General features: G+C 55.4%; 54 protein-coding genes (1 of these 54 running past the window's edge). 24 read left to right on the top strand and 30 right to left on the bottom strand.

Going from position 1 to position 57671, the window contains the following annotated elements:
- Positions 1 to 331 precede the first annotated feature (331 nt).
- A complete protein-coding gene (locus tag QQF33_RS25405; RefSeq protein ID WP_154125112.1) occupies positions 332 to 580 on the bottom strand; it encodes a GlsB/YeaQ/YmgE family stress response membrane protein in 249 nt (82 codons plus the stop codon).
- A 480-nt stretch (positions 581 to 1060) separates the two neighbouring features.
- Between QQF33_RS25405 and QQF33_RS25400 the strand changes: the two genes are divergently transcribed.
- Positions 1061 to 2629 carry a methyl-accepting chemotaxis protein gene (locus QQF33_RS25400; protein ID WP_285150742.1) on the top strand — a complete coding sequence of 523 codons (1569 nt, stop codon included), beginning with the start codon at positions 1061 to 1063 and terminating at the stop codon, positions 2627 to 2629.
- 83 nt (positions 2630 to 2712) lie between these two features.
- Here QQF33_RS25400 and QQF33_RS25395 read toward each other — a convergent pair whose 3' ends face one another.
- Positions 2713 to 2925: a hypothetical protein gene (locus tag QQF33_RS25395; RefSeq protein ID WP_095281643.1), complete on the bottom strand. Its 213-nt coding sequence runs from the start codon at positions 2923 to 2925 to the stop codon at positions 2713 to 2715.
- 97 nt (positions 2926 to 3022) lie between these two features.
- A complete protein-coding gene (locus QQF33_RS25390) occupies positions 3023 to 3685 on the bottom strand; it encodes a DUF1120 domain-containing protein (protein WP_285145886.1) in 663 nt (220 codons plus the stop codon).
- Between the two features lie 267 nt (positions 3686 to 3952).
- Between QQF33_RS25390 and QQF33_RS25385 the strand changes: the two genes are divergently transcribed.
- The 5 genes from QQF33_RS25385 (at position 3953) to QQF33_RS25365 (ending at position 9373) form a co-directional block, all read left to right on the top strand.
- Entirely contained in the window at positions 3953 to 4651 is a 699-nt protein-coding gene (locus QQF33_RS25385; protein WP_282494958.1) for a fimbria/pilus chaperone family protein, read from the top strand.
- 19 nt (positions 4652 to 4670) lie between these two features.
- On the top strand, positions 4671 to 7115 hold the full coding sequence (locus QQF33_RS25380) for a fimbrial biogenesis usher protein (RefSeq protein WP_285158815.1): 2445 nt from the start codon (positions 4671 to 4673) through the stop codon (positions 7113 to 7115).
- Positions 7112 to 7666, top strand: coding sequence for a DUF1120 domain-containing protein (locus tag QQF33_RS25375; protein WP_285158814.1), 555 nt, complete (start codon positions 7112 to 7114; stop codon positions 7664 to 7666). Before QQF33_RS25380 ends, QQF33_RS25375 begins: the two co-directional genes overlap by 4 nt.
- A 103-nt stretch (positions 7667 to 7769) precedes the next feature.
- Positions 7770 to 8369 carry a helix-turn-helix domain-containing protein gene (locus QQF33_RS25370; protein ID WP_282494955.1) on the top strand — a complete coding sequence of 200 codons (600 nt, stop codon included), beginning with the start codon at positions 7770 to 7772 and terminating at the stop codon, positions 8367 to 8369.
- Between the two features lie 329 nt (positions 8370 to 8698).
- Positions 8699 to 9373 carry a DUF1120 domain-containing protein gene (locus QQF33_RS25365; RefSeq protein WP_282494954.1) on the top strand — a complete coding sequence of 225 codons (675 nt, stop codon included), beginning with the start codon at positions 8699 to 8701 and terminating at the stop codon, positions 9371 to 9373.
- 89 nt (positions 9374 to 9462) lie between these two features.
- Here the strand turns inward: QQF33_RS25365 and icd are convergent, their stop codons facing one another.
- Positions 9463 to 10713, bottom strand: a complete 1251-nt coding sequence (icd, locus tag QQF33_RS25360) for an NADP-dependent isocitrate dehydrogenase (RefSeq protein WP_174348626.1) — start codon at positions 10711 to 10713, stop codon at positions 9463 to 9465.
- 108 nt (positions 10714 to 10821) lie between these two features.
- On the opposite strand from icd, the gene rluE reads away from it, so the two are divergent.
- The 8 genes from rluE (at position 10822) to QQF33_RS25320 (ending at position 18637) form a co-directional block, all read left to right on the top strand.
- The gene (rluE, locus tag QQF33_RS25355) at positions 10822 to 11484 is read left to right on the top strand and encodes a 23S rRNA pseudouridine(2457) synthase RluE (RefSeq protein WP_282494953.1); all 663 of its coding nucleotides are present in this window, start codon (positions 10822 to 10824) and stop codon (positions 11482 to 11484) included.
- 9 nt (positions 11485 to 11493) lie between these two features.
- Positions 11494 to 11967: an NUDIX hydrolase gene (locus QQF33_RS25350; protein ID WP_285158813.1), complete on the top strand. Its 474-nt coding sequence runs from the start codon at positions 11494 to 11496 to the stop codon at positions 11965 to 11967.
- Between the two features lie 40 nt (positions 11968 to 12007).
- Positions 12008 to 13117 (top strand): tRNA 2-thiouridine(34) synthase MnmA, encoded by a 1110-nt coding sequence (gene mnmA, locus QQF33_RS25345; RefSeq protein ID WP_285158812.1) that lies wholly within the window; start codon positions 12008 to 12010, stop codon positions 13115 to 13117.
- A 27-nt stretch (positions 13118 to 13144) separates the two neighbouring features.
- Complete coding sequence (hflD, locus tag QQF33_RS25340; protein WP_095281631.1) at positions 13145 to 13774, top strand: high frequency lysogenization protein HflD; 630 nt, start codon at positions 13145 to 13147, stop codon at positions 13772 to 13774.
- Between the two features lie 19 nt (positions 13775 to 13793).
- The gene (gene purB, locus QQF33_RS25335) at positions 13794 to 15164 is read left to right on the top strand and encodes an adenylosuccinate lyase (RefSeq protein WP_102103465.1); all 1371 of its coding nucleotides are present in this window, start codon (positions 13794 to 13796) and stop codon (positions 15162 to 15164) included.
- A gap of 125 nt (positions 15165 to 15289) precedes the next feature.
- Complete coding sequence (gene phoP, locus QQF33_RS25330; RefSeq protein ID WP_282495018.1) at positions 15290 to 15961, top strand: two-component system response regulator PhoP; 672 nt, start codon at positions 15290 to 15292, stop codon at positions 15959 to 15961.
- Positions 15962 to 17425 (top strand): two-component system sensor histidine kinase PhoQ, encoded by a 1464-nt coding sequence (gene phoQ, locus QQF33_RS25325; RefSeq protein ID WP_285150753.1) that lies wholly within the window; start codon positions 15962 to 15964, stop codon positions 17423 to 17425.
- A 90-nt stretch (positions 17426 to 17515) separates the two neighbouring features.
- The gene (locus tag QQF33_RS25320) at positions 17516 to 18637 is read left to right on the top strand and encodes a ribosomal protein uL16 3-hydroxylase (protein ID WP_282494949.1); all 1122 of its coding nucleotides are present in this window, start codon (positions 17516 to 17518) and stop codon (positions 18635 to 18637) included.
- Between the two features lie 67 nt (positions 18638 to 18704).
- Here QQF33_RS25320 and QQF33_RS25315 read toward each other — a convergent pair whose 3' ends face one another.
- Together QQF33_RS25315 and pepT are read right to left on the bottom strand one after the other, a co-directional pair.
- Complete coding sequence (locus QQF33_RS25315) at positions 18705 to 19196, bottom strand: REP-associated tyrosine transposase (protein WP_285150754.1); 492 nt, start codon at positions 19194 to 19196, stop codon at positions 18705 to 18707.
- 104 nt (positions 19197 to 19300) lie between these two features.
- Complete coding sequence (pepT, locus tag QQF33_RS25310; protein ID WP_285150755.1) at positions 19301 to 20524, bottom strand: peptidase T; 1224 nt, start codon at positions 20522 to 20524, stop codon at positions 19301 to 19303.
- Between the two features lie 250 nt (positions 20525 to 20774).
- On the opposite strand from pepT, the gene potA reads away from it, so the two are divergent.
- Genes potA through potD form a run of 4 tightly spaced genes read left to right on the top strand, consistent with a single transcriptional unit; the run spans position 20775 to position 24583 of the window.
- On the top strand, positions 20775 to 21911 hold the full coding sequence (gene potA / locus QQF33_RS25305; RefSeq protein ID WP_285150756.1) for a spermidine/putrescine ABC transporter ATP-binding protein PotA: 1137 nt from the start codon (positions 20775 to 20777) through the stop codon (positions 21909 to 21911).
- Positions 21895 to 22752 (top strand): spermidine/putrescine ABC transporter permease PotB, encoded by an 858-nt coding sequence (gene potB / locus QQF33_RS25300; protein ID WP_285145876.1) that lies wholly within the window; start codon positions 21895 to 21897, stop codon positions 22750 to 22752. Before potA ends, potB begins: the two co-directional genes overlap by 17 nt.
- Entirely contained in the window at positions 22749 to 23540 is a 792-nt protein-coding gene (gene potC / locus QQF33_RS25295) for a spermidine/putrescine ABC transporter permease PotC (RefSeq protein ID WP_282494944.1), read from the top strand. Before potB ends, potC begins: the two co-directional genes overlap by 4 nt.
- Positions 23537 to 24583, top strand: coding sequence for a spermidine/putrescine ABC transporter substrate-binding protein PotD (gene potD / locus QQF33_RS25290; RefSeq protein WP_285150757.1), 1047 nt, complete (start codon positions 23537 to 23539; stop codon positions 24581 to 24583). The genes potC and potD overlap by 4 nt, the downstream gene beginning before the upstream one ends.
- Before the next feature lie 703 nt (positions 24584 to 25286).
- Here potD and cobB read toward each other — a convergent pair.
- From cobB to lolC, 5 genes are read right to left on the bottom strand one after another with little or no spacing between them, the layout of a single operon-like run.
- Positions 25287 to 26108 carry a Sir2 family NAD+-dependent deacetylase gene (gene cobB / locus QQF33_RS25285; protein ID WP_282494942.1) on the bottom strand — a complete coding sequence of 274 codons (822 nt, stop codon included), beginning with the start codon at positions 26106 to 26108 and terminating at the stop codon, positions 25287 to 25289.
- 15 nt (positions 26109 to 26123) lie between these two features.
- Complete coding sequence (gene nagK / locus QQF33_RS25280; protein ID WP_282494941.1) at positions 26124 to 27035, bottom strand: N-acetylglucosamine kinase; 912 nt, start codon at positions 27033 to 27035, stop codon at positions 26124 to 26126.
- 56 nt (positions 27036 to 27091) lie between these two features.
- Complete coding sequence (lolE, locus tag QQF33_RS25275) at positions 27092 to 28336, bottom strand: lipoprotein-releasing ABC transporter permease subunit LolE (protein WP_285158811.1); 1245 nt, start codon at positions 28334 to 28336, stop codon at positions 27092 to 27094.
- Complete coding sequence (gene lolD / locus QQF33_RS25270; protein WP_282494939.1) at positions 28336 to 29037, bottom strand: lipoprotein-releasing ABC transporter ATP-binding protein LolD; 702 nt, start codon at positions 29035 to 29037, stop codon at positions 28336 to 28338. Before lolD ends, lolE begins: the two co-directional genes overlap by 1 nt.
- A complete protein-coding gene (gene lolC, locus QQF33_RS25265) occupies positions 29030 to 30229 on the bottom strand; it encodes a lipoprotein-releasing ABC transporter permease subunit LolC (RefSeq protein ID WP_282494938.1) in 1200 nt (399 codons plus the stop codon). The genes lolD and lolC overlap by 8 nt, the downstream gene beginning before the upstream one ends.
- Positions 30230 to 30498: 269 nt before the next feature.
- Between lolC and QQF33_RS25260 the strand changes: the two genes are divergently transcribed.
- The 3 genes from QQF33_RS25260 to ldtC all read left to right on the top strand — a co-directional run bounded on the left by QQF33_RS25260 (position 30499) and on the right by ldtC (position 36259).
- On the top strand, positions 30499 to 31572 hold the full coding sequence (locus QQF33_RS25260) for an acyltransferase family protein (RefSeq protein ID WP_285150760.1): 1074 nt from the start codon (positions 30499 to 30501) through the stop codon (positions 31570 to 31572).
- A 138-nt stretch (positions 31573 to 31710) separates the two neighbouring features.
- A complete protein-coding gene (mfd, locus tag QQF33_RS25255; RefSeq protein WP_285158810.1) occupies positions 31711 to 35157 on the top strand; it encodes a transcription-repair coupling factor in 3447 nt (1148 codons plus the stop codon).
- 142 nt (positions 35158 to 35299) lie between these two features.
- Complete coding sequence (gene ldtC, locus QQF33_RS25250; protein WP_282494934.1) at positions 35300 to 36259, top strand: L,D-transpeptidase LdtC; 960 nt, start codon at positions 35300 to 35302, stop codon at positions 36257 to 36259.
- A gap of 80 nt (positions 36260 to 36339) precedes the next feature.
- Here the strand turns inward: ldtC and bhsA are convergent, their stop codons facing one another.
- Entirely contained in the window at positions 36340 to 36597 is a 258-nt protein-coding gene (gene bhsA, locus QQF33_RS25245; protein WP_282494933.1) for a multiple stress resistance protein BhsA, read from the bottom strand.
- Positions 36598 to 36843: 246 nt separating this feature from the next.
- Here bhsA and comR point away from each other — a divergent pair, with 246 nt between their 5' ends.
- Both comR and QQF33_RS25235 read left to right on the top strand, forming a co-directional pair.
- Positions 36844 to 37479, top strand: a complete 636-nt coding sequence (comR, locus tag QQF33_RS25240; RefSeq protein WP_282494932.1) for a TetR family copper-responsive transcriptional repressor ComR — start codon at positions 36844 to 36846, stop codon at positions 37477 to 37479.
- Between the two features lie 201 nt (positions 37480 to 37680).
- Entirely contained in the window at positions 37681 to 39873 is a 2193-nt protein-coding gene (locus QQF33_RS25235; protein ID WP_285158809.1) for a TonB-dependent siderophore receptor, read from the top strand.
- A gap of 64 nt (positions 39874 to 39937) precedes the next feature.
- Here QQF33_RS25235 and QQF33_RS25230 read toward each other — a convergent pair whose 3' ends face one another.
- The 8 genes from QQF33_RS25230 to hinT form a co-directional block, all read right to left on the bottom strand.
- Entirely contained in the window at positions 39938 to 40477 is a 540-nt protein-coding gene (locus tag QQF33_RS25230) for a glycine zipper 2TM domain-containing protein (RefSeq protein ID WP_095281609.1), read from the bottom strand.
- A gap of 190 nt (positions 40478 to 40667) precedes the next feature.
- Positions 40668 to 41972 (bottom strand): NAD(P)/FAD-dependent oxidoreductase, encoded by a 1305-nt coding sequence (locus tag QQF33_RS25225; protein ID WP_095281608.1) that lies wholly within the window; start codon positions 41970 to 41972, stop codon positions 40668 to 40670.
- A gap of 235 nt (positions 41973 to 42207) precedes the next feature.
- Positions 42208 to 42750: an alpha/beta hydrolase YcfP gene (gene ycfP, locus QQF33_RS25220; RefSeq protein WP_095281607.1), complete on the bottom strand. Its 543-nt coding sequence runs from the start codon at positions 42748 to 42750 to the stop codon at positions 42208 to 42210.
- Between the two features lie 35 nt (positions 42751 to 42785).
- Entirely contained in the window at positions 42786 to 43811 is a 1026-nt protein-coding gene (nagZ, locus tag QQF33_RS25215; RefSeq protein ID WP_285158808.1) for a beta-N-acetylhexosaminidase, read from the bottom strand.
- Positions 43812 to 43822: 11 nt separating this feature from the next.
- Positions 43823 to 44647 (bottom strand): thiamine kinase, encoded by an 825-nt coding sequence (gene thiK, locus QQF33_RS25210; protein WP_285158807.1) that lies wholly within the window; start codon positions 44645 to 44647, stop codon positions 43823 to 43825.
- Entirely contained in the window at positions 44628 to 45278 is a 651-nt protein-coding gene (lpoB, locus tag QQF33_RS25205; protein ID WP_390888262.1) for a penicillin-binding protein activator LpoB, read from the bottom strand. Before lpoB ends, thiK begins: the two co-directional genes overlap by 20 nt.
- 10 nt (positions 45279 to 45288) lie before the next feature.
- The gene (locus tag QQF33_RS25200) at positions 45289 to 45669 is read right to left on the bottom strand and encodes a YcfL family protein (protein ID WP_285145865.1); all 381 of its coding nucleotides are present in this window, start codon (positions 45667 to 45669) and stop codon (positions 45289 to 45291) included.
- Position 45670: 1 nt separating this feature from the next.
- Positions 45671 to 46030 (bottom strand): purine nucleoside phosphoramidase, encoded by a 360-nt coding sequence (hinT, locus tag QQF33_RS25195; protein WP_063408612.1) that lies wholly within the window; start codon positions 46028 to 46030, stop codon positions 45671 to 45673.
- 350 nt (positions 46031 to 46380) lie between these two features.
- Between hinT and fhuE the strand changes: the two genes are divergently transcribed.
- Positions 46381 to 48591, top strand: coding sequence for a ferric-rhodotorulic acid/ferric-coprogen receptor FhuE (gene fhuE / locus QQF33_RS25190; RefSeq protein WP_282494926.1), 2211 nt, complete (start codon positions 46381 to 46383; stop codon positions 48589 to 48591).
- Between the two features lie 191 nt (positions 48592 to 48782).
- Here fhuE and ptsG read toward each other — a convergent pair whose 3' ends face one another.
- From ptsG to fabD, 10 genes are all read right to left on the bottom strand, one after another.
- Positions 48783 to 50216, bottom strand: coding sequence for a PTS glucose transporter subunit IIBC (ptsG, locus tag QQF33_RS25185; protein WP_282494925.1), 1434 nt, complete (start codon positions 50214 to 50216; stop codon positions 48783 to 48785).
- Between the two features lie 297 nt (positions 50217 to 50513).
- Positions 50514 to 51308, bottom strand: coding sequence for a metal-dependent hydrolase (locus QQF33_RS25180; RefSeq protein WP_285150768.1), 795 nt, complete (start codon positions 51306 to 51308; stop codon positions 50514 to 50516).
- Between the two features lie 10 nt (positions 51309 to 51318).
- Entirely contained in the window at positions 51319 to 52323 is a 1005-nt protein-coding gene (gene holB, locus QQF33_RS25175) for a DNA polymerase III subunit delta' (RefSeq protein WP_285150769.1), read from the bottom strand.
- A complete protein-coding gene (gene tmk / locus QQF33_RS25170) occupies positions 52320 to 52961 on the bottom strand; it encodes a dTMP kinase (protein WP_285150770.1) in 642 nt (213 codons plus the stop codon). The genes holB and tmk overlap by 4 nt, the downstream gene beginning before the upstream one ends.
- Positions 52951 to 53973 (bottom strand): cell division protein YceG, encoded by a 1023-nt coding sequence (yceG, locus tag QQF33_RS25165; RefSeq protein ID WP_282494921.1) that lies wholly within the window; start codon positions 53971 to 53973, stop codon positions 52951 to 52953. The genes tmk and yceG overlap by 11 nt, the downstream gene beginning before the upstream one ends.
- A 2-nt stretch (positions 53974 to 53975) precedes the next feature.
- Positions 53976 to 54785 carry an aminodeoxychorismate lyase gene (gene pabC, locus QQF33_RS25160; RefSeq protein WP_285150771.1) on the bottom strand — a complete coding sequence of 270 codons (810 nt, stop codon included), beginning with the start codon at positions 54783 to 54785 and terminating at the stop codon, positions 53976 to 53978.
- Between the two features lie 122 nt (positions 54786 to 54907).
- The gene (gene fabF / locus QQF33_RS25155) at positions 54908 to 56149 is read right to left on the bottom strand and encodes a beta-ketoacyl-ACP synthase II (RefSeq protein ID WP_282494919.1); all 1242 of its coding nucleotides are present in this window, start codon (positions 56147 to 56149) and stop codon (positions 54908 to 54910) included.
- A gap of 91 nt (positions 56150 to 56240) precedes the next feature.
- Entirely contained in the window at positions 56241 to 56477 is a 237-nt protein-coding gene (gene acpP / locus QQF33_RS25150; protein WP_003857954.1) for an acyl carrier protein, read from the bottom strand.
- A gap of 154 nt (positions 56478 to 56631) precedes the next feature.
- A complete protein-coding gene (fabG, locus tag QQF33_RS25145; RefSeq protein WP_285145859.1) occupies positions 56632 to 57366 on the bottom strand; it encodes a 3-oxoacyl-ACP reductase FabG in 735 nt (244 codons plus the stop codon).
- A gap of 12 nt (positions 57367 to 57378) precedes the next feature.
- On the bottom strand, positions 57379 to 57671 hold the 3' end of the coding sequence (fabD, locus tag QQF33_RS25140) for an ACP S-malonyltransferase (RefSeq protein WP_285150772.1). The gene runs 637 nt beyond the window's last position; 293 of the gene's 930 nt are visible here — the last part of the coding sequence; the start codon falls outside the window, past its right edge; the stop codon is at positions 57379 to 57381.

Genomic DNA, 57671 nt, shown 5'->3' with positions numbered 1-57671 from the left:
TGCATGTGGCACCGGTGTGGGTCCCCGCTGAAATCGGCGAACCGGAGGCCGGATGACAAGGGCTGGACGCCAGGGATGGCGGCCAGAGGCGAAACGAGACAGGAAGTCGAGTCGAGCCGACCGCAGGCAGCGGGCCGGGAGGTGAGCGCAGTGCGAAGCACCGATTTCTTTGCGGGGCGCGGGGATTGAAAAGGGGGCCGCGTGGCCCCCTTTTCACGTTCACAAGTTGTGAAGCGATTATATTCTGCGGAACATAAGGTGAACGGAACAACCTCAGATGCTTAACTGACCAGCATTAGCCCGATGGCAGCCTTTTTCACGTTTCAGACGCTTAGCTTTTGATTTTTCTGTAGATAAACAGAACGACCAGCGCGCCGATCACCGCAACAGCAAAGCTGCCGAAGTTAAAGCCATCGACTTTACCAAAACCGAACAGGGTGCTGATCCAGCCGCCGACGACGGCGCCCACGACCCCCAGTATCACTGTGACGAAGAACCCGCCGCCATCTTTGCCCGGCATGATCCACTTCGCCAGAATCCCCGCAATAAGCCCAAAGATAATCCAGGATAAAATTCCCATAGCTTTCCTCTCTGTATGGTTTTTGTCATTAAATCAACGACACAGAAAAGGATAGCACAGGATCTCCAAAATGAAATTTGTGATAAGGATCACACTGTCTGACTGCGCGTTTTATCAGCACTAAAAAAATGCCGCACCACACAAAAGATGGGGTTGCAACTTTAGTTGAGAAAGATTATCTTTCTCAACACTGAATAGTTGAGCAAAACACTTAGGTATTCAGTACGACATTGCTCACATTGCTTCCAGTATTTCTTGCCCACTTTATAGTGGGCTTTTTTTGGCGACATCGCGCCCCGCCTGACATACGCATCCGGATCATCAAGTTTAAATCTCGCTTTTCCCCTCAGAAAAAACAGTAAACGTCATATTTTGGTTTTAGGCTGATTTTGCTGTTTCTGCGAATCAAGCCCCATATCCCCCTGCCGATAACCCTTCCAACATTGATGGTACTCGCTACAGGTTACAAAGGGGTTTATTGTGAAAAATATTAAAATCAGCGTCGGGCTGTTGATCGTTCTGACGACATTTACGCTCATGCTCATTCTTTCCAGCGGCCTGGGGCTCTACTTCCTCCACCGCAGCAACAGTGATATTCAGACTTTGAGTTACAACGCCGGAGAGCAAAAGGCGCTCAACAACGTGCGTAACGCCATTTTGCGCGCGCGAGTTATCATTGATACTGCCGCTCAGGCCAAAACTCACGGCGATGATATTGACGAGCCGGGTATCCAGGAGAGTATCCGCAAAGAGATGCAGACCGCTGCCGAGCAGTATCAGCTGTTTGTGCAGATCCCAGGGCTTTCAACCATTCATCCCGAAGTCGGCGAGAGAATGAAAGACCGTTACGACCAGCAAATGGGCGTGATTACGCATAATGCGGGCCTGGTGATCAATGTGAACGATCCGCAGGAGCTGAAGTCCGCGTTAGCCAAATATGCCGAAACCACCCAGCAGGTTCGCCAGGCCTGGGATGATGAATATCGCTCTTACATTGATACCACACAGAGCAATCTGGACGGCGTCATCAGTTACAGCAACAGCTCCTATCACTTTGCCCTGTATGTGATGATCGCCATGCTGGTGGTGGCTGCCGTCTTGTTCTTTGTGATCAACGGCTGGATGCGCAAAATGTTAGTCCTTCCGCTGCAGGAAGTGGCTGAGCATTTCGAGTTTATTGGTAAAGGCGATCTGACCGGGGAAATCCACGTCGAAAACAGCAATGAAATTGGTTTGCTGTGCGCCTCGCTGCAAACCATGCAGGCCGAGCTGAACTCCACCGTGGTCTCTATCCGTCAGGGCGTTGAGTCGATCAATATCGGCACGCAGGAGATTTCAGCGGGCAACAGCGACCTCTCCCGTCGTACCGAAGAGCAGGCAGCCGCCGTCGTGGAAACCGCCGCGAGCATGGAGCAGATCACCTCTACGGTGAAACTGAATACCGACAATGCGCTTGAAGCGGCACAGATGGTGCAGAATGCCGCCGGTATTGCCAACGAAGGCGAAGAGCAGATGCGCGGCATGATGAAGAAGATGGAAGCCATCAGCCAGAGCGCCCAGAAGATGGTTGAGATTATCAGCGTTATCGACAGCATCGCGTTCCAGACCAACATTCTGGCTCTTAACGCCGCAGTAGAAGCCGCCCGTGCCGGTCAGTCCGGACGCGGTTTTGCGGTGGTCGCAGGGGAAGTCAGAAACCTGGCCCGCCGCTGTACGGACTCCGCTAAAGAGATCACCACGCTGATTAACGAATCACGACTCTATATCGAAGAAGGCGCGGAGCTGGCGAATAAAACCAGCCAGACCATGCTGGATATCAGCGGGGCCGTCAGTAAGGTCAACGTGATGATGGAGAACATCGCGCTGGCATCGGAAGAGCAGAGCCGCGGCGTGGAACAAATCCGCATCGCCATCACGCAGATGGATCACGTTACGCAGCAAAACGCCGCGCTGGTGGAAGAAGTGGCGACGACCGCATCGGGCGTGAATGGCCAGGCAAACCTGCTGTCACAGTCCGTAGCGCTGTTTAAAGTGAAGGATATTTTCTAAACCGGCTGTCCGGGAGCAAAGTTGCTCCCGGATCCGCGTGAGAACATCGTGATGGATGAAAACGGTTAGCAGAATATTGACGCTCAGTGATGGTGAATTTCACCATTGCTGTGCTTAGGCCCTATTCGTCCTGCTTCAATTAAGATCTCTTCTATCAACTCCTCCAGACACTCCCGCCCGTGATGATCGCAGACCAGGTGTACCTGACGAGAAATCTCCTCCGTTTGCATCCCATCGCATAACGCCGATTTCAGCATTACCGATGCCCACCGTTTGGCTTCAGAATGAGTCAACATAACCCCTCCCGCTATAGGTTACCTGTTTAAGCGTAGCTACAAGAAAGTTAATCGCCAGGGTTTTTGACCGGTAAAATGCAACACCTTTTTACAGGGCTTAGAGATAGACCAGGCTTATCGTCGCAAGCCCTTCATACGGCTGGTCGTCCGTCAGCGCCAGGGTTTTGCGGCTTTGCACGATGGGATGGACTGACAGTTCCACTTCGGCGGTTTCAACGGCCAGCGGATGGGTGAAATCCTGAGTATCGGAAAAGGCCGCCAGATTGCTGCCGCTGTTTGAGGCGCGGGTTGAGCTGGAGGCCAAATTCCAGTCAGCGCCGTTATTGTCAGAGAAGATCGTGCGGGCCGGGGCATTATTGACCACTGGCGTGTCGGGGCCGACCAGGTAGAGGTAATAGTGGCCGATATTCACGCCCCCTGCTGTTTTGCCGATGCCAAATCCGTAAGTGGCAATATCCGCGCTGCCGCCGTCCAGGGTATCGCTGCGGTCATCCTGAAAGGTGAAGGCTAACGCGACAGGTTCAGAACAGGTAATGTGGAGGCTGATATTGCGCGTATCCAGCCCGCTCGGGGTGTCTTCGTAGAGGTGATCCACGGGAAATCCGCCAAAATCCAGCAGACCACCGTTATCCAGCGAAGGTGTACAGGAGCCCATTACCAGCATGGCCTGGACTTTGATAATCGCGGTATCTGCGGCCATGACATCAGGTGAAAGCAGCAGCGGGACAACCGCTGTTGCACGCATTAATGATTTTATCATTGCCAGTTCCCATTTTGAGCACGGGTAAATACAGCATCCATATTATGAATACCCTTAGTGAATCTGTTCAGAAGTTAATGATATACGGCTGTTTTTCTATTTTGCAAATAAATAAATCGCAAAATCGGACTCCAAATTGACTTTGTTTTTGGTTTATTTTCGAGCTGATTTTAACAGTGCACCTAATTAGAATGCACGGCATCGGATAGCGATGTTCGTCATCAACCTCCGCCTTTTAATATAATTTAATTACCGACTGGAGATAATATGGTTCACCTGAAAAAATCAGCAAAACTCATTACATTATTACTTATTATTAAATCCGCCGCCGCACTGGCCACGGGTATGGTTCCAGAATCCTCGCTGCTTATTATTGAAGAGCAGGATAAAGGCGGTAGCATTAATGTTAAAAATACCGACCCGCACCCTTCCCTGCTGTATACCAATATTGTCGATATTCCTGGGGATACAGGTACGCATCTGACCGTCACCCAGCCCGTCACCCGTGTCGAAGATGGACAGACCCAACAGCTGCGTTTTATTCTGGCGACCGATGCCCCATTAACAACAGAACATTTGAAGCGCGTGACCTTTGAAGGTATTCCACCGAAAATAAAAAGCGATCACAGCCGGGTGTCCATTAATATTCGTCAGGATATTCCGGTACTGATTCATCCGGCAAGTCTTGCGGTCGTAAAAGATGCCTGGACACTGCTGAAATGGTCTGCATCCGGTAACACAGTTACTGTCAAAAATGACTCTCCTTACGTGGTGCGTATGGCTGAAAATCTGGTGGCTCAGCCTTCAGGTACGCAAATGAAAATTAAGCAGACTTATATTCTTCCAGGTCAGACGCTGACTGCGCAGGCAAAAACATCACTTGCCGGAGATAGCCAATTAAAATTCTTCCCGGCCAGTCGCTACGGCATTGATGTCCCAAGCTACACCGCCACTCTGAATAAATAATCTAACCGAGTATTCTGAGATGGTTTCGTTATCGCGTCGTTATTTATCGTTAGCCGTACTGTGCTGCCTGTATCCGGTACTTTCCTCGGCGACTGAAGCTCCGCTGGAGTTTAATACCAGCATCATCAAAGATCGTGGGCTTGATCCTTCACTGGGTCACTATTTTGCCTCTACACCGAAATTTACGCCCGGCGTAAAAATGGTCACCGTGGTGGTGAATGGCGAGAGAAAAGGAAAGGTATCCGCAACTTTTGGCCAGGATGGCCAGCTTTGTGCCACCACCCCTTTTCTGCAGGGAGCTTCGTTAGTGGTGCCGCATGAAGTGACAAAGCTCAGCGATGACGAAAAGAGCAACGCCTGTTTCGACTATACCAAAACCTTCCCAGGCACAGTGATTACTCCCGTTCCTGCACAGGAAGAGCTGGATCTGGTCGTTCCGCAAGAGGCCATTGATACAACAGGCGAAGGCGATCAGGCCAAAGATTACAGCACGGGCGGTACGGCAGGCATTCTCAATTATACCGCTTTCGCGACGCAAAACAGGTCTGACAGCGGCAACAGCGAGACTAAGCAACTGATGCTGGAAGAGGGTTTGAACGTCCATGACTGGCTGTTTCGCAGCAGACAATCCCTGGCAGAGAATGACGGCACGCGTACCACCGATAACCTTTACGCCTATCTGCAGCATACGCTTGTTGATAGTAAGAAATTATTCCAGGCGGGTGAAATCAACACTGGCGGCACGATTTTCGCTGGCACCGCCATTTCAGGTATGCAGATCATGCCGGAAGAAGCACTGAGCCCGGAAGGCAGCAGCGGTGTGGCTGTTTCTGGTATTGCCCGCACAGCCCAGGCGCGTGTTGAAGTCCGCCAGGGAGGCCGGATGGTCTATTCCACTCTGGTCCCCGTGGGTCCGTTCACTCTGAACGATGTTCCGATTATTCGCAGCAATGCCGAACTCGATGTCACGGTCACGGAAACCGACGGCAGTAAAAGCCATTTCGTGATCCCTGCTGATGCGGTGAACAGTCATCAACTGACCAGTCCGTCAGGCCTTTCTGCCGCCGTGGGCCGCTATCGCAGCAACGGCGACGGGGAGAGTCAGCCGATGCTGGCGACCCTCTCCGACGGCTGGCGGGTCAAACCCTGGCTGAATATCGGTACCGGCGTGATGACTGCACAGGGCTATGACTCTGCGGCTATCACGCTGGATACCTTACCCTTTAATAAAATGCTGCTATCGGCCACTTTTAAGGCGTCGATGGATGAAGAGCATGGCGTAAAAGGACGTAGCAGCACCTTGTCAGCCAGCTACGCCTTGTCCGGCCAACTGACGACCGATGTCAGCATGACGCGTTATACCCAAGGCTATCGCGAACTGGAAGATTCTCTTGAGGATGATTTTCAGCAGTACGAAGGCCAATACTCTGCAGGGATGCATTACTCCCTGTCAAATTTGGGTTCCTTTAATCTGCGTTACTCAAAGAACCAGGGTACAGAAGGAACCGAAGGCAGCGAATTTGTGAACGCCTCATGGGGTAAGTCATTTGGCCACATGAACCTGAACGTCAGCTGGCAGCGCTCTGTGAATCAGAAAAACGATGATCAGGACGATGGTCGCAACGAGAGCGAAGACAACGGGGACACGGTGTTTGTGAATATCAGCATGCCCCTTGGCGGTCAACACGTCAGCGCCTACTCGCACACCATGCATCATGAGACCAATACCGGACTGCAGACCAGCGGGGATATCAGTCAGAGCACCAGTTATTCCCTGGCGGCCGAGCGCGATCTGGCCGATCGGGAAAACAGCTTCAGTGGCTCGATCAACAGTAATCTGCACTACACCCGACTGGGCGTTAGCGCCGGAACCGATGGTCAAGATGGTCGTAACTATGGTGTGGCACTTTCTGGTGGCGTGGTTGCGCATGATAGCGGCGTAACCTTCTCACCCTGGCCGGTTAAGGACACATTCGCCATCATCGATGCGGGTAAAGATTTGGCCGGAACGCGAATCAACACCCCAGCGGGTGATGTCTGGACCGATCATTGGGGCAAGGCCATCGTACCTTCCGTTAATCCGTACCACAAAGTTCGAGTCGAACTGGACAGTAATAGTCTTCCGCAGGATGTAGACGTCGAGAACGGTTTCAGTGAACTGGCAGCAGGTCGCGGAGCCGTCGGGCACGTAGCGTTCAATACGCTGCATGTCCACCGGGCCATGATCCGCGTGCAAATGGCAAATGGTAAGACCCTGAAAAAAGGCAGTACCGTGGTTGATGGTGACGGTAACTACGCTGCCACGGCAGTGGACGATGGCCTTCTGTTTATGGAAGACGTTTCTGCCAAACCGGCGCTTTATCTCACGAACGAAGATGGTGTGAACGTATGCCAGATCAGTTACGCCCTGGCAAAAGGTGGCGAAAATCAGACTTATGAAAATATCAACGGGGTATGCAAATGAAAATCCAATCCATCATTAAATTCACGCTACTGGCGGGATTACTCTGCGCAAATGCTGCCCGCGCCGAATGCGACGTCACCGTTTCTGATACGACTGTTGATTACGGCAAGCTCAGCAACAACGACATTACCAGCCATCGCGGCGGTGTCTATACGCTGGATGATCGTGAGGTCAGAGTGAATGCTATTTGCAGTGAACCGCAAGCGATGGCGCTGTTCATTAGCGATGATTCTGGTGAGCGACGGTTTCGCTTTGGAGACAACGGAGATATTCTGATCTCTGCTCAACAGGCGGTGCTGGACGGTAAACCCGTTGATCTCGGTAAGACTCTGTCCCATGGCTCCTTTGTCCCTAAGCAAGAGAGAAATCGGAAAAAGGTGCTGGTGCTGAATAACGACGGCCTGCTTCCTGTTCGTAACGGTGAAGTGCCTGCCGGTCAGCAATTCTCTATACTTTTGCATATTCGACCCGCGCTTAAGCAGGGGATACATTCCGTCCAGGATGAAACGAACTTGATGACCAACCTGACGGTTCAGCTTGAGGGCCAGTAATAAAACTGCATATGCATCAGGTCGTATCTATGTGGCTATCAAGTCACACCTCCTTCTGAATATAGGCTACCATTAACGGCAACAGTGACGAGTGGAAAAAATCATGTTAAATCCCAAGGAACATATTCAGCTCTTAATTGACAACTTATCACAACAAGAAAATATATTTTCTAAACGTAAAAACCAAATTGTCACAATGGATGGTTTCACGGAAAGAAATATACTTATATTCCATGAGGGTGTAATTTCAGGCTGTCGTCCAAGTGATGACCGTCTGTTAGTTAACTTTAGCGCCCCGCGAATTTTCGGCATCAACCTCTACTTCGATACCACATATCTCTATTTTCGTGCCTGCACTGACATTCGTTATGAATTTCTACCATTCGTAGAGGCAGAGAAAATCATCAATGATAAAAACCTGTGGCAAGGTGTCTCCGTCAACCATATGACAACCATCGCTAACATGCTGAAGTATGTTAACAATATGGCTGGGGTATCCAGCTATGCCCTGGTGATTAACTGTCTGTATCAGCTGCAGGCAGAACCTGAAATTATTCGTTTACGTCGTACAGCAGCTGATTATATTGTCGATAAAAGCGGGCTATCGCGCAGCACAGTGATGAAGATGCTGGCCCAGTTTAAGGCCGAAGGTAAGATATTGCTCAGCAAGGGCTTGCTGATGGATGTGAAGAACCTCGAGTAATCAGCCTTATAACTCATCTACTTTGCGGATTGCCAGTATCGATTGTTCAGGCAATCCGTAGTCTTTTTAGATTCTGTTGATCCCTCCCCCTTTACATTACCACGCGTCGTTGCTCTTAATTCTATCTAGATTAAAAAATTGCATTTATTTCCACACCTCATTAAAAATGCTGATTTCTATAAATATAAATTCAAGTCCAATTTTACACTCAACATTGAATCCATAACTGCGTGCTTATTGAATTGATGCATTGAGAGGAAACACAGATAATATGTCCAACAAGACAACAGTGTCTTATTTAAATCATCCAACTGAAGAGTCATTATTCCATGAAAAATATTTTTAAATTCTGTGCAGCCGCTGCACTCGTTATCTCTACCGCTAATTCAGCATTCGCAGCTGATACTGCCGACCTGAAAGTACAAGGTAAGTTAATTATGGGTTCCTGTACGCCTTCTCTTTCATCCGGTGGCGTAGTGGATTATGGAACACTGCCGATCGCTTCTCTGAGTGATACTGCCGTAAACCAGTTGGGTGATAAGAATATTACCCTGACTCTGAGCTGCACAAGTCCAACTAAAGTAGCCTGGACGACAATGGATGATAAATCTTCAAGTGTTGTCGATACAGCTCCGAAAGTAGGCAGTGCTGTTACAACCGCAGCCAATGAGTTTGGTCTGGGCGAAACAGCAGATCATGTCAAATTAGGCTCATATGGTCTCGTTGCCATTTACGATCAAGCCACAGTTGATTCAGCCCCTGGGCATCTGGCAGATTCTGTTGATAATGGTGCCAACTGGGCCCCAGAGGCTGGTGACGTCTATAACCACCCAGACGGTAGCCGACTGATCACCTTCGCTGATACTCAGGGTAATCCCGTTGCAATCACCACAGCCAGTGATGTTTTGACTGTTGGCGCATCAATCCAGGATACTGCCACTCTGGCGATTACCGATGACACCCCTCTGGACGGCCAGGCGACCATCTCTGTGAAGTACCTGTAAGCGACTCTTACGAGGCAAAGTCACACCTAAACAGACATAAAAAAACGGGAGCCCATCGGCTCCCGTTTTCATTTAATCCAGAAAATGGATTACATGTTTTTAATGATCGCGTCACCAAACTCTGAACATTTCAGCAGCTTAGCGCCGTCCATCAGACGTTCGAAGTCATAGGTTACGGTCTTAGCGTTGATCGCGCCTTCCATACCTTTAACGATCAGGTCTGCGGCTTCGAACCATTCCATATGACGGAGCATCATCTCCGCTGACAGGATGATAGAACCTGGGTTCACTTTATCCTGACCTGCGTATTTAGGTGCAGTACCGTGGGTGGCTTCGAACAGCGCACACTCGTCACCGATGTTGGCGCCTGGGGCGATACCGATACCGCCAACCTGGGCTGCCAGGGCGTCGGAAATGTAGTCACCGTTCAGGTTCATACAGGCGATCACGTCGTATTCCGCCGGACGCAGCAGGATCTGCTGCAGGAACGCATCGGCGATCACGTCTTTGACCACGATCTCTTTGCCGGTATTTGGGTTCTTGATTTTCACCCATGGGCCGCCGTCGATCAGCTCACCACCAAACTCCTCACGCGCCAACTGGTAACCCCAGTCTTTGAAAGCGCCTTCGGTGAATTTCATGATGTTGCCTTTGTGCACCAGGGTCACGGAATCACGGTCGTTGGTGATTGCGTATTCGATGGCTGCACGTACCAGGCGTTTAGTGCCTTCTTCGGAGCACGGCTTGATGCCGATGCCGCAATGTTCAGGGAAACGAATCTTCGTCACGCCCATCTCATCGCGCAGGAACTTGATCACTTTCTCGGCTTCGGCGCTGTCGGCTTTCCACTCGATACCGGCATAGATGTCTTCGGAGTTTTCACGGAAGATCACCATGTTGGTCAGCTCAGGGTGTTTAACCGGGCTTGGCGTGCCCGCGTAGTAACGCACCGGGCGCAGACACACGTACAGGTCAAGCTGCTGGCGCAGCGCAACGTTCAGGGAACGAATACCGCCACCGACCGGAGTGGTCAGTGGGCCTTTGATGGCAACGCGGTAATCACGAATCAGGTCCAGAGTTTCTTCTGGCAGCCAGACATCCTGGCCATACAGCTGGGTAGATTTTTCGCCGGTATAGATTTCCATCCAGGAAATTTTCCGCTCGCCCTTATAGGCTTTCTGCACGGCGGCATCCACCACTTTGATCATGGCTGGCGTCACATCCACACCGATACCATCACCTTCAATGAAAGGAATGATTGGGTTGTGAGGGATGTTCAGTTTGCCATCTTGCAGGGTGATCTTCTTACCTTCCGCCGGAACGACTACTTTGCTTTCCATTAACCTCTCCTTCGAGCGCTTCTGGTTTTTTGTTAATGAGTTGTAATATGCGAGCTCATACTACTCGAATATCAGGCTCGCGCCAATCACTCATGAATTTCCGTTATAATGCTCGAATACACCCATTCTGAAAACACTATGAACAAAACTTCTTTTAGAAATCACCAAGTTGAACGATTCAGCACGCGACGCAGCGCCAAAAAAAAGCCTGACACTGGACCGAAGCGGCTGGTTATCTTCAATAAACCTTATGATGTGCTGCCGCAGTTCACGGACGAGGCGGGACGCAGCACCCTGAAAGATTACATCCCGTTACAAGGAATTTATGCCGCTGGCCGCCTGGATCGCGACAGCGAAGGCCTGCTGGTGCTGACTAACGACGGTCAGCTACAGGCGCGACTGACCCAGCCAGGCAAGCGCACCGGCAAGATTTACTACGTGCAGGTGGAAGGCGAACCGACGGCAGAGGCGATGGATGCCCTGCGCAATGGCGTGACGCTTAACGACGGCCCCACCCTGCCCGCGGGCATTGAGCTCGTCGAAGAGCCAGCGTGGTTATGGCCGCGCAATCCGCCGGTTCGCGAACGCAAAACCATCCCCACCAGCTGGCTGAAAATCACCTTATATGAAGGACGGAACCGCCAGGTGCGCCGCATGACGGCGCATGTCGGATTTCCCACGCTGCGCCTGATACGCTATGCAATGGGCACATTGACGCTCGACACTCTGGCGTCCGGTGAATGGCGAGAGATCCCGATCGACTCAATCTAAGGAGAACAGATGTTTAAACCACACGTTACCGTCGCCACCCTGGTGCATGCCGAAGGCAAATTCCTCGTCGTTGAAGAGACCATCAACGGCAAAGCCCTCTGGAACCAGCCCGCAGGTCATCTTGAAGCCGACGAAACGCTGGTCCAGGCCGCGCGTCGCGAGCTGTGGGAAGAGACAGGCATCCACGCCGAGCCGCAGCACTTTGTGCGTCTGCATCAGTGGATCGCCCCGGATCGCACGCCGTTCCTGCGCTTTTTATTCGTCATCGAACTTAACGAAATGTGCGCCACTGAGCCGCACGACGATGATATCGACCGCTGCCTGTGGGTCACGCCTGAGGAGATCCTGAACGCGCCAAACCTGCGCTCGCCGCTGGTTGCCGAAAGCATTCGTTGCTATCAGTCTGGCAGCCGCCTGCCGCTTGAGGTGATCGCAGAATTTAACTGGCCGTTTACAGAGGGTGCCAATGCGGGGGGCGCGTGATAGAATACGCCGCCTTTAAGTTCAATGTCGTGAGTATTCCATGTCAGATAACAGCCAGAAAAAAGTGATCGTCGGCATGTCCGGCGGTGTCGATTCCTCCGTTTCCGCCTACCTGCTGCAACAGCAGGGCTATCAAGTGGAAGGCCTGTTCATGAAGAACTGGGAGGAAGACGATGGCGAGGAATACTGTACGGCGGCAGCGGATCTTGCGGATGCGCAGGCCGTGTGCGACAAACTCGGCATTGAGCTGCATACCGTTAACTTTGCCGCAGAGTACTGGGACAACGTGTTCGAACTCTTCCTCGAAGAGTACAAAGCGGGCCGCACCCCGAACCCGGATATCCTCTGCAACAAAGAGATCAAATTCAAAGCCTTCCTCGAATTCGCCGCTGAAGATCTGGGCGCAGATTACATCGCGACCGGTCACTACGTACGCCGCGCGGATGTCGATGGCAAAAGCCAGCTGCTGCGCGGCCTCGACGGCAACAAAGATCAGAGCTATTTCCTCTACACTTTAGGCCACGAGCAGATTGCGCAAAGCCTGTTCCCGGTCGGTGAGCTGGAAAAGCCGGAAGTGCGTAAAATCGCCGAAGAACTGGATCTGATCACCGCGAAGAAAAAAGACTCCACCGGTATCTGTTTTATCGGCGAGCGTAAATTCCGCGAATTCCTCGGGCGTTACCTGCCTGCTCAGCCGGGCAAAATCATCACCGTTGACGGCGATGACGTCGGCGAGCATCAGGGGCTGATGTACCACACTCTGGGCCAGCGTAAAGGTCTGGGGATCGGCGGCACCAAAGAAGGCAGCGAAGAGCCGTGGTACGTGGTCGATAAAGATGTCGAAAACAATATTCTGGTGGTGGCGCAGGGGCACGAACATCCGCGTCTGATGTCCGTCGGGCTGATTGCCCAACAGCTGCACTGGGTCGATCGCGAGCCGTTCACCGGCACCCTGCGCTGCACGGTGAAAACCCGCTATCGTCAGACAGATATCCCTTGCAGCGTCACGGCCATTGATGACGAGCGCATTGAAGTGCGCTTCGACGAGCCGGTTTCTGCCGTCACGCCTGGCCAGTCCGCCGTCTTCTACAGCGGCGAAATTTGCCTCGGCGGCGGGATCATTGAACAGCGTCTGCCGCTGGCCGAATAAACCGATTTCACACCAAAAGGAGCACGTGTGGCGAAGAATTACTATGACATCACCCTGGCGCTGGCCGGTATTTGCCAGTCCGCCCGTCTGGTGCAGCAGCTGGCACATCAGGGTCATTGCGACGCTGATGCGCTGCACGTTTCGCTCAACAGCGTTATCGACCTTAACCCAGGCTCGACGCTGGGCGTATTCGGTGGCAGCGAAACCAATCTTCGCCTCGGTCTCGAAACCCTGCTCGGGGTGCTGAATGCCAGCAATCGTCAGGGGCTGAATGCAGAGCTGACCCGCTACACCTTAAGCCTGATGGTGCTGGAGCGTAAGCTGAGCGGCGCAAAAGGAGCGATGGACACGCTCGGCAACCGCATTGACGGGCTGCAGCGTCAGCTCGACCATTTTGATTTGCAGTCCGAAACCCTGATGAGTGCGATGGCCGCGATTTATGTCGATGTCATCAGCCCGCTGGGTCCGCGCATCCAGGTCACTGGCTCCCCTGCCGTGCTGCAAAGCCCGCAGGTGCAGGCGAAGGTTCGTGCCTCGCTGCTGGCCGGTATTCGTGCCGCCGTGCTGTGGCACCAGGTTGGCGGTGGCCGACTGCAGTTAATGTTCTCTCGTAATCGCCTGACGACTCAGGCAAAACAAATTCTTGCTCATTGTTAACCTCCCGGAGTTGCGAATTATGGAATTATCCTCACTGACCGCCGTTTCCCCTGTCGATGGACGTTACGGCGATAAAGTCAGCGCGCTGCGCGGGATCTTCAGCGAATATGGTCTGCTGAAGTTCCGTGTACAGGTTGAAGTGCGCTGGCTGCAAAAGTTAGCTACCCAGGCAGCAATCAAGGAAGTTCCTGCTTTTGACGCCCAGGCAAACGATTACCTTGATAAAATCGTCGCGGAGTTCAGCGAAGAAGACGCGGCACGTATCAAAACCATTGAGCGCACCACCAACCACGACGTGAAAGCGGTGGAATACTTCCTGAAAGAGAAAGTGGAAAGCGTACCGGCGCTGCACGCGGTGTCTGAGTTCATCCACTTCGCCTGTACTTCAGAAGATATCAACAACCTGTCTCACGCGCTGATGCTCTCTACCGCGCGTCAGGACGTGGTGCTGCCTTACTGGCGCAAAATCATCGATGCGGTGAAAGACCTGGCCGTGCAATACCGTGATATCCCACTGCTCTCCCGTACCCACGGTCAGCCAGCCACCCCGTCCACGATGGGTAAAGAGATGGCAAACGTGGCGTACCGCATGGAGCGTCAGTATCGCCAGCTGGAGCAGGTTGAGATCCTCGGTAAAATCAACGGCGCGGTCGGGAACTACAACGCCCACATCGCCGCTTACCCGGAAGTGGACTGGCACCAGTTCAGCGAAGAGTTCGTGACTTCTCTGGGCATTCAGTGGAACCCGTACACCACTCAGATCGAGCCGCATGACTACATCGCCGAGCTGTTTGACTGCATCGCCCGTTTCAACACCATCCTGATCGACTTCGACCGCGATGTGTGGGGCTATGTGGCCCTGAACCACTTCAAACAGAAAACCATCGCCGGTGAAATCGGCTCTTCCACCATGCCGCACAAAGTGAACCCGATTGACTTCGAAAACTCCGAAGGCAACCTGGGCCTGGCGAATGCCCTGCTGCAGCATATGGCGAGCAAACTGCCGGTCTCCCGCTGGCAGCGTGACCTGACCGACTCCACCGTCCTGCGTAACCTCGGCGTGGGTATTGGCTATGCGCTGATCGCCTACCAGTCCACCCTGAAAGGGGTGAGCAAGCTGGAAGTGAACCGCGACCGTCTGCTGGACGAACTGGATCACAACTGGGAAGTGCTGGCGGAGCCGATTCAGACCGTGATGCGCCGTTACGGCATTGAAAAGCCATACGAAAAACTGAAAGAGCTGACCCGCGGCAAGCGCGTCGACGCCGAAGGCATGAAACAGTTTATCGATGGTCTGGACGTGCCAGAAGAAGAAAAAACGCGCCTGAAAGCGATGACGCCGGCAAACTACATTGGCCGCGCTATTGCTATGGTTGATGAGCTGAAGTAATTCCCCTCACCCTCTTTCCGCCCGGAAAGAGGGTTCCTTCCTCTGCGGTTTACTCAATGTTTATCCCCATAACAACATAATCAGCGTTAAACTATTCATACCATTCATGTTAGGGAGAAGAGATGATGCGCGTACTGGTTGTTGAGGATAATGCATTGCTACGTCATCACCTGAAAGTTCAGCTTCAGGAACTGGGGCATCAGGTCGACGACGCGGAAGACGCAAAAGAAGCGGATTATTATCTCAATGAACACCTGCCCGATATCGCCATCGTCGATCTGGGGCTGCCGGACGAAGACGGTCTGTCGCTGATCCGCCGCTGGCGCAGCCACGATGTCTCGCTCCCGGTGCTGGTTTTAACCGCCCGCGAAGGCTGGCAGGATAAAGTCGAAGTGCTCAGCGCGGGTGCCGACGACTATGTGACTAAACCTTTCCACATCGAAGAAGTGGCCGCCCGTATGCAGGCGTTGATGCGCCGTAACAGCGGTCTGGCGTCACAGGTGATCTCTCTTCCCCCGTTCCAGGTCGATCTCTCGCGTCGTGAATTCTCGATCAACGACGAAGTCATCAAACTGACGGCGTTCGAGTACACCATTATGGAAACGCTGATCCGCAACAGCGGCAAAGTGGTGAGCAAAGATTCCTTAATGCTCCAGCTTTATCCGGATGCCGAGCTGCGCGAAAGCCACACTATCGACGTGCTGATGGGTCGCCTGCGTAAAAAAATCCAGGCGCAGTATCCGCAGGACGTCATCACCACGGTGAGGGGTCAGGGATACCTGTTTGAATTACGCTAAATGAAAAAAATCCTTCGCCACTTTTTGCCGCTGTCGCTGCGGGTCCGCTTTTTGCTGGCCACCGCTGCCGTGGTACTGATCCTGTCACTCGCGTACGGCATGGTGGCGTTGGTCGGGTATAGCGTCAGCTTCGACAAAACCACCTTCCGCCTGCTGCGCGGCGAGAGCAATCTCTTCTATACCCTAGCTAAATGGGAAAACAATCGCATCAGCGTGGAAATGCCGGAGAACCTGAACCGGCAGAGTCCGACGATGGCGCTGATTTATGATGAAAAAGGCCAGCTGCTGTGGGCGCAACGCCATGTGCCGTGGCTGGAAAAGAGTATTCGTCCTGAGTGGCTGAAAACCAACGGCTTCCACGAGCTCGAGGCCGATCTGAACGCCACCAGCACACTGCTGGGCAACGATGCCTCGATGCAGCGTCAGCTCGACGAAATCCGTGAGGACGACGACAATACGGAGATGACCCACTCGGTGGCGATCAATCTCTATCCCGCGACCATGGATATGCCGCAGCTCACCATCGTGGTGATCGACACCATTCCGGTTGAGCTTAAACGCTCCTATATGGTCTGGAGCTGGTTCGTGTATGTTCTGGCCGCTAACCTGCTGCTGGTGATCCCGCTTCTGTGGGTCGCCGCCTGGTGGAGCCTGCGCCCTATCGAATCGCTGGCGAAAGAGGTCCGCGAACTCGAAGAGCACAACCGGGATAAACTCAATCCGCAAACCACCCGCGAACTCACCAGCCTGGTGCGCAACCTCAACCGTCTGCTGAAAAGCGAGCGCGAGCGTTACGATAAATACCGCACCACGCTGACCGATCTGACGCACAGCCTGAAAACCCCGCTGGCGGTGATGCAGAGCACCCTGCGATCCATGCGCAGCTCGAAGCTCAGCGTCGACGACGCCGAGCCGGTGATGCTCGAGCAGATCAGCCGTATCTCCCAACAGATTGGCTATTACCTGCACCGCGCCAGTATGCGCTCGGGCAGCCCGTTGCTGAGCCGCGAGCTGCACCCTGTCGCCCCGCTACTGGACAGCCTGACCTCGGCGCTGAATAAAGTTTATCAACGCAAAGGGGTGAACATTAGCCTCGATATTTCGCCGGAGATCAGTTTTGTCGGCGAGAAAAATGACTTTATGGAAGTGATGGGCAACCTGCTGGATAACGCCTGCAAATATTGCCTCGAGTTTGTGGAAGTGTCCGCCCATCAGACGGATGACGAGCTGCAAATCATCGTCGAGGATGACGGCCCCGGCATTCCGCAAAACAAACGCGACGTGGTGTTCGACCGCGGTCAACGCGCCGACACGCTGCGCCCCGGTCAGGGCGTGGGATTATCCGTCGCGCAGGAGATTGTCGATCAGTACAACGGGCGAATCGAAACCAGCGACAGCCTGCTGGGCGGCGCACGCATGGTCGCCATTTTTGGTCGTCAGCATCCCTCTTCTGACGATAGTTAGAGCGGAATGTGAAAAAAGCGAGATTCTCGCGCGCAGGCTCTTGCGCTTCCGTTATAATCCGAGTCAGTAAGAGCCTGCGGAAATATAATTATGGATTATCAATTAACACTTAACTGGCCCGAGTTTATCGAACGTTACTGGCAAAAACGCCCTGTCGTTCTGAAACGCGGGATCAGCAATTTTGTCGACCCGATCTCGCCGGATGAACTGGCTGGACTGGCGATGGAAAACGAAGTCGACAGCCGCCTGGTGAGTCATCAGGAGGGGAAATGGCAGGTCAGTCATGGTCCTTTTGAAAGTTACGATCACCTCGGCGAGACCAACTGGTCGCTGCTGGTGCAGGCCGTGAACCACTGGCATGAGCCTACCGCTGCGCTGATGCATCCGTTCCGCGCCCTGCCAGACTGGCGCATGGACGATCTGATGATCTCCTTCTCTGTGCCGGGTGGCGGCGTGGGTCCGCACCTCGATCAGTACGACGTGTTTATCATTCAGGGTACCGGCCGTCGTCGCTGGCGCGTCGGCGAGAAAGTGCCGATGAAACAGCACTGCCCGCACCCGGACCTGCTCCAGGTGGATCCGTTCGAAGGCATCATCGACGAAGAGATGGAGCCGGGCGATATTCTCTATATTCCGCCAGGATTCCCGCACGAAGGCTATTCCCTCGAAAACTCTCTGAACTATTCGGTCGGTTTCCGCGCGCCAAGCGGCCGCGAGATGATCAGCGGATTTGCGGATTACGTTCTGCAACGCGAGCTAGGCAGCCATCGCTACAGCGACCCGGACGTGCCTGCGCGTGAGCATCCTGCGGATATTCTGCCGCAGGAGCTGGATAAGCTGCGCGAGATGATGCTCGGTCTGATTAACGAGCCGGAACATTTCCGCCAGTGGTTTGGCGAGTTTGTCAGCCAGTCGCGTCACGAGCTGGACGTTGCCCCCGCCGAGCCGCCTTATCAGCCGGATGAGATTTACGACGCCCTGCAACAGGGTGATTCGCTGGTGCGTCTGGGTGGATTGCGCGTGCTGCGTATTGGCGACGATATTTTCGTTAACGGCGAGAAGCTGGATTCCCCGCATCGTCCGGCGCTGGAAGCCCTGGCCAGCCATATGGTGCTGAATGCAGAGACCTTCGGCGATGCGCTGGAAGATCCGTCATTCCTCGCCATGTTAGCGGCGCTGGTGAATAGCGGGTATTGGTTCTTCGAGGACTGAGCTGGCTGATTGTGTCGGGTGGCGCTTCGCTTACCCGACCTACAAAAACGGCGCGGATGCGCCGTTTTTATTTTGGCTCCCCGGCCACCAAATCTTCTGGTTCACCCGCCCAATCCTTCGGATATAAACCGTCGCGCACATCCCGATGAAACGTTGAAAACGGCCAATCCGCCACGCGGGTGACATGCCCATGTTTGACCGGATTGATATACACGTAATCCCTATGCCGCCGGAAATCCTCTTCGTTGCGAATCGTATGTTCCCAGAATCGTGATTGCCACACGTGACGCATCTCAATCGCGCGGGTAAAGGTTTTCTTTATCTCTCGCCAGCGGCCCGAAAAGTCATCATCGTTTTCCGGTAAGGTCCAGATGCAGTGCATATGTTCAGGAAGCACCACCCAGGCGTTGATGGTGAAGGGTTTGGTGCGTTTCACGGTTTGTATTGCAGCGCGCAGGTGATCGATATGGCGGGTCAGCAGATCGCTCTGGCGATTTTGCAGATTAACGGTGAAAAACCAGGTTCCACCAGGGATATAGTTACGGCGGTAATTTGACATGGGAAATCCTTTTCCGGGCGTCGGGTGGCGGCTTCGCCTTACCCGACCTACGATTCAGGTTTTGTAGGCCGGGTAAGGCGAAGCCGCCACCCGGCACAAAGGGACTACTGCTTCGCCGTCAACTCCGCAATCCGCACAATCACCTTCACCGCTTTCTCCATCCCTTCCAGCGTCACAAACTCGTGCTTGCCGTGGTAGTTATACCCACCGGTAAACAGGTTCGGACACGGCAGTCCCATAAAGGAGAGCTGCGACCCGTCGGTGCCGCCGCGAATCGGTTTCAGCTGCGGTTCGATGTCGCAATCGCGCATCGCCTGCTGGGCGATATCGAGAATATGCGGATGCTCCATCACCTTCTCGCGCATGTTGTAGTAACTGTCTTCGATGATCAGCTCAATGTAGCAATCCGGGTGCAGCCCCTTGCCGACTTTTTTGGCGATCTCCATCATCTTGCGCTTGCGCGCTTCAAAGGCTTTGCGGTCAAAATCGCGGACGATGTAGTGCATCTGCGCGCTGTCCACCGTGCCTTTGATACTGGTCAGATGGTAAAAACCTTCATACCCGTCGGTCTGCTCCGGGCTCTCTTCCGCCGGGACTTCCGCATGAATCCGCGAAGCCAGCGACAGCGCGTTGACCATCACCCCTTTCGCCGATCCAGGATGCACATTGTTGCCAACGATTTTGATGGTGACTGAAGCCGCGTTAAAGTTTTCAAACTCCAGCTCACCCACGCCACCGCCGTCGACGGTGTAGGCCCACTTCGCGTCGAACGCTTCGACGTCGAAATGCTTCGCCCCTTTGCCCACCTCTTCATCGGGCGTAAAGGCCACGCGGATATCACCGTGGGGAATGTTATTGCCTTTCAGCACCGCCAGGGCGGTCATGATCTCCGCGACGCCCGCTTTATCATCCGCACCCAGCAGCGTTTTGCCGTCGGTGGTGATCAGCGTCTGGCCCAGCAGCTGGTGCAGCACCGGGAACATCACCGGCGACAATACCTCATCGCCGATACCGAGCGCGATATCGCCGCCGCGGTAGTTTTCCACGATCTGCGGGTTGACGTTTTTACCGCTAAAATCAGGTGAGGTATCAACGTGAGAAATGAATCCAATCGCCGGAACCGAACCTTTGACGTTCGACGGCAGCGTCCCCATCACAGTGCCCTTCTCGCTTAAGGTCACGTTGACCAGGCCGAGCTCCTCCAGCTGATCCTTCAGCAGGTTTAAAAGCTTCCACTGGCCCTCGGTGCTCGGCACCTGTCGGACACCCGCTTTAGATTGGGTATCCAGCGAAACGTACTGTAAAAAACGCTCAAGTAATTTTTCCATGCAGTCACCCTCACTTTTTGTGACAACATTATCAGGAAGCATCAAATCCCAAATATTGCGTCAGGTCACTTTTATCCCGTAAACGAGAATATTTTCGATTTTGTCGTGATTCGTTAATAAATGTAGCTTATCAATCAGTCACAAGGATTGGTGATTTCAGTGGTTTGCCGTAGAATGACCGCCCTCATTAAGAGTCACCAAGGTGGTTACACACAAACCCCGCTGTCGGTAAACCCACCGACGCGTTTATATGGGACAGCGCCAAAAATTGAATACACAACCGGGAACACTGTCACCGCTGGTTCTTCTGTCGGGGATCAGCAAAAGTTTCGATGGTAAAACCGTCATTGACGATCTTAACCTGACTATCAATAACGGTGAGTTTCTTACGCTGCTTGGCCCTTCCGGCTGCGGCAAGACAACCGTTCTGCGCCTGATTGCCGGACTGGAAAACGTCGACAACGGCCAAATTCATCTTGAAAATCAGAACATCACCGATGTTCCCGCCGAACATCGTCACGTTAACACCGTCTTCCAGAGCTATGCCCTTTTCCCGCACATGACCGTGTTCGAAAATGTGGCCTTCGGCCTGCGCATGCAGAAAACCCCTAACGAGCAAATCACGCCCCGCGTGAACGATGCCCTGCGTATGGTGCAGCTCGACGAGTTCGCCCAGCGTAAACCCCATCAGCTCTCCGGCGGCCAGCAGCAGCGCGTGGCGATTGCCCGTGCGGTGGTCAATAAACCGCGTCTGCTGCTGCTGGATGAGTCCCTCTCCGCGCTCGACTACAAGCTGCGCAAGCAGATGCAGAACGAACTGAAAGCCCTGCAGCGAAAGCTCGGCATTACCTTTGTGTTCGTCACCCACGATCAGGAAGAAGCCCTGACCATGTCGGACCGTATCGTAGTGATGCGCGACGGCAAAATTGAGCAGGACGGCACGCCGCGCGAAATCTACGAAGAGCCGAAAAACCTGTTTGTCGCCAGCTTCATCGGTGAGATCAATATCTTCGACGCCACGGTGATCGAGCGTCTTGACGACCAGCGCGTGCGCGCCAGCGTCGAAGGCCGTGAGTGCAATATCTACGTCAACTTTGCCGTCGAGAAAGGCCAAAAGCTGAACGTCATGCTGCGCCCGGAAGATCTGCGCGTCGATGAGATCCACGACAGTAACGACGTGGAAGGCCTGATCGGCTACATCCGCGAGCGTAACTACAAAGGTATGACCCTGGAATCGGTGGTTGAGCTGGAAAACGGCAAAATGGTGATGGTCAGCGAGTTCTTTAACGAGGACGACCCGGACTTTGACCATCCGCTCGATCAGAAAATGGTCGTTAACTGGGTAGAGAGCTGGGAGGTTGTGCTGGCCGATGAAGAACACCAGTAAATTCCAGAACGCGGTGATCGCCACGATTGTGGGTTGGCTTGTGTTGTTTGTTTTCCTGCCCAACCTGATGATCATTGTCACCAGTTTTCTGACTCGCGACGACACGAACTTCGTCAGCCTGGTCTTTACGCTGGATAACTACGCGCGCCTGCTGGACCCGCTCTACTTCGAGGTCCTGCTGCACTCCCTCAACATGGCGCTGATCGCCACCCTCGCCTGCCTGGTGCTGGGATATCCCTTCGCCTGGTTTCTGGCGCGGCTGCCGCAGAAAATCCGTCCGCTGCTGCTGTTTCTGCTGATTGTTCCCTTCTGGACCAACTCGCTGATCCGCATCTATGGCCTGAAGATTTTCCTCAGCACCAAAGGTTATCTGAACGAGTTTCTGCTCTGGCTGGGGGTGATTGATACGCCGATCCGCATCATGTTCACGCCGGGTGCGGTGATTATTGGTCTGGTCTATATCCTGCTGCCGTTTATGGTGATGCCGCTTTACTCCAGCATCGAGAAGCTCGATAAACCGCTGCTCGAAGCGGCGCGCGATCTCGGGGCCAGCAAGCTGCAAACCTTCCTGCGGATCATTATTCCGCTGACCATGCCGGGCATTATTGCTGGTTGTCTGCTGGTGATGCTCCCGGCGATGGGGCTGTTCTACGTCTCGGATCTGATGGGCGGCGCGAAAAACCTGCTGATCGGCAACGTGATTAAGAGTCAGTTCCTGAACATTCGCGACTGGCCGTTTGGCTCGGCCACCAGCATTACGCTGACGGTAGTAATGGGCCTGATGCTGCTCGTCTACTGGCGCGCCTCCCGCTGGCTGAATAAGAAGGGAGATCTCGAATGATCGGTCGTCTGCTGCGCGGCGCTTTTATGTCCGCCATTTACGCATTCCTGTATATCCCGATTATCATTTTGATCGTGAACTCGTTTAACAGCTCACGCTTTGGGATTAACTGGCAAGGCTTTACCACCAACTGGTACAGCCTGCTGATGAACAACGACAGCCTGCTGCAGGCGGCACAGCACTCCCTGACGATGGCGATTGTCTCCGCGACCTTCGCCACGCTGATTGGCTCCCTGACCGCCGTGGCGCTGTATCGCTACCGTTTTCGCGGGAAACCCTTCGTCAGCGGGATGCTGTTTGTGGTGATGATGTCGCCGGACATCGTGATGGCGATTTCCCTGCTGGTGCTGTTTATGCTCCTCGGCATTCAGCTCGGCTTCTGGTCGCTGCTCTTCTCCCACATCACCTTCTGCCTGCCCTTCGTGGTGGTGACGGTTTACTCCCGTCTGAAGGGCTTTGACGTGCGGATGCTGGAAGCGGCGAAGGATCTGGGGGCGAGTGAAATGACTATCCTGCGCAAAATCATTCTGCCGCTGGCGATGCCCGCGGTCGCCGCCGGATGGCTGCTGAGCTTTACCCTGTCGATGGACGACGTCGTGGTGTCGTCGTTCGTCACCGGGCCGGGTTATGAAATTCTGCCGTTGAAGATCTATTCGATGGTGAAAGTCGGCGTGTCACCTGAGGTGAACGCGCTGGCGACGATACTGCTGGTGCTATCGCTGGTGATGGTGATTGCCAGCCAGATTATTGCTCGTGATACAACCAAATCTCAGGGGACGTCAAAATGAAAAAATGGTCACGCCACCTGCTCGCGGCAGGCGCTCTCGCAATCGGCATAGGCGCTGCGCACGCCGACGACAGTAAAACGCTCTACTTCTACAACTGGACCGAGTATGTGCCGCCGGGCCTGCTGGAGCAGTTCACCAAAGAGACCGGGATCAAGGTGATCTATTCGACCTACGAGTCGAACGAGACCATGTATGCCAAGCTCAAAACCTACAAAGACGGCGCGTACGATTTGGTGGTGCCATCGACCTACTTTGTCGACAAAATGCGCAAAGAAGGGATGATCCAGAAGATCGACAAAACCAAGCTGACCAATTTCAGCAATCTCGATCCGGAGATGCTGAATAAGCCGTTCGATCCGAACAATGACTACTCCATTCCGTACATCTGGGGCGCGACCGCGATCGGCGTGAACAGCGACGAAATCGATCCAAAAACCGTTACCAGCTGGGCCGATCTGTGGAAGCCGGAGTACAAAGGCAGCCTACTGCTGACCGACGACGCGCGCGAAGTGTTCCAGATGGCGCTGCGTAAATTGGGTTATTCCGGTAACACCACCGATCCGAAAGAGATTGAAGCGGCCTACAACGAGCTGAAAAAGCTGATGCCAAACGTGGCGGCGTTTAATTCCGACAACCCGGCCAACCCGTATATGGAAGGCGAAGTGAATCTGGGGATGGTGTGGAACGGCTCGGCGTACGTGGCGCGTCAGGCGGGGACGCCTCTGCAGGTGGTCTGGCCGAAGGAAGGCGGGATCTTCTGGATGGACAGCCTGTCGATTCCATCTAACGCCAAAAACGTCGACGGCGCGATGAAGCTGATTAACTTCCTGCTGCGCCCGGAAGTGGCAAAACAGGTGGCAGAAACCATCGGTTATCCCACGCCAAACCTGGCCGCCCGCAAGCTGCTGAGCCCGGAAGTGGCGAACGATAAGTCACTGTATCCGGATGCGGAAACCGTGAAGAAAGGCGAGTGGCAAAACGACGTGGGCGACGCGAGCCGCATTTATGAAGATTATTATCAGAAGTTGAAGGCCGGTCGTTAACCTTAAGTAGGCCGGGTAAGGCAAAGCCGCCACCCGGCAAACAACGACTGTGCGGGTTGAAAAATGCCCGGTGGCGCTACGCTTACCGGGCCTACAAGAGCGCGAAACCGCCTTACAATCCCTTCAATCTGGCACCTGAAAACGTCAAGTAGGCCGGGTAAGGCGAAGCCGCCACCCGGCAAAAAAAGACTGTGCGGGCTGAAAAATGCCCGGTGGCGCTACGCTTACCGGGCCTACAAGAGCGTGAAACCGCCTTACATTCCCTTCAATCTGGCACCTGAAAGCGGGTCGTTAACGTCAAGTAGGCCGGGTAAGGCGAAGCCGCCACCCGGCCAAAAACGACTGTGCGGGTTGAATAATGCCCGGTGGCGCTGCGCTTACCGGGCCTACAAGAGCGCGAAACCGCCTTACAACTCCTTCAATCTGGCACCTGAAAGCGGGTCGCTAACGTCAAGTAGGCCGGGTAAGGCGAAGCCGCCACCCGGCAAAAAACGACTGTGCGGGTTGAATAATGCCCGGTGGCGCTACGCTTACCGGGCCTACAAGAGCATTAAACCGCCTTACAATCCCTTCAATCTGGCACCTGAAAACGTTAAGTAGGCCGGGTAAGGCAAAGCCGCCACCCGGCAAAAAAAGACTGTGCGGGTTGAATAATGCCCGGTGGCGCTGCGCTTACCGGGCCTACAAGAGCGAGAAAGCGGTCTTATAATCCCTTCAACAGCTTCTCGACAAAATCCGGCACCACTTCACTCGCCAGACCATACTGTTTCTCTTCAAACTCGCTGCCGACCTGGCTCGGCTCCAGATTCAGCTCCACCGTATGCGCCCCATGCAGCCGCGCCTCGTGGACAAAACCCGCCGCCGGATAGACATGCCCGGAGGTGCCAATCGCGATAAACACATCGGCCATCGCCAGCGCGCTGTAGATCTCATCCATCCCCAGCGGCATTTCGCCGAACCACACCACGTGTGGACGCAGGGGTGACGGGAACTGGCAGCAGTGGCACTTATCGTCCGGGGTGATGTCACCCGTCCAGTCCAGCACCTGTCCGCTCCACGCGCAGCGCACTTTCAGCAGTTCGCCGTGCATATGGATAATGTTGTGGTTACCGGCGCGCTCGTGCAGGTTGTCGATGTTCTGTGTCACCAGCAGAAAGCGGTCGCCTAGAGCCTCTTCGAGCTTCGCCAGCGCCAGATGCGCCGCATTGGGCGCAATCTCCGGCGACTGAAGCTGTCGGCGGCGGTCGTTGTAAAACGTCTGCACCAGCTGAGGATTACGGGCAAAACCTTCCGGCGTTGCCACGTCTTCCACGCGGTGCTCTTCCCACAGTCCGTCAGTGGCGCGGAAGGTGCGAATTCCGGACTCAGCGGAGATCCCCGCCCCGGTCAGCACCACCACTCTTGGCTTTTCCATACCTTCTGGCATCACCCTGTCTCTGAAAAAGATCCGCTGGCGCAAGCGCTCACGCAGGCGGCGTTTAGTTTTGCGAAAACGGCTCAGTCGACCTAACCGACGCGACAGCATAAAAACCTCGTATAACTAGCGAGTGAGATGAAGGAATGCCGCACCGCGCATGCCTCCGGCATCCCCATGGCGCGCACGTTCGATACGCGGTACGCGGGCGACCGGCAGCAGATGTCGGGGCAGTCGCCCGGACAGGTGCTCGGTGATCGCCGAGAAATTGGATAACCCGCCACCGATCACCAGTAAATCGGGATCGACGATGGTCAGAATATTGCCCAGACACACCGCCAGCAGATCGAGATAGCGTTCAACGTGTTCGCGAGCCTGTTCATCGCCCTGCTCCCACAAGGTGATGATTTCCGGGGCCTCACGTTTCTGATGATAGAAGTGTTCGTAAAGCCATGCAAACCCGCGACCGGAAAGATAATTCTCAATACAGCCGTGCTGTCCGCAGCCGCAGCGCGTCAGGGGAAAATCACGTCCGACCACCTCGAGTGCATCGACCGGGAGGCGAATATGACCGAACTCGCCGGTGATATAGCTGCGCCCGGTAATCGGCTTGCCGTCAATGATGATCCCGCCGCCGACGCCGGTGCCGAGGATCAGCCCCATGACTAAAGGATATTGACGGAACTCATCGTCCCAGGCTTCGGAGAGGGCAAAACAGTTGGCATCGTTATCGAGGCGCACGTCACGGTCAAGGCGAGCAGAGAGATCGGCTCGCAGCGGCTTGCCGCTGGCGGCGGGGACGTTGGCCGCGTAAAGCGTGCCATCGTCCGTTTCCGGCATCCCCGGAATGCCGATCCCCACGGAGCCTTTCACGCCGAAACGGGTATCGGCTTCGGTCACCAGGGCGGCGACCGCGTTTAAAAATTCGTCGTAGCTCTCGCGCGGCGTGGGAACGCGGGTTTCCCACTGCAGTTTGAGCTGTTCATCAAAGACGCCGAGCGCAATTTTGGTGCCGCCAATATCAAATCCATAATACATAACGCATTCCTCTTTCTGATTTGGCGGCAAAGCATGCCGCTCAAATCATGACGTAATTACTGACCACTTAGCACCCTCGCCGGATCAATTCGGCTTGCGCGACGCGCTGGATACCAGCTTGCCAGCAGACTCAGTAAAAGTGCTGTAACCAGCACATAAATAACGTCCAGCCAGTGCAATTCAGACGGCAGGAAGTCAATAAAATAGATATCACCCGACAGGAACTGATGCCCAATCAGCTTCTCAATTCCGTTGATAATCGGCGTTAACTGCAGGGAAACCACCACGCCGATCACCACGCCGCACAGGCTGCCGAACAGCCCCGCCAGCAGACCGTACCAGACGAAGATGGCACGAATAAGACCGTCTTTCGCGCCAAGGGTGCGCAGCACGGCGATGTCGCTGCTCTTGTCTTTGACGGCCATCACCAGCGTCGAGACGATGTTAAAACAAGCCACGCCGATCACCAGCACCATCGCCAGATACATGATGGCGCGGATCATCTGAATGTCGCGGTACATGTAGCCGTAGGTGCCGATCCAGCTTTTGATGTAGACATAGCTGTTGGTCACACCGCCTGCGTCCCGCACCAGTTTGTTGGCGTTAAAGACGTCGTTTACCTTGATGGCAATGCCGGTAACGCTGTCGCCCATATCCAGGTACTGGCGCGCATCGTCCAGCGGGACCATCGCGAAGCTGTGATCGAGCTGACCGCTCAGCTGTAAAATACCGGTCACGTGCAGACGCACGCGCTTCGGCTGCTGGAGCTTATGGTCGGCGCTGGCGTTCGGGATCATGATCGACACCCAGTCGCCCTGCTTCACCTTCAGCGCATCGGCCACACCTTTGCCGATAATAATCTGCTGCTCACCGGCTTTAAAGTTCGCCCACGCGTTGTTCTGCACAAACTGTGGCAGCGCGCTCAAACGTGCTTCCTGATGCGGATTGACACCCTTCACCTGAATGGCGCGCAGATTGGCCCCGCTCTCCACCAGCCCGGTAAAGTTAATGTACGGCGCGGCGGCGGCAATGCCCGGCACTTTCTCGACGTGGGTAAGCGCCTCTTTCCAGTTTGTCCAGGGCTGACTCACCGCTTCAATTTCGCCGTGCGGAACCACCGCCAGAATGCGGTTATTCAGCTCACGCTCGAAGCCGTTCATCGCGCTCAGGCCGACAATCAGCACCGCCACGCCCAGCGCAATACCGACGGTGGAGATCACCGAAATCAGCGACACCATGCCGCCGCGACGGCGGCCACGGCTGAAGCGCATACCGATCAGTAAGGATAACGATGAAGCCATTACTCGGCTCCCATCAGGGTCAGTTCCGCCGTCAGACGACCGTCGCGCATCTCCAGCTGACGGCTCATGCGACGCGCCAGCTGCAGATCGTGGGTCACCACCAGGAACGCGGTTCCCTGAGAGGCGTTGAGTTCACCGAGCAGCTCAAAAATACTGTCTGCGTTGCGCGCATCAAGGTTACCGGTCGGTTCATCGGCCAGCACCAGACGCGGGTTGTTCACCAGCGCACGGGCAATCGCTACGCGCTGACGTTCGCCGCCGGAGAGTTCCGACGGGCGATGATTCGCGCGATGGCCGAGGCCTACGGCTTTCAACATATCGCTGGCGCGGGTGTTGATCTCTGCCGGTTTCTTTTTGCCGATCAGCAGCGGCATAGCGACGTTTTCCAGCGCGGTGAAATCGGGCAGCAGGTGGTGGAACTGATAGATAAAGCCCAGCGACTGGTTGCGCAGATCCGCTTTCGCCGTCGACGACATTTTGCTCATCGGCTGGCCGGAGAAAATCACATCCCCGGAAGTCGGCGTATCCAGCCCGCCCAGCAGATGCAGCAAGGTACTTTTGCCCGAGCCGGAGCTGCCGACAATCGCCATCATCTCGCCTTCGCCCACGCTGAAACTGACCTCATGCAGGACATCGGTCTGCACGGTGCCTTCCTGATAGCGCTTGGACAGGTTGTCGCATTGCAACAGGATCTTATTCATAACGTAAAGCCTCAGCGGGTTGGGTGGCGGCAGCGCGCCAGGAAGGATAAAGCGTCGAGAGCAGCGCAATCGCCATCGCGACCAGCGCAATAGTGACGACCTGCAGCGGCTCGATCGCCACCGGCAGCGCGGCACCGTCGAGCAGAATACCGATAACCGGCATTAAATTATTCAGCTGGCTGGCAAGCAATGCCCCCAGCACGGCCCCGAGCAGCGCACCGATAATCCCGGCGCTGGCCCCCTGAACCATAAACACCGCCATGATCTGGCGTGGCGTCAGCCCCTGGGTTTGCAGGATCGCCACTTCGCCCTGCTTCTCCATTACCATCAGGCCCAGAGAGGTGATGATGTTAAACGCGGCCACGGCGACGATCAGGCTCAGCAGCAGGCCCATCATGTTCTTTTCCATGCGCACGGCCTGGAACAGCTCGCCTTTACGCTCGCGCCAGTCGGTCCATTTGGTGCCTTCAGGCAGTTTTTGCTCGCTCAGGACGTCCACTTTCAGCGGCTCGTTGAGCCACAGACGCCAGCCGCTGATGTTCCCCAGCGGATAGCGCATCAGGCGGGAGGCGTCCTGGATATTGACCAGCATCTGATAGCCATCGACTTCGCTGTTGGCGGCAAAGGTGCCGATCACGTTGAACAGACGCTGGCTCGGCAGGCGCCCCATCGGCGTGAACTGGCTGGCCGACGGCACCATCACGCGCAGTTGATCGCCACGGTTGACGCCCAGCTGGCTGGCGAGTTGTTCCCCGAGAATGACGTTGTATTTGCCAGGTTCGAGATCGGTCTGTTTGACGTTAACCAGATACGGCGTAAGGGGATCTTTTTGCGCCGGATCGATACCGAGCATCACCCCGACCGACACGCTGCGCGCGCTTTGCAGCACCACATCACCGGTAGTCAGCGGCGCAATGCGGCTTACGCCCTGTAACTTCACGGCGCTTTCCGGCAGCTGTTGTGGGTTGATCGACCCCTGAGAAGAAGAGAGAACCGCCTGCGGCATTAGCCCCAGGATGTTGTTTTGCAGCTCGCGCTCGAAGCCATTCATCACGGACAGAACCGTCACCAGCGCCATCACGCCAAGCGTAATGCCAATAGTGGAAAGCCAGGAGACAAAGCGACCGAAGCGGTCCGCGGCGCGCCCACGCATGTAGCGTAAGCCTATGAAGAGTGCGACAGGTTGATACATGAAATCCGTCTGGTTGCTGATAGCAGACCCACGAGTATATAAGCGAATCCGTTAAGCGTAAATGACTGAAACCGTAAGCTTTGGTAATGATTCTGGCTAAAAAGTCAGAGAAATCATCACGCTACTTCACGAATCGACTTTCCCGCGAGACGCGCCCTTCTCCACCTTTTCTGAAAATCGTCCTGATACAGACTCTTACCCATTACTTCTCTGGCCCCTTCGCCCAGGATTAACGGCTTCTTTTATGGCAAAACAGGGTTCAAAGACCGATGAAACAAAAAGCATTATGGATTAATCAGATAAAGGGGCTGTGCATCTGCCTGGTGGTGATTTACCACTCGGTGATCACCTTTTATCCTCACCTGAACGGGCTGCAACACCCGCTATCCGGTCTGCTCGCCAAATGCTGGGTCTACTTTAATCTCTATCTCGCCCCCTTCCGTATGCCGGTGTTTTTCTTTATTTCGGGCTATCTGATCCGCCGCTACATTGACGACGTGGGCTGGCGCGTCAGTGTCGATAAGCGGATTTGGAGCATCGTCTGGGTGCTGGCCCTGTGGGGCGTGTTGCAGTGGCAGGCTTTGAGCCACATTAACGCCTGGCTCGCGCCGGAGCGCGAATTAGCCACTTCCTCTAACGCCGCGTACGCCGGTTCGATCGGCGAGTTTATGCGCGCCATGCTCACCGCCAGCACCAGCCTGTGGTATCTCTACGCCCTGATTGTCTATTTCACCCTGTGCAAAGTGCTCAGCCGCTGGAAACTGCCGGTGCTTGTATTGCTGGCCCTCGCCAGCGTGGCGATTAACTTCCTGCCGCTGCCGTGGTGGGGGATGAACAGCGTAGTGCGCAATATGATCTACTACAGCCTCGGGGCCTGGTTCGGTGCGCAGCTGATGGAGTGGATGAAGGGGATGACGATGCGCCGCACCTGGCTGCCGGTTGTGGCATTTGGCGCGGTCTCGGTGGTGCTGTGGTTTGCCAACGTCCCCCTGCTGCTGTCGCTCCTGTCGATTCTGCTGATCATGAAACTGTTTTATAGCGTCGAGCAGCGTTACGCCGTGCATCCGAACAATCTGCTGAACGTCGTCGGCTCGAACACCATTGCGATTTACACCACTCATCGCATTTTAATTGAACTGTTTAGCCTGTTCCTGATCGGTCAACTCAACGCCGGGACCTGGCCGGTGTGGGCAGAACTGAGCCTGATTCTGGTCTATCCGTTTATCAGTCTGCTGGTGTGTACCCTGTTTGGCCTCGGCGCACGCAGAGTCTCCAGCGCCCTGTTTGGCGACGTTTTCTTCGCGCCACCCGCCCGTCTCGCCCCGGCTCAGGCCACGCGCTAACCCCTCTTCTCGCCCTCATCCGGGGGCGAATTTACCCTCTGTGCGGTTCCGGTTTGCTAATGCAAAACGATCAAGGATAATAAAGGCATTGCGTATCAGTGATATGTCCCAAAACTCATAAGAGACTCTGACAAAGCCATGCCTGAACAATACCGTTATTCCCTGCCCAACAAAGCGGGCGACCAGCGCCAGCTAGGCGAACTGACGGGCGCAGCCTGCGCCACGCTGGTGGCAGAGATCGCTGAGCGCCACGCGGGGCCAGTGGTGCTCGTTGCCCCCGATATGCAAAACGCGCTCCGTCTGCACGACGAGATTCGCCAGTTTACCGACAGCCTGGTGTTTAGCCTGGCTGACTGGGAAACGCTGCCGTACGACAGTTTTTCCCCGCATCAGGAGATCATCTCCTCACGCCTCTCCACCCTGTACCAACTGCCGTCGATGCAGCGCGGCGTATTGATCGTGCCGGTCAACACCCTGATGCAGCGCGTCTGCCCGCACAGCTACCTGCACGGCCATGCGCTGGTGATGAAAAAAGGCCAGCGCCTGTCGCGCGATGCCCTGCGCGCGCAGCTCGACAGCGCGGGCTATCGCCACGTCGATCAGGTGATGGAGCACGGGGAGTACGCCACGCGCGGCGCGCTGTTAGATCTCTATCCGATGGGCAGCGATCAGCCCTATCGTCTGGATTTCTTCGATGATGAAATCGACAGCCTGCGCGTGTTCGACCCGGACACCCAGCGCACGCTGGAAGAGGTCGAGGCGATAAACCTGCTGCCCGCCCACGAATTCCCGACGGACAAAACCGCCATCGAACTGTTCCGCAGCCAGTGGCGCGATAAGTTCGATGTGAAGCGCGACGCCGAGCATATCTATCAGCAGGTGAGCAAAGGCACCCTGCCCGCCGGGATCGAATACTGGCAGCCGCTGTTCTTTAGCGAGCCGCTCCCGGCGCTGTTCAGCTATTTCCCGGCGAAAACGCTGATCGTCAATACCGGCGATCTCGACGCCAGCGCTACTCGCTTTGAGAGCGAAACCCGCGCCCGTTTTGAAAACCGTGGTGTCGATCCGATGCGCCCATTGCTGCCACCTGAGCAGCTGTGGCTGCGCACCGACGAGCTGTTTTCCGAGTTAAAAAAATGGCCGCGCGTCCAGCTCAAAACGGAAAGCCTGGCGGACAAAGCCGCTAACACCAACCTGGCGTTTACCACCCTGCCGGATCTCTCCGTCCAGGCGCAGCAAAAAGCGCCGCTGGATAATCTGCGCAAGTTCCTCGAACACTTCACCGGGCCGGTGATTTTCTCGGTCGAGAGCGAAGGCCGCCGTGAAGCGCTGGGCGAACTGCTGGCGCGCATCAAAGTCTCGCCAAAACGCATTTTGCGTCTCGACGAAGCCGCCGACAGCGGGCGCTATCTGATGATCGGCTCTGCCGAGCACGGTTTTATCGATACCCTGAATAATCGGGCGTTAATCTGCGAAAGCGATCTGCTCGGCGAGCGCGTGGCGCGTCGTCGTCAGGACAGCCGCCGCACCATTAATCCGGATACGCTGATCCGCAACCTGGCCGAGCTGCACGTCGGCCAGCCGATTGTCCATCTGGAGCACGGCGTTGGGCGTTACGCGGGTATGACTACCCTCGAAGCGGGCGGGATCACCGCGGAGTACCTGATGATCACCTATCTCGGTGACGCCAAACTGTATGTGCCAGTTTCCTCTTTGCATCTCATCAGCCGTTACGCCGGTGGCGCGGAAGAGAGCGCCCCGCTGCACAAACTGGGCAGCGATGCCTGGACCCGTGCGCGGCAGAAAGCCGCCGAGAAAGTCCGCGATGTCGCCGCCGAGCTACTGGATATTTACGCCCAGCGCGCGGCGAAATCCGGCTACGCCTTCAAGCACGACAAAGAGCAGTATCAGCTGTTCTGCGACAGCTTCCCGTTTGAAACCACGCCGGATCAGGCTCAAGCAATTAACGCGGTACTCAGCGATATGTGCCAGCCGCTGGCGATGGACCGTCTGGTGTGCGGCGACGTTGGCTTCGGCAAAACCGAAGTGGCGATGCGCGCGACTTTCCTCGCCGTCGAGAACAACAAACAGGTCGCCGTGCTGGTGCCGACAACCCTGCTGGCCCAACAGCACTACGACAACTTCCGCGACCGCTTCGCCAACTGGCCGGTGCGTATCGAGATGCTGTCGCGTTTTCGCAGCGCCAAAGAGCAGACGCAAATTCTGGAGCAGGCCAGCGAAGGTAAAATCGACATTCTGATCGGCACCCACAAGCTGTTGCAAAGCGACGTGAAGTGGAAAGATTTGGGCCTGCTGATTGTCGATGAAGAGCACCGCTTCGGCGTGCGCCACAAAGAGCGCATCAAAGCGATGCGCGCGGATGTGGATATCCTGACGCTCACCGCGACGCCAATCCCACGAACCCTGAATATGGCGATGAGCGGGATGCGCGATCTGTCGATCATTGCCACCCCACCGGCCCGTCGTCTGGCGGTAAAAACCTTCGTGCGCGAGTACGACTGCCTGGTGGTGCGTGAGGCGATCCTGCGTGAAGTGCTGCGCGGCGGCCAGGTCTACTATCTCTACAACGACGTGGAGAACATCCAGAAAGCGGCGGATAAACTGGCAGAGCTGGTGCCGGAAGCGCGCATTGCCATCGGCCACGGCCAGATGCGCGAGCGCGAGCTGGAGCGGGTGATGAACGATTTCCACCACCAGCGTTTTAACGTGCTGGTCTGTACCACCATTATCGAAACCGGGATCGACATTCCAACGGCGAACACCATCATCATCGAACGGGCCGATCACTTCGGTCTGGCGCAGCTTCATCAGCTGCGCGGTCGCGTCGGGCGTTCGCATCACCAGGCCTACGCCTGGCTGCTGACGCCGCATCCGAAAGCGATGACCACCGATGCGCAAAAACGTCTGGAAGCGATCGCGTCGCTGGAAGATCTGGGGGCCGGTTTCGCGCTGGCGACGCACGACCTGGAGATCCGCGGCGCGGGCGAACTGCTCGGGGAAGATCAGAGCGGATCGATGGAGACCATCGGCTTCTCGCTGTACATGGAGCTGCTGGAAAACGCCGTCGACGCCCTGAAAGAGGGGCGCGAGCCGTCGCTGGAAGATCTCACCAGCCAGCAAACGGAAGTGGAGCTACGCATGCCGTCCCTGCTGCCGGATGATTTTATCCCGGACGTGAACACGCGCCTGTCGTTCTACAAGCGGATTGCCAGCGCCAAAAACGAGGCTGAGCTCGAGGAAATCAAAGTCGAGCTGATCGACCGCTTTGGCCTGCTGCCGGATGCAGCGCGTAACCTGCTGGATATCGCCCGACTGCGCCAGCTGGCGCAGAAGCTGGGTATTCGCAAGCTGGAAGGCAACGAGAAAGGCGGCGTGATTGAGTTCGCGGAGAAAAACCACGTCGACCCGATGTGGCTCATTGGTTTGCTGCAAAAACAGCCGCAGCATTTCCGCCTCGACGGCCCGACGCGCCTGAAATTCATGCAGGAGCTGAGCGATCGCAAAACGCGGATGGAGTGGGTGCGTAACTTTATGCGCCAGCTCGAAGAAAACGCCGCAGCGTAACCCTCTGGCCGGGCGGCAATCTCCACCCGGCCGATTAATTTACAAACTCTTTGCACTTCTCCTGATTTCCCGACACGCCCCTTCGCCATAATCATCCATTAACGTTTTGAATAACAATAACCCTGTTTTTACTCTGGATTTAGTGATGATGACTGTGCGTTTTACTCGCTGGATAACCTTGATTGCCCTTGCGGCAACCGTCGCGATCGCCCTGCCCGCGCGCGCCAATACCTGGCCGCTGCCCCCTGCCGGGAGCCGTCTGGTGGGCGAGAACCGCTTCCACGTGGTGGAAAATGATGGCGGTTCGCTGGAGGCGATCGCCAAAAAATACAACGTCGGCTTCCTGGCATTATTGCAGGCCAACCCTGGCGTCGATCCTTACGTGCCGCGCGCCGGTAGCGTGCTGACCATCCCGCTACAAACCCTGCTCCCGGACGCGCCGCGCGAAGGTCTGGTGATTAACCTCGCCGAACTGCGCCTCTACTATTACCCGCCGGGGAAAAACGAGGTGACGGTTTACCCGATCGGCATCGGTCAGTTGGGTGGCGATACCCTGACCCCGACGATGGTCACCACCGTCTCGGATAAACGCGCCAACCCAACCTGGACGCCAACGGCCAACATTCGTGCGCGTTATAAAGCCCAGGGCATTGATCTGCCCGCCGTGGTTCCGGCGGGCCCGGATAACCCGATGGGCCATCACGCGATTCGCCTCGCCGCCTACGGTGGCGTCTATTTGCTGCATGGCACCAATGCGGACTTTGGCATCGGGATGCGCGTCAGCTCAGGCTGTATCCGCCTGCGCGATGGCGACATCGAGACCCTGTTCCGCGTGATAACGCCGGGCACCAAGGTCAATATTATTAATACGCCAATTAAAGTCTCTGACGAGCCGGGCGGGAAACGTCTGGTCGAGGTGCATCAGCCGCTGTCGAAGAACATCGGCGACGACCCGCAGACGCTGCCGATTACGCTGAACGCCGCAATGCAAACCTTTAAAGCGCGCGCGGACAGCGCGGTGATGGAAAAAGCGATGGACGTGCGCTCGGGCATGCCAGTGGATGTCACGCCGCATCACGAGGTGACTCAGCAGGCGATGTAAAATCGCCAAAAACAAAAAGGCCCTGCTTTTCAGCAGGGCCTTTTTTTATGGCAGTGGCATTAATGAGGGTTAAGCCACGCTTATTTGTAGATCACTGCAGTCCCGTGCAGGGTGTTCGGACCGGTGACTGAAGTGATGCGGAATGATTTCGCGCCCATCTGTTCAGCTTTCTGCGCTAACTGGTCTTCCAGTGAACCCAGGTTAGTCCCGGCGTTGGCAGAGATGGTGCCGACTTTTTGCTGGTCAGCAGGGGTAGATTGCACTTCGACAGCGGCGAAGCTGGCGAATGACAGGGAACTCAGTACAGCAGCAGCGATCAGGGTGTTGATGGTTTTCATGATTTTTAGCCTTTAACAGATGAATTTGGGAGGTCGTTAGTTATTTACTTAACGATCGATAGGTAAATGATAGATGTGATCCAGGTCACACGTCAACATGATTTTATAACGATCATTAAATTAATTTTAAACCTCTTATTTTTCATACCCATATGATTAATTTATTTTTGTGAAATGAGTGCTGGTCGCCGCTGATTATTATTTTTATAATGATCATTCAACAAACCAACAAAGGTACAACGGCACATGACAACCGACGTCACGAGTTGCGCAAAAAAAAGCCGTGGCCGACCGAAAGTGTTCGACAGGGATGCGGCGCTCGATAAGGCCATGACACTCTTCTGGCAGCATGGGTATGAAGCGACTTCGCTCTCCGACCTGGTCGAAGCGACAGGCGCGAAAGCCCCGACGCTGTACGCAGAATTCACCAACAAAGAAGGCCTGTTCCGCGCCGTGCTGGATCGCTATATCACGCGCTTTGCGGCCAAACACGAAGCTCAGCTGTTTTGTGAAGAGAAAAGCGTTGAGCAGGCGTTGCAGGATTACTTCGCGGCCATCTCGGCCTGCTTTACCAGCAAAGACACGCCTGCGGGCTGTTTTATGATTAACACCTCGGCGACGCTGGCGGCCTCCTCGAAAGAGATCGCCAATACCGTGAAATCGCGCCACGCCATGCAGGAAGAGACGCTGGGCGCCTTTTTACGCCAGCGCCAGGCGCGCGGCGAGATCCCGGCGCACTGTAACCCTGAGGAGCTGACGCAGTTCTTAAGCTGCGTCCTGCAGGGGATGTCGATCAGCGCGCGGGAAGGCGCAAGCCTTGAGAAGCTGCAAAGCATTTCCCGCACCACGCTGCGACTGTGGCCTGAGCTGCTGAAACTCTGATTTGAAGGGCGGGTCTCCGCCCTTTTCTTTTCCCCTCTCCCCCACTTTTTTCACTTTCATCTCCTGTAAACCCTCTCATTTCAGCGGGTTGATAATGAGACTCTTTATCGGCAATATTCGCGTTTACATTTATTCACAATGTTTCCATTGTGTGATTTGACCTGCCGATAAAAAAGAGCAAACGCTCAACAAGGAATGATGATGAAGAAGAGCCTCTGGGTGCTTAATCCCGTTCTGCTGGCTATCGCGATGCCGCTGTACGCAGAACAACAAAACGAAGAAAACCTGATTGTCAGCGCCAACCGCAGCCACCGCACCGTCGCCGAAATGGCGCAGACCACGTGGATTATTGAAGGTCAGGAGATTGAACAGCAGGTTCAGGGCGGGAAAGAGTTCAAAGATATTCTCGGCCAGCTGATCCCCGGTATGGACGTCAGCAGCCAGGGGCGCACCAACTACGGCATGAATATGCGCGGCCGCGCGATTGTGGTGCTGATCGACGGCGTGCGTCTGAACTCGTCGCGCACCGACAGCCGCCAGCTGGATTCTATCGATCCGTTCAACGTCGAGCATATCGAAGTCATTTCCGGCTCGACGTCGCTGTACGGCGGCGGCAGTACCGGCGGGCTGATCAATATCGTCACCAAAAAAGGGCAGCCGGAGACGCAGGTCGATCTGGAACTCGGCGGCAAAAGCGGCTTTAACAACAGCGACGATCGCGATGAGCGCGTGGCGGCCGCCGTCAGCGGCGGGAATGACAATGCGTCGGGCCGTCTTTCAGTGGCTTATCAGCGCTTCGGCGGCTGGTACGACGGTAACGGCGACGCCCTGACCTTCGACAACACTCAGACCGGCCTGCAACACTCGGATCGTCTGGACGTGATGGGAACCGGCACCATCGAGATCGATGAGACTCGCCAGTTGCAGGTGGTGACGCAGTATTACAAAAGCCAGGGTGACGACGATTACGGGCTGTATCTCGATAAGAACATGAGCGCGGTGACGGGCAACGGCACGGCACGCACCTCCAGCGGCTTTAGCTCGGATCGTATTCCCGGCACCGAGCGTCATCTGGTTAGCCTGCAATATTCCGATACCGATTTCTGGGGACAGGAGCTGGTCGGGCAGATCTATTATCGCGATGAATCCCTGCGCTTCTACCCCTTCCCGACGGTGGCGAAAGGACAAATCTCCAGCTTCTCCGCCTCCGAGCAGAATACGGATCAGTACGGTGCCAAGCTGACGCTGAACAGCAAACCGCTCGACGGCTGGCAGCTCACCTGGGGTATTGATGCCGACCATGAAACCTTTGATTCCAACCAGATGTTCTTCAATCTGGCGGATTCCGTCCCTTCCGGCGGGATGAATAACCAGTCGGCTTACAGCACGGGCCGCTATCCGGGCTACAGCATCACCAACTTCGCCCCTTTCCTGCAAAACAGCTACGACATTAACGACGTCTTTACCCTGAGCGGCGGCGTGCGCTATCAGTGGACCGAAAACCGCGTCGACGATTTCATCGGCTACAAAGAGCAGCAGAGCATTGCCAAAGGCGACGCCCTCTCCGCCGACGCCATTCCGGGCGGCAAAACGGATTACGATAATGTCCTGTTTAACGCCGGGATCCTGGCGCACCTTACCGAGCGTCAGCAGGTGTGGTTTAACTTCTCTCAGGGCGTCGAACTCCCGGATCCGGGGAAATATTACGGCAATGGCTCCTACAGCAAAGCGGATGCGCAGGGTCATCTGGCGCTGCTGAAAAGCGTGAACCCGAATGATGCCAAACTCGAAGGGATTAAGGTTGATTCGTATGAGCTGGGCTGGCGCTTTACCGGCGATCAGCTGCGCACCCAGATTGCGGCCTACTACTCCCTGTCGGACAAATCCATTGATATCAACCGCGCGGACATGACCATCGACGTGAATCCGCAGAAGCGTCGGATCTACGGCGTCGAAGGGGCGGTGGATTACTTTATTCCTGACAGCGACTGGAGTCTGGGCGGAAACTTCAACGTCCTGAAATCCGAAATCAAAACCAACGGTTCCTGGGAGAAATGGGATGTAACTCAGGCGTCACCGTCGAAAGCGACAGCCTACGTCGGCTGGGCACCAGAGCCGTGGGCGTTGCGTCTGCAAACCCAGCAGGCCTTCGATCTGAGCGACGCGGCGGGCAATAAAATTGATGGCTACAATACCGTTGATTTTATCGGCAGCTATCAGCTCCCGCTCGGCAAGCTGACGTTTAGCGTCGAAAACCTGCTCGATAAAGAGTACACCACCGTCTGGGGACAGCGCGCGCCGTTGCTCTACAGCCCAACCTACGGAAATGCGGCGCTGTACGAGTATAAAGGCCGCGGACGCACCTTCGGTCTGAACTACGCCCTGACCTTCTGACAGGCGAAAAAAAGGCTCCTCAGCCTGAGCGTTTGAGGAGCCAAATTCAAAAATACCGCTTTTTTTACACCTTGTTATTCAGAACCAGCTGACCGTTGCTATCCAGAGGGATCTGGGTACCCGGGTCTTTGTCCATCCGAATTTTGCCCTGCTGATCGCCAATTTTGTAGGTCACATCGTAGCCGAGCATTTTCTCTGATTTGTCATACACGGTTTTGCAGCGCTGCTGCGTGGTGGTGTACGTATCGCCGTCCTGCATCGCGCCCTGGACCTGGTTACCGGCATAGCCGCCACCCAGTGCGCCGACCACGGTCGCGACATCTTTCCCGCGTCCGCCGCCAAACTGATGACCAATCACGCCACCCGCAACCGCACCCAGCACGGAGCCTGCGATACGGTTTTCATCCTGCACCGGACGACGGTGGGTCACCGCGACGTTGCGGCACTCCTGACGAGGGGTTTTCACCGACTCTTTGATCGGTGTGGCTGAAACAACTTGTGCGTACTGCGGGCCGCGTTCAAACACGTTCAGACTGGCCACTGCTGCCACGCCCAGCGCCGCAGCTACGCCAATCCCTATACCCGCCAACATAGATTTATTCACGGGACTTCCTCCTTTGTTGCTATTGGTAACAATTTTGCAATCAAAGAAAGGGTTCGCCAATCGGAATAACGCTCAAAAAGAGAGGCGTGAAATGAAAAGGTGCGCGTTTAGGAGAACTCTTAAGTAACCTGACGGATATTGTCAGCAGGAAATGCTAAAAATCCCTCCGGGAGCCGGAGGGATTGAAGGATCAGTGCAGTTTGAGGCGCGGACGGATGACGCGGTTGATACTGCCCACCAGCATCATCAGACCGGTTTTGAAGTAACCGTGCAGCGCGACCTGGTGCATGCGATACAGCGAGATGTAGACGAAACGCGCGATGCGCCCTTCAACCATCATAGAGCCGCGCATCAGGTTACCCATCAGGCTGCCCACGGTGGAGAAGTTCGACAGGGAAACCAGCGAGCCGTGGTCTTTGTAGACGTAGGACTTCATCGCTTTGCCTTTGGTCTGCGCCAGAATGTTGTGCAGCGCGAGGCTTGCCATCTGGTGCGCGGCCTGGGCGCGCGGAGGAACGAACCCGCCTTCCGGACGCGCGCAAGATGCGCAGTCACCGATGGCGAAAATGTTCGGATCGCGCGTGGTTTGCAGCGTCGGCTCGACCACCAGCTGGTTAATACGGTTGGTTTCCAGCCCGCCAATCTCTTTCATGAAATCAGGCGCTTTGATGCCAGCAGCCCAGACCATCAAATCGGCCTGAATGTACTCGCCGCCTTTGGTGTGCAGACCGCCTTCGTCGGCGCTGGTGACCATGGTTTGAGTCAGCACGCGCACACCCATTTTGGTCAGTTCGTTGTGCGCCGCACCGGAAATACGCGGCGGCAGCGCGGGCAGAATGCGCTCGCCCGCTTCGACCAGCGTCACGTTCAGCGCTTCGTTGGTCAGGCCTTTGTAACCGTAGCTGTGCAGCTGTTTCACCGCGTTGTGCAGTTCCGCAGAGAGCTCTACGCCCGTCGCGCCGCCGCCGACAATCGCGATGTTCACTTTGCCGCTGGCACCGAGGTTATTGGAATATTTCAGGAACAGGTTCAGCATCTCCTGATGGAAACGACGCGCCTGATGCGGGTTGTCGAGGAAGATGCAGTTCTCTTTTACGCCCGGGGTATTGAAGTCGTTCGAAGTACTGCCCAGCGCCATCACCAGCGTGTCGTACGGCAGTTTGCGCTCAGGAACCAGCAGCTCGCCCTTCTCGTCACGCAGCTCGGCCAGAGTGATGGTTTTGCTTTCGCGGTTGATGTCCATCACCGAGCCCAGCTGGAACTGGAAATCGTGATTACGCGCGTGCGCCAGATAGCTCAGGGCATCGACACCTTCGTCCAGGGAACCGGTGGCGACTTCATGCAGCAGCGGTTTCCACAGATGGCTGTGGTTGCGATCAACCAGCGTAATTTTGGCTTTCTTGCCACGGCCCAGCTTCTTGCCGAGTTGCGTAGCCAGCTCCAGCCCACCTGCGCCGCCGCCTACAATCACTATCTTTTTCAATGGCGTAGTCAATGTGACCCCCTCAAATTATTAACCAATTGTTAATTAAAAGTTATGATAATAACCCTTAATTAACAACAGGTTACAGCACTGAAACCATTCAGGTGCATTGAGAATAACACGCCAGGCGCATTGGTCATACCAAAATTGATGTGAATCAAGTTTTGGTGATTTAAATTTGTACAATTGTAGCAAAGACAAAGCCCGGCTCGCTTTCGCGGCCGGGCTTTGAGTAAGTCAGAGGGGGTTAGCCCAGGGTCTTGAAGGCTTTGATGCGCTGCAGATGCGGGGAGATATTTTTGAATTTGTGGGTCTGCTCTTCGTCCCAGACAATTTCATAGTAGTGATGCAGCAGCTCCGCCGCGCGGAGGTTATCCAGCGCCTCGTCATGACGGGAGAGGATCGCCATGCAGCGGTCGCGGTTCTTCTCGCGGAAATTGCTCACGCATTTGGTTGCAATATCGGTGTACTCTTCCGGGCGGTCAATCTTGCCTTCCATGTTCTCGTCCGGGAACAAATTCGGATTGAACACCACCTGGCGAATATCGCAGAGAAAACCGATCCGCTCTGCCCAGTAGCCACCGAGTCCCACGCCGCAAATCAGCGGACGATCGTCGACGTTGAGCTGCAGCATCTTGTCCACTTCTTTCAGCAGATGCGCCATGTCATGCTTCGGATGGCGCGTGCTGTAGCTAATCAGCCGCACGTCCGGGTCGATGAACTGCAGTTGCAGCACTTTTTCATGGTTACCAGGACTGTTCGAATCAAAACCGTGCAAATAAATGATCATTGTTTCCTCACCACACGACGCCTTCCGAGAGGGGTTTATTGGCCCGCTTTGTGTGCCTGCCAGCGCTCATTGAGTGCTTCAAGCTCGGCGTTCACTGTCTTCCAGCGAGACGAGCCCATCAGCTCCTGACGGCTAAATGAACCTTTATGATACAATTGTGTAACACGTTCAGCATTGATCGGCGACAGGTTATCTAACACGCTAACCGCCCCTTTACGATTATTGCAGACCAGGATCATATCGCAACCCGCATCCAGCGACGCCTGACCGCGCTCGGCGTAGCTGCCCATGATCGCCGCCCCTTCCATCGACAGATCGTCGGAGAAAATCACGCCGTTAAAGCCCAGCTCCTGGCGCAGCACGGTTTTCAACCAGTGCGGGGACCCGCTGGCCGGACGCGGATCGACATCGCTGTAGATCACATGCGCAGGCATGATGGCGTCGAGCTTGTTGTCGGTAATGAGCGAGCGGAACACGGACATATCTTTGGCACGGATCTCCGCCTCAGGGCGCGGATCGCGCGGCGTCTCTTTGTGAGAATCCGCCGTGACTGCCCCGTGACCCGGGAAGTGTTTCCCGGTGGTTTTCATGCCCGCGTCGTGCATCCCGTCGATAAAGCGCGTCGCCATTGCCAGGGCAATCTGCGGATCTTCATGGTAGGAGCGCTCGCCGATGGCCGCGCTGATGTGCCCGACGTCCAGCACCGGCGCAAAACTTAAATCGATATCCATGGCGATCATTTCGCTCGCCATCAGCCAGCCCGCGTCCTGCGCCAGCTTACCGCCCTCTTCAGTGCCAAGCAGGGCAGCAAAAGATTGTGCCGCCGGCAGACGGGTGAAGCCCTCGCGAAAACGCTGCACGCGTCCGCCTTCCTGATCGACCGCGACCACCAGACGGTTGCGGGACGCCGCGCGGATCTGACGCACCAGCTCGCGCAGCTGCGCAGGATCGTGATAGTTGCGGGTAAACAGAATCAGCCCACCCACCAGCGGATGCGCCAGAATATCGCGCTCTTCCGCATCGAGTTCATACCCTTCAACATCCAACATCACTGGACCCACACGAACCTCTCTTATCCTTTAGTTTGTAACTCACGCCAGACGTCATCTGCCAGCGCGATAAATTGTTTGTCAGCCGATTGCTGAAAGCGTAATTCGAACCATCCGGCCATCATCATCAGTACCCAGGGCCGCCAGCGCTGGACCTGCTGTTGCAGCTGATACGCGTCCATATTCGCCGTATTGGCATAGGCTCTAACAAGCGTCTGCCGGGCCTTTTCTGACGGCATCCAGACCGCCGCCAGCTCGAGCGCCACGTCGCCATCGCCCGCGTATTCCCAGTCGATCAGCCGTTCTCCCGTTGGGGTATGGACGATATTTCCGGCATGCACGTCCATATGCAACGGCACCAGCCGCAGAGGGCGCGGTTCGCCGCGCTGGCGCAGACGTTTTAACGTCGCCAGCCAGAATGGCGATCGCCGTGAAGGCGCGGCTCCCTGCCAGTAGGCGTCGAGCAGCGGCAGGATCGTGATGCGCCACCCAAGACGGGATTGCCGGTGCAGATAATACAGCATGCCTGCCAGGGTTTGGGTATCAGGAAGCTCGCTTTTGATCTCACCCACAAGATACTCGACCGCCATCCAGTCGTGATGAAAGAAGTGCGGCTCGGGCACCAGATCGGCGGGAAGACGTTTCAGGGCATGATACTGACGGCGAAACGCGAAGGCGGGCCCGGTGGCGTCATGACGCTGGCGCAACACCAGACGGCGATCGCCGTGCTCAATAATGCAACTCGCGCCGCTAAACCCGGCGTGGGTTTGCGGCGCGATAAGGCGATATTGCGGGAAGTCGCGCGAAAGCAGGGTTTCGCGCGTAACGCTATTGTTGTGTAACGGCACCTTTACCTGACCAGATAATTTCGCCTGTTTGAACCAGCATCAGCTGCATTTGCAGGGTTGGCGTGTTGACGTTGCCGGTCGCGTTGGAGTAGAGCACATACTGCGCGCCAACGTTACGGGCGATGCCAATGGCTTTGCTGCGCGAACCTAAGCTGTCCTGCGGTGACAGGCCCAACTGCTGTTTCGCCACGGACAATTGCTGGACGGAAACCAGCGTAAACTTGCCGTTGTTCGCCAGCGCATTGCGCAGGGTTTCCGTGGCTTCACCCGCATTCAGCGAGCCGTTGGTGCGGTTGTTGACGCTATCCACCAGCAGTACGCTGCCTGCGGTCACGCCCTGAGCCTGCAGCATTTTGCCGACCATTGGCTGCATGGCACCGTTCCAGTCATAGTGACGGACGCGCGGCGCAGGCTGCGAAGTTTGATCGGGATGTTCAATCGGGCCCGGCTGTTCCGGGATCGTCGGTACGGATGGCACCGTTGGCACTGGCTCGGTCGGCGTCACCGGCTGTTCAGTGCCAGGCTTCACCTCGTCAACTGGAGCAGGTTGCTGTTCCGTACGGTTGATACACCCCGACAGGAACAGCGCGAAAGCGGTAACGAGCGCGTAACGGCCCAAATTCTTAATCAAGGTTCACCCCTTACAAATAAAGATAAAGTCTGACCTTATGCGCACCCAGATAATTAGCGCTGCCATAAAGTGTGACCGACGAATTGGCCGGAATGATGACACTGCGTGGCGCTTCAAGCGGATGCATCTCGAGGCCTCTTACGTCATACCAGTAAAACCGATAGTGAATGGTAACTGGCTGGTTTCTTTCGTTATAAAGCCTGGAGGACGCCGACGGCTGAATTTCGCTGACCGTGAGCGACGGTGCCTCAGCGGTAATGCCCGCAGCCAGAACCGACGACTCCATCACCAGCGTCTGTTCATCGCTGACCGGGATCGCCGGACGCGAGCTACAGCCCGCGAGGACCATCGCCAGTGTCAGAGCCAGAACCGCTTTACGCCCTCTTTGCATATCAAAGACCTTTATGCGCCAGCATCGGACCCAGCGGACGACCGCCCAGCAGATGCATGTGAATATGATAAACTTCCTGCCCACCATGATGATTACAGTTCATGATCAGACGGTACCCGTCTTCGGCAATCCCTTCCTGTTCAGCAATTTTCGCTGCTACCGTCAGCATACGGCCTAATGCCACTTCATGCTCAGTTTTCACGTCATTGACGGTCGGAATCAGAATATTGGGGATAATAAGGATGTGTGTCGGAGCCTGAGGTGAAATGTCGCGGAAAGCTGTGACCAGTTCATCCTGATACACGATATCCGACGGGATCTCACGACGGATAATTTTACTGAAAATGGTTTCTTCAGCCATGACGTTTTCCTTTTTTGTTTAATCTGGCGTGACGTGACCGGCAAAGGCTGGCGTGCGGCGATTGCCCGTGACACAACACAAGAGTATGAGCGAGTTTCTCCTGTCCTTTCAACCTTATCCCGTGATTTCTTTCCTTTACCCACAATGGATGGTCGCTGATTGACCATCCTGCCCTTAGATATGACTGAAACATAATTTCAGGTGAAATGGTTACATCTGTTTACACGGTTAATTCAAATGCGTATATTTCGCATTTGCATTTTCATGCGCATTTTCAACATAGAAATGACCTCCGACCGTTACCGGGACTGGGGCAGACAATTTACCATTCACTCAGAAAGGGTTTGATGATGTCTTTCATTAATCACACCAGGGATGGGCAACGTCAGCCTGTCGCAACACCTTCGTTGCTGGCAGCCTGTATTGCTATGGCATTGATGCCGACCGCAAGTTTCGCAGAATCCAATCCGGAAGATACCGTCATCGTTGACGGGGCTGATAACGCGCAAGATCAGAATAGCGCGCAGGATCAGGATTACAGCGTCAAAACCACCACCACCGGCACCAAATTATTACTGGTTTCGCGTGATATTCCGCAGTCGGTCAGCGTCATCAGCCAGCAGCGTATGCAGGACCAGGAGCTGAACACCATCGGCTCGGTACTGGATAACACCGTCGGGGTGAGCGCTTCCCGCATTGATACCAGCCGTACCAACTTCTACTCCCGCGGGTTCTTCATCAGCAACTTTGCCTATGAAGACATGCCCACCTTCCTCGATAACCGCTGGAACTTTGGTGATACCGCGGGCGATACCGCTATTTTCGACAAAATCGAAGTGGTGCGCGGCGCGGCCGGTTTGATGAGCGGCACGGGCAACCCTTCCGCTTACGTCAACATGGTGCGCAAACACGCGGACAGCAAAGAGTTTAAAGGCAACGTCTCCGCCACCTACGGCAGCTGGGATAAACAGCGTTACGTGATGGATCTCCAGGCGCCGCTGACGGAATCCGGCAACGTGCGCGGGCGCGTGATCGCCGGGTACGAAGACCGCGACTCCTGGGTGGAGCGTAACCACTATCGCAAGAAGTTCGTCTCCGGCATTCTCGATGCGGACGTGACAGACTCCACCACCCTCTCCCTGGGTTATGACTACCAGGAAAGCGAAGAGGACAGCCCGACCTGGGGCGGTTTCCCTTCCATGTTCAGCGATGGCAGCAAAACCGATTTCCGCCGCGGCTTTAACACCGCAGCCGACTGGACTTACTCTAACAATGACTCCACCAAAGTGTTTGCCAACCTCACTCAGCGCTTTGATAACGGCTGGGAAGCGAAGGTTAACGCCATGCACGCGGAAACTAACTTCGACAGCAAGCTGATGTACATCGACGGTTATCCGGACAAGGCAACTGGCCTGTACGATGCCTCCAAATGGTACGGTGCCTGGGGCGGCTGGAACCGCGGCGAGCGTAAACAGGACTCCGTGGATGCATTCGTACGCGGCGGGTATGACCTGCTTGGCCGTCAGCACCAGATCATGTTCGGCGGGAGCTACAGCCGCCAGCGCAATAACTATGACAACTCCTATCCGGTTAACGACAATTACGGCCTGATGGATGTCGGCAGCATTTACGATTACAACGGCAATCTGGCCGACCCGACCTGGTCCGGTTTCTCGCTGTACCAGCGCGACGTAATCCGCCAGAAATCTGTCTATGCCGCGACCCGTATCTCTCTGGCCGATCCGCTGCACCTGATTCTGGGCGCGCGTTACACCGAGTGGAGCGCCAAGTACAACCTGGAGCGTAAACCGGACGAGATCCGCAACAGCAAATTCGATGACGTCACGCCGTATGCGGGCCTGATCTATGACATCGACGATACCTGGTCGGTTTACGGAAGCTACACTTCGATCTTCCAGCCGTCTGGCCAGCGCGATATCAACAGCAACTTCATCGATCCGACCACCGGTAAGAGCTATGAAGCCGGTGTGAAAGGTGACTGGTTCAGCACCCGCCTGACCGCGACGCTCGCCGTCTTCCGTATTGAGCAGGACAACGTCGCCGTCAACACCGGGACAACCATTCCAGGCTCCGGCGGCCAGTCGGCGTATAAATCCGTGGATGGGACCGTCAGCAAAGGGATTGAGTTCGAGCTGAACGGGGCGTTGACCGACAACTGGCAGCTGACCTTCGGCGGCAGCCGCTACATTGCTGACGATGAGAACGGCGCTGCCGTCAACCCAGGCCAGCCGCGTACCTCTCTGAAGCTGTTTACGCGCTACCAGTTGCCGATGCTACCTGAGCTGACCGTCGGCGGTGGCGCGCGCTGGCAGAACAAAACCTGGCAGGATCTCGATAACGGCCCGAACGGCGTGAATCAGATCACTCAGGGTGGTTACACGGTGGTGGATCTCTTTACCCGCTACCAGGTCACGAAAAACTTCTCGGTTCAGGGCAACCTGAACAACGTGTTTGACGAGGAGTATTACGATTACCTGGGCAGCTACGGCGTTTACGGCGCACCGCGTAACTTCTCGGTGAGCGGTACATACCGTTTCTAAGTCGTGAGTAATGACGAAGGGAGCCGAATGGCTCCCTTTTTTGTGGGCGGTGTGCGGGAATTGTCGGGTGGCGCTGCGCTTACCCGACCTACAAAACCCGTAGGCCCGGTAAGCGCAGCGCCACCGGGCTTAAATGTTGGCACAATAAAAAAGGCAGCCATTCGGCTGCCTTAGTCTCCCCAGGTCACAACTTAGTTGCTGCGGATGTACTCATCCATTTCGGTTTTCAGGTTATCGGATTTAGTACCGAAGATTGCCTGAACGCCCGAACCTGCAACAACAACACCCGCTGCGCCCAGTTTTTTCAGGCCCTGCTGGTCAACTTTCGCGACGTCAGCAACGCTCACACGCAGACGAGTGATACACGCGTCCAGGTTAGTGATGTTTTCTTTACCGCCGAATGCTGCAATCAGAGCAGGAGCCATTTCGCTGGTAGAGGTTGCTTTCGCATCGTCAGTAGAATCTTCACGACCCGGAGTTTTCAGGTCCAGTGCTTTGATCAGCACGCGGAAGACGGTGTAGTACACCACTGCGTAGCACGCACCAACGATTGGGAACAGCCACAGTTTGCTGCTGTTACCGGACAGAACGATGAAGTCGATCAGACCGTGCGAGAAGGACGTACCGTCACGCATACCCAGCAGAATACAGATTGGGAATGCCAGGCCTGCCAGAATCGCGTGGATAACGTACAGGATCGGCGCAACGAACATGAAGGAGAACTCGATCGGCTCGGTGATACCGGTCAGGAACGAGGTCAACGCTGCGGAGATCATGATACCGCCCACTTTTGCACGGTTCTCTGGTTTAGCAGAGTGCCAGATAGCAATCGCTGCAGCCGGCAGACCGTACATTTTGAACAGGAAGCCGCCAGACAGTTTGCCTGCAGTTGGGTCACCTGCCATGTAACGTGGGATGTCACCGTGGAATACCTGACCTGCGGCGTTGGTGTATTCACCAATCTGCATCTGGAATGGAACGTTCCAGATGTGGTGCAGACCAAATGGCACCAGGCAGCGCTCTACGAAGCCGTAGATACCAAACGCCACAACCGGGTTCTGGTATGCAGCCCACTGAGAGAAGGTCTGGATAGCCGTACCAATTGGAGGCCAGATGAAGGACAGCACAACGCCCATGAAGATCGCAGCCAGACCAGAGATGATCGGTACGAAGCGCTTGCCCGCGAAGAAGCCCAGATACTCAGGCAGCTTGATGCGATAGAAGCGGTTAAACATGTAGGCTGCAATGGCACCAGAGATGATACCGCCGAGAACACCGGTATCGGCCAGGTGTTTCGCTGCGATCTCTTCAGCAGGTAAATGCAGTACCAGTGGCGCAACCACAGCCATGGTTTTCACCATGATGCCGTAAGCAACAACCGCGGCCAGAGCAGATACACCGTCGTTATTGGTGAAGCCCAGTGCAACACCGATAGCGAAGATCAGCGGCATGTTAGCAAAAACAGAACCGCCTGCTTCGGCCATCACGTGTGAAACTACGGCTGGCAGCCAGCTGAAGTTTGCAGAACCGACGCCCAGCAGGATACCTGCGATAGGCAGTACGGATACTGGCAGCATCAGCGATTTACCGACCTTTTGCAGGTTAGCAAATGCATTCTTAAACATAATTGAGAGTGCTCCTGAGTATTTGTGCTTTTTTTACGCTTTCACGCATGGGCACGGGGGGAGAACCGCGCCGTGGACAGGACATCTAAGCGCCCTTTATTTATTACACAGAGTAAAATAAATCCCTGTGACTTTGTTTGACGGCTATCACGTTTCAGCTTCAGACGATCGAAAAACTTTCAGTAATTTACAAAAAGCATGTCCAGATATGTCTAAATACACCGTCACCGCCCTAAATAAGGCGGTGAACTTTACTCGCTTTGTTTATTAATTACGAGCCCAAAAAAAACAGGTGTATCAAACAGATTGCAGGCGGGAGGGGGCGATGTGGAACAGATTAGCGAAGTTTTCCGTCGTGGTGCGCGCCAGCTCTTCGAGGCTGACACCTTTCAGGACGGCCATATACTCAGCCACATCTCTCGTCATGGCTGGCTGGTTCTCTTTACCGCGGTGCGGCACCGGTGCCAGATAAGGCGAGTCTGTTTCCACCAGGATCCGGTCGAGAGGCACATAACGCGCAGCATCACGCAGCTGCTCAGCATTACGGAACGTCACGATCCCGGAAAACGAGATATAAAACCCCAAATCAAGCAGCTTACCCGCCGTTTCTCTGTCTTCTGTGAAACAGTGTAGTACGCCACCGCAATCCGTCACTTTTTCTTCCTGCAGGATGGCGAGGGTATCTGCGCGCGCATCGCGGGTATGGACGATGACCGGTTTGTTCAGCTCGCGTCCGATACGGATGTGGTTGCGGAAAGACTCCTGCTGGCGGGGTTTTGTTTCCGGCGTGTAAAAATAGTCCAGCCCGGTTTCACCCATGGCCACTACGCCCGCTTCCGCCGCCATCCGGCGCAGATCCTCGACGTCGTACTCTTCATCCTGATTGAGCGGATGCACGCCGCAGGAGAAGACGACGTTGTCGCGCTCACCCACCAGATCGCGCATCGAGCGATATCCGGGCAGCGTCGTGGCGACAGCCAGACAGAATTTCACATCGCGGGCGGCGGCTTTTGCCAGCACATCGTCCACGTCTTTATGCAGTGATTGATAATCCAGGCCATCGAGATGGCAGTGTGAGTCGACTAAAAACATAATGTCTCTCTCAGAGATGGGAAGCAGGCAGCAGCGTGCCTGGTTGCAGGTAATGTTCGATACGCAGTAACAGGTCCGTGAGTAACAGCTCGCGATTCACGCCGGTTACGCTTAAGAGTTGTTCGCGGCAGACGCTGACATCATGGAATATCGCGCGCAGTATGGCCCCGGAAAGCTGATTCGCCAGGGTGTTGACCAGCGGCCAGACGTCGGCGTTGCTGAGCTGCTGCGCGCTTTGCTGCAGTTTGATCGCATCCAGAACCAGTGACGCCAGCCAGTGCAGACGCGCAGGTGCCTGTTCGTGGTTTAATGCGGGCAGCAATCCAGGCCAGTCGCGGCTTTCCAGCGTGCTGCTCAGGGCATCGCAAAGCTGTGTGCGTTGCGCCCAGGTCTCTTTTTGCAGCAGTTCCAGCGCTGCAGCGGGTGCTCCGCTGCTTAAGCGCAGCGCCGTCAGCGCCGCGTCCTGTGACACCGTCACTTCGCGTTCAAGCCAGGTTAAAGCCCAGGATTCCTGCGGTGCAGCGAGGTGATGAAGTTGGCAACGGCTGCGCAATGTCGCCAGTAATCGTCCCGGCTCGCGGCAGGACATAAAGAACCAGGTATTGACCGGCGGCTCTTCAAGAGTTTTGAGCAGCGCATTCGCCGCCGCTTCCGTCAGCAGCGCCGCGTCTTTTAACCAGACGACTTTCGCCCCGCCGAGGCGCGCGTGTTCATACAGCTTTTCGCTGACTTCACGCACCGCATCGATACCGAGCGAGCTTTTGCCCTTCTCAGGCTCCAGCGTGTAGAAATCCGGATGCGTTCCCGCCTGCATCAGCTGGCAGCCACGGCATTTGCCGCAGCTTTTATGCCCTTCGGGCTGCTGACACATCAGAAAACGGGTGATGGCATAAATCAGCGCGTCGTCGCCCATGCCGGGCAGCGCCTGAATCAGTAACGCATGATGCCCCCGACCGGCCTGATAGCTGCTAATCAGCTGATCAAAGTGCGGACGCAGCCATGGATACCATTTCATGCCTGCTGCTCCTGTACCCATGCGGTCACGGTTTCACGGATGGAACGCGTGACCTCTTCCAGGGATTGGGTGGCATCGATGGTGCGAATCGAGCTGTCCTGCGCCGCCAGTTCCAGATAACGCGCGCGGGTGCGGTTAAAGAAATCCAGAGACTCCTGTTCGATGCGATCCAGCTCGCCGCGCGCGCGGGCGCGCTTCAGGCCCACCGCCGGAGTGACGTCGAGATACAGCGTCAGGTTTGGGCGGAAATCACCCAGCACCGCATCGCGCAGCGTCGCGAGCATGGTCTGATCGATTCCGCGTCCGCCGCCCTGATAGGCCTGCGTCGATAAATCATGGCGATCGCCAATCACCCAGCGCCCTTCTGCCAGCGCCGGTTTGATCACCGTGTCGACCAGCTGCACGCGCGCCGCGTAAAACATCAGCACTTCGGCTTTATCGCTAATCACTTCGTCGCCGACGGATTTGATGTCCAGCACCAGGCTTCTGAGCTTTTCAGCCAGCACTGTGCCGCCCGGCTCGCGAGTGAAGACCATCTCTTCGATGCCCAGCTCTTTCAGTGTGTCAACCACCACGTTGCGTGCGGTGGTTTTCCCGGCGCCTTCCAGCCCCTCTATGACGATGTAATTACTGCGCATTTTTTTCCTTAAGTGCCTTCAGATAGTCCTGAACAGAGCGATTATGGCTGGCAAGGTTGGTGTTAAAGGTATGCCCCCCTTTTCCGTCAGCCACAAAATAGAGATACGGAGTGTGTGCCGGATGCGCGGCGGCATCCAGTGACGCCTGGCTCGGCGTCGCGATGGGGCCTGGCGGCAAACCGCTAATCACGTAGGTATTATACGCCGTTGGCGTCTCGAGGTCCTTACGGGATATCTTCCCGGCATAGTTCTCGCCCATGCCGTAAATCACCGTCGGGTCGGTTTGCAGGCGCATGCCGATACGCAGGCGGTTGATAAACACCGATGCCACCTGATCGCGCTCGCTCGCCACGGCCGTCTCTTTTTCGACAATCGAGGCCATGGTCACAAACTGGTTTTGGTCTTTGTACGGCAGACCGTCCGCGCGCCCTTCCCAGGCTTTATCGACGGCGGCCACCATTTTTTTGTGCGCACGCTTCAAAATCGCAACGTCCGTGGTCCCTGCGGTATACATCCAGGTATCAGGCCAGAACCAGCCCTCCACCCACTCAGGATGCTCCAGCTTCAGGACCTCAGCGACGGTGGCGTAGCTGTCATCTTTCAGGGTGTGGCTGATGTACGGCGCATCACGCAGCTGTTTCAGGTAGTCGCTCAGACGCATGCCTTCGACGAATCGCAGCGGGAACTGTGCCTCTTTGCCGCTTTCCAGCAGCGCCAGCATCTCACGCACCGTCATGCCAGGTGTAAAGCGGTAGGTCCCGGCTTTGAAATGCGACAGTTCCGGCTCGAGGCGCAGCAGCCACTGGAAAACGCGCGGACGGTTAATAATTTTATCGCCGTAAAGCTGCTCGCCCAGCGCTAAGCGCCCGGTGCCGGCTTTCAGCGTGAAGACGGTTTCTTCTTTAATCAGGATGTGACTGTTCGCCATCTGACGAACCTTCCAGACTCCCACGCCGCCCGCGATAGCCATCACGACGAGAAGGAGGAGGACAAAGCGCAACATTTTTTTCATGACTATCTTGTTTGCTCACACAGTGGGGCTAAAAACGAGTACAACTCACGCGATGACCAGGTCTTGTCACCGTAAGCTCGAACCGGCACGACGGGCATTAAGGCATTGCAGACCACGACTTCATCGGCGTCCAGCAGCGCCTCAACGCCTGTGTGAACTTCGACAACGCGAAAGGCCGAGTGTGCCAGGTGCTGCAGACAAAACTGGCGCATGATGCCATTCACCCCGGCCTGATCCATCTTCGGCGTGAAAACATCGTTGCCCCGTCGCCACAGTAAATTGGCCGCACAGCATTCCGTAATGAGCCCGTCGCTGTCAAGAACCAGCGCCTCTTCGGCGTCTGACTGTTCAAGATGAGCGCGGATCAGCACCTGCTCGAGTCGGTTGAGATGTTTTATTCCTGCAAGCATGGGGTTGCGCCCCAGACGAACCGGGCTGAGCGCCAGGCGGATGCCGTCGCGACGCCACAGGTCGTAGTGTGCGGGATAGGCAGAAACAGAGAGAATTCGGGTGGGATTCAGGCAACTGGCACCGCTGTAACCGCGTCCGCCCGCGCCACGGCTGATAATGACTTTCAGCACGCCGCGAGGGTTGCCCTTCGCCATGTTGATCATTTCACGCTGAAGTTCAGCCCAATCGGTAAAGGGAATCAGCAACCTTTCACACGCCAGCTGTAAACGCTGAAGATGGGCGTCGACCAGGCAGACTTCGCCCTCAGCAATGCGCGCTGTGGTGAAGCAGCCATCGCCAAACTGGGTCGCCCTGTCGCTCGCAGGAAGAGAGTCCTGCTGTTGGCCATTGATGAAGAACATGGAGGCTCCTTTTTCGTGACCCGATAGTTTGGCAGGATGAATAAGGCAGAACAAGGGAAGAAAACTGAATAAAAAAGGCCCGACAAGCGGACCTTTTATTTAACGCTACCGGGCAGCAAGCCTTAGATCTTTTTAAAGATCAGAGAGCCGTTGGTGCCGCCGAAGCCGAAGGAGTTACACAGGGTGTACTCCAGACCGCTGACCTGACGCGCTTCGTGTGGAACGAAGTCCAGATCGCAACCTTCATCCGGGTTATCCAGGTTGATGGTTGGCGGAACAGCCTGATCGCGCAGCGCCAGGATCGAGTAGATAGACTCTACTGCGCCTGCAGCACCCAGCAGGTGGCCGGTCATGGATTTGGTGGAGCTGACCATAATGCGGCTTGCTGCATCACCAAATACGGACTTAACGGCCTGAGCTTCTGCTTTATCGCCAGCCGGCGTCGAGGTACCGTGGGCGTTAACATAGCCAATCTGACCCGGTTCGAGACCCGCATCGCGAATCGCGTTAACCATTGCCAGTGCCGCACCCGCGCCATCTTCCGGCGGAGACGTCATGTGATAAGCGTCGCTGCTCATGCCGAAACCGACGATTTCTGCATAAATTTTCGCGCCACGCTTTTTCGCGTGTTCGTACTCTTCGAGTACGATCATGCCAGCACCATCGCCCAGAACAAAACCATCACGGTCTTTGTCCCACGGACGGCTCGCAGCCTGAGGATTGTCGTTACGGGTAGACAGCGCACGCGCCGCACCGAAACCACCCACGCCCAGCGGAGTACTGGCTTTTTCAGCACCACCGGCAACCATGGCGTCTGCATCACCGTAAGCGATGATACGCGCTGCCTGACCGATGTTATGCACACCAGAGGTACAAGCCGTTGCGATAGAAATGCTAGGGCCACGGAGGCCAAACATGATGGTCAGGTGACCCGCCACCATGTTAACAATCGTGGACGGAACGAAGAATGGGCTGATCTTACGCGGGCCACCGTTCACCAGAGAGGTGTGGTTTTCCTCGATCAGGCCAAGACCGCCAATCCCGGAGCCAATAGCGGCGCCAATGCGGGTTGCGTTCTCTTCCGTAATTTCAAGACCAGAATCCTGCATGGCCTGAACGCCAGCGACAATTCCATATTGAATGAAGGCATCCATCTTGCGCTGTTCTTTGCGCGAGATGATCTCTTCACAGTTAAAATCCTTTACTAAGCCAGCAAATTTCGTTGCATAGGCGCTAGTATCGAAATGGTCGATTAGGCTGATGCCGCTCTGACCGGCAAGAAGAGCTTTCCAGGTGGACTCTACGGTATTGCCGACAGGAGACAACATGCCAAGTCCGGTCACAACTACACGACGCTTAGACACGTTTGTCCTCCAGGGAGGGATAAAAAAAGGGATTCGTGGGACTAAAAAAGATAAAACTCAGGCGGTCGAATGACCGCCTGGAGATGTTCACTTACGCCTGGTGACCGTTGATGTAATCAATGGCAGCCTGAACGGTGGTGATTTTCTCAGCTTCTTCGTCCGGAATCTCAGTATCAAACTCTTCTTCCAGAGCCATTACCAGCTCAACGGTGTCAAGAGAATCTGCGCCCAGGTCTTCAACGAAGGATGCGGAGTTCACAACTTCTTCCTGCTTAACGCCCAGCTGCTCGCCGATAATTTTCTTAACGCGTTCTTCGATAGTGCTCATACTCTTAAATTTCCTATCAAAACTCGCTTTCGCGATGGTTTTCGTAGTGTATAAAATGTTGAAAAATTTGCAACTAAATCCCGGCAGGTCTTACCACGATTTTACGTTATTTTGAGGCCATTCGCCCTAATAACGCAAATATTTTCGATCGTGGTTAAACCATGTACATCCCGCCGTTGACGTGGAGAGTCTCACCAGTGATGTAACTCGCTTCGTCAGAGGCTAAAAATGCAACCGCGCTGGCGATTTCCTGAGCGCCGCCGAGGCGACCCGCAGGAACCTGCGCCAGAATACCCGCACGCTGATCGTCAGATAGCGCACGCGTCATGTCCGTTTCAATAAAGCCCGGAGCAACAACGTTTACAGTAATCCCGCGTGACGCGATTTCGCGCGCCAGCGACTTACTGAACCCGATCAGACCCGCTTTCGCCGCAGCGTAGTTGGCCTGACCAGCATTTCCCATGGTACCAACCACAGAACCGATAGTGATAATACGGCCATGACGCTTTTTCATCATAGCTCGCATTACCGCTTTTGACAGACGGAATACAGATGACAGGTTGGTTTCGATGATATCGTCCCACTCGTCGTCCTTCATTCGCATCAGTAAGTTGTCGCGAGTGATTCCGGCATTATTGACCAGAATATCCACTTCGCCAAACTCTGCGCGAATATTTTCCAGAACAGATTCGATAGATGCAGCGTCGGTCACATTCAGCATCAGACCTTTACCGTTCGCACCTAAGTAGTCGCTAATGGCCTGAGCGCCGTTTTCACTGGTTGCTGTACCAATGACTTTCGCGCCACGCGCGACCAGGGTCTCAGCAATGGCACGCCCGATACCGCGGCTTGCGCCCGTGACCAGCGCGATTTTTCCTTCAAAACTCATGGTAATCCTCTTTTATTGCGCGAGTGCCGCTGACAGCGCTTCTGGCTCGTTAATGGCCGATGCAGTCAGGGTATCAACAATACGTTTGGTCAGACCGGTCAGGACTTTACCCGGGCCTGCTTCATACAGGTGCTCAACGCCCTGCGCGGCCATAAACTCAACGGTTTTGGTCCACTGCACGGGGCTGTAGAGCTGGCGAACCAGCGCGTCGCGAATCGCTTCTGGCGCTGTTTCGCATTTCACATCAACGTTGTTCACAACCGGAACCGTTGGTGCGTTAAAAGTGATTTTTTGCAGCTCGACTG

This window comes from Lelliottia wanjuensis (genome assembly GCF_030238365.1).
Taxonomy (GTDB): domain Bacteria; phylum Pseudomonadota; class Gammaproteobacteria; order Enterobacterales; family Enterobacteriaceae; genus Enterobacter; species Enterobacter wanjuensis.
This window is presented reverse-complemented; position numbering and strand designations above follow the sequence as displayed.

What these genes read in the sequence shown, in the direction of transcription:
- QQF33_RS25350 (WP_285158813.1), top strand. Translation starts at nt 11,494, where the DNA reads ATGTTTAAACCACACGTTACCGTCGCCACCCTGGTGCATGCCGAAGGC.
- tmk (WP_285150770.1), bottom strand. Translation starts at nt 52,961, where the DNA reads ATGCGCAGTAATTACATCGTCATAGAGGGGCTGGAAGGCGCCGGGAAA.
- QQF33_RS25370 (WP_282494955.1), top strand. Translation starts at nt 7,770, where the DNA reads ATGTTAAATCCCAAGGAACATATTCAGCTCTTAATTGACAACTTATCA.
- QQF33_RS25405 (WP_154125112.1), bottom strand. Translation starts at nt 580, where the DNA reads ATGGGAATTTTATCCTGGATTATCTTTGGGCTTATTGCGGGGATTCTG.
- QQF33_RS25395 (WP_095281643.1), bottom strand. Translation starts at nt 2,925, where the DNA reads ATGTTGACTCATTCTGAAGCCAAACGGTGGGCATCGGTAATGCTGAAA.
- hinT (WP_063408612.1), bottom strand. Translation starts at nt 46,030, where the DNA reads ATGGCTGAAGAAACCATTTTCAGTAAAATTATCCGTCGTGAGATCCCG.
- QQF33_RS25260 (WP_285150760.1), top strand. Translation starts at nt 30,499, where the DNA reads ATGAAACAAAAAGCATTATGGATTAATCAGATAAAGGGGCTGTGCATC.
- lolC (WP_282494938.1), bottom strand. Translation starts at nt 30,229, where the DNA reads ATGTATCAACCTGTCGCACTCTTCATAGGCTTACGCTACATGCGTGGG.
- fhuE (WP_282494926.1), top strand. Translation starts at nt 46,381, where the DNA reads ATGTCTTTCATTAATCACACCAGGGATGGGCAACGTCAGCCTGTCGCA.
- potD (WP_285150757.1), top strand. Translation starts at nt 23,537, where the DNA reads ATGAAAAAATGGTCACGCCACCTGCTCGCGGCAGGCGCTCTCGCAATC.
- lolE (WP_285158811.1), bottom strand. Translation starts at nt 28,336, where the DNA reads ATGGCTTCATCGTTATCCTTACTGATCGGTATGCGCTTCAGCCGTGGC.
- QQF33_RS25390 (WP_285145886.1), bottom strand. Translation starts at nt 3,685, where the DNA reads ATGATAAAATCATTAATGCGTGCAACAGCGGTTGTCCCGCTGCTGCTT.
- cobB (WP_282494942.1), bottom strand. Translation starts at nt 26,108, where the DNA reads ATGCTGTCGCGTCGGTTAGGTCGACTGAGCCGTTTTCGCAAAACTAAA.
- holB (WP_285150769.1), bottom strand. Translation starts at nt 52,323, where the DNA reads ATGAAATGGTATCCATGGCTGCGTCCGCACTTTGATCAGCTGATTAGC.
- mnmA (WP_285158812.1), top strand. Translation starts at nt 12,008, where the DNA reads ATGTCAGATAACAGCCAGAAAAAAGTGATCGTCGGCATGTCCGGCGGT.
- rluE (WP_282494953.1), top strand. Translation starts at nt 10,822, where the DNA reads ATGCTCGAATACACCCATTCTGAAAACACTATGAACAAAACTTCTTTT.
- fabG (WP_285145859.1), bottom strand. Translation starts at nt 57,366, where the DNA reads ATGAGTTTTGAAGGAAAAATCGCGCTGGTCACGGGCGCAAGCCGCGGT.
- purB (WP_102103465.1), top strand. Translation starts at nt 13,794, where the DNA reads ATGGAATTATCCTCACTGACCGCCGTTTCCCCTGTCGATGGACGTTAC.
- phoP (WP_282495018.1), top strand. Translation starts at nt 15,290, where the DNA reads ATGCGCGTACTGGTTGTTGAGGATAATGCATTGCTACGTCATCACCTG.
- yceG (WP_282494921.1), bottom strand. Translation starts at nt 53,973, where the DNA reads ATGAAAAAAATGTTGCGCTTTGTCCTCCTCCTTCTCGTCGTGATGGCT.
- QQF33_RS25315 (WP_285150754.1), bottom strand. Translation starts at nt 19,196, where the DNA reads ATGTCAAATTACCGCCGTAACTATATCCCTGGTGGAACCTGGTTTTTC.
- icd (WP_174348626.1), bottom strand. Translation starts at nt 10,713, where the DNA reads ATGGAAAGCAAAGTAGTCGTTCCGGCGGAAGGTAAGAAGATCACCCTG.
- ycfP (WP_095281607.1), bottom strand. Translation starts at nt 42,750, where the DNA reads ATGATCATTTATTTGCACGGTTTTGATTCGAACAGTCCTGGTAACCAT.
- ptsG (WP_282494925.1), bottom strand. Translation starts at nt 50,216, where the DNA reads ATGTTTAAGAATGCATTTGCTAACCTGCAAAAGGTCGGTAAATCGCTG.
- potB (WP_285145876.1), top strand. Translation starts at nt 21,895, where the DNA reads ATGAAGAACACCAGTAAATTCCAGAACGCGGTGATCGCCACGATTGTG.
- QQF33_RS25180 (WP_285150768.1), bottom strand. Translation starts at nt 51,308, where the DNA reads ATGTTTTTAGTCGACTCACACTGCCATCTCGATGGCCTGGATTATCAA.
- nagK (WP_282494941.1), bottom strand. Translation starts at nt 27,035, where the DNA reads ATGTATTATGGATTTGATATTGGCGGCACCAAAATTGCGCTCGGCGTC.
- QQF33_RS25235 (WP_285158809.1), top strand. Translation starts at nt 37,681, where the DNA reads ATGAAGAAGAGCCTCTGGGTGCTTAATCCCGTTCTGCTGGCTATCGCG.
- QQF33_RS25200 (WP_285145865.1), bottom strand. Translation starts at nt 45,669, where the DNA reads ATGCAAAGAGGGCGTAAAGCGGTTCTGGCTCTGACACTGGCGATGGTC.
- QQF33_RS25385 (WP_282494958.1), top strand. Translation starts at nt 3,953, where the DNA reads ATGGTTCACCTGAAAAAATCAGCAAAACTCATTACATTATTACTTATT.
- lolD (WP_282494939.1), bottom strand. Translation starts at nt 29,037, where the DNA reads ATGAATAAGATCCTGTTGCAATGCGACAACCTGTCCAAGCGCTATCAG.
- acpP (WP_003857954.1), bottom strand. Translation starts at nt 56,477, where the DNA reads ATGAGCACTATCGAAGAACGCGTTAAGAAAATTATCGGCGAGCAGCTG.
- pepT (WP_285150755.1), bottom strand. Translation starts at nt 20,524, where the DNA reads ATGGAAAAATTACTTGAGCGTTTTTTACAGTACGTTTCGCTGGATACC.
- QQF33_RS25365 (WP_282494954.1), top strand. Translation starts at nt 8,699, where the DNA reads ATGAAAAATATTTTTAAATTCTGTGCAGCCGCTGCACTCGTTATCTCT.
- QQF33_RS25320 (WP_282494949.1), top strand. Translation starts at nt 17,516, where the DNA reads ATGGATTATCAATTAACACTTAACTGGCCCGAGTTTATCGAACGTTAC.
- QQF33_RS25380 (WP_285158815.1), top strand. Translation starts at nt 4,671, where the DNA reads ATGGTTTCGTTATCGCGTCGTTATTTATCGTTAGCCGTACTGTGCTGC.
- comR (WP_282494932.1), top strand. Translation starts at nt 36,844, where the DNA reads ATGACAACCGACGTCACGAGTTGCGCAAAAAAAAGCCGTGGCCGACCG.
- potA (WP_285150756.1), top strand. Translation starts at nt 20,775, where the DNA reads ATGGGACAGCGCCAAAAATTGAATACACAACCGGGAACACTGTCACCG.
- QQF33_RS25375 (WP_285158814.1), top strand. Translation starts at nt 7,112, where the DNA reads ATGAAAATCCAATCCATCATTAAATTCACGCTACTGGCGGGATTACTC.
- potC (WP_282494944.1), top strand. Translation starts at nt 22,749, where the DNA reads ATGATCGGTCGTCTGCTGCGCGGCGCTTTTATGTCCGCCATTTACGCA.
- phoQ (WP_285150753.1), top strand. Translation starts at nt 15,962, where the DNA reads ATGAAAAAAATCCTTCGCCACTTTTTGCCGCTGTCGCTGCGGGTCCGC.
- bhsA (WP_282494933.1), bottom strand. Translation starts at nt 36,597, where the DNA reads ATGAAAACCATCAACACCCTGATCGCTGCTGCTGTACTGAGTTCCCTG.
- pabC (WP_285150771.1), bottom strand. Translation starts at nt 54,785, where the DNA reads ATGTTCTTCATCAATGGCCAACAGCAGGACTCTCTTCCTGCGAGCGAC.
- mfd (WP_285158810.1), top strand. Translation starts at nt 31,711, where the DNA reads ATGCCTGAACAATACCGTTATTCCCTGCCCAACAAAGCGGGCGACCAG.